The following is a 57,671-nucleotide window of genomic DNA, read 5'->3' as shown; positions in this document are numbered from 1 at the left end:
GGCGGGTGGTCAGTGTCAGCAGCCAGCACCCGCTGGAGCGCCTGCTGCCTTTGCTGTGCGAACAAGGGCTGCACTGTCTGCCGGTGCTCGACAACGGCCAACTGGTCGGGGTGGTCACCCAGACCGACCTTATCGCCGGCCTCAAGCGCCAATTACTGAGCGCCGCCGGCAGTGCCTCAGATAACCGGGTCCCAGCGCTGTGACCAATCGCTGGCGCCGGCAGCCACCAGCTGGCGGAGTATCGCGAAGGCCTGTTGCAGCGCTTCGCTGTCGCGCTTGCGCGGGTACACCAGAAACGTCGGATAGGTGAACTCTGGCGCCTGCGGCACGCGCTCGAACACGCCGCTGTCCAGGTAAGCCTGCACCACGCGGGTACGGAAGTAGCCACTGCCGCCCTGGTCGAGGATGAACTGCAGGGCCAGCGGCCCGAGGTTGAAACTCAGTGCCGGGCGCGCGCAGTCGGGCAGGGCGGCGTCGTGCTGGCGGCGGAACGCCTCGCCCCAGTCGATATAGATGTACGGGTCAGGCTGATCGACCCGGCGCACGCGGATCAGCTTCTCTTCCATCAACTGCTCAACTTGCAGGCCTGGCCCGTAGGTCGGCTGATAGACCAGCGCGGCGTCCAGCAGGCCCATTTCGACCTTGCGCAGCAGCGATTCGCCGTCGCTCACTTCGCTGCGGATGGCATGGCTGGGCAGTTCGCGGTGCAGCGCACTGACCCAGTCGAGCATCATCGGGTTGCCCAGGCTCACTTCGCCGCCCACATGCAGTACCTGCTGGCAACCTTCGGGCAGCGGCAGGTCGCGGCGCGCCGCTTCCCAGGTCTGCACCAGCTGGTTGGCATAGCTGACGAAGGCCTCACCATCGCTGGTCAGGCTGGCGCCGTTGCGGCTGCGCACGAACAACTGGCAGCCCAATTGCTGCTCAAGGCGCTGGACCCGCGCCGTGATCGCCGTTTGTGACACGAACAGGCGTTCGGCGGCGGCGACCAGGCTGCCGCAGCGCACGATTTCCAGAAAGGTACGGGCCTGATCGATGTCCATGGGCTGCTCGGTGGCTAAAAGGGGCGGCCTATTCTAGAGGCTTTGCACCGTTATGGGGCGTATTCGTGTTATCTGCAAATTTGCAGGTCGGTTGTGACTTTAGTCCCATGGCGCGCCCGGCGTGGCGGTCCATACTCAAGTTTCGCCCTTCTATAACAACAAGTACCGGGTTCCCTTCGACATGAGCTATCAGCACAGCTACGCCCACTCCATCGCCGACCCTGCCGCGTTCTGGGCCGAGCAAGCCGCGCACCTGGCCTGGCACCGCAAGCCTTCCCTGACCTTGCAGGAAAACCCTGACGGCACCCACCGCTGGTTTGCTGACGGCCGCCTGAACAGCTGCCACCTGGCACTCGACCATCAGATCGAACAAGGCCGTGGCGAGCAGTTGGCGCTGATCTACGACTCGCCGGTGACCGGTACTCAACAGACGTATACCTACCGCCAGCTACGCGACGAGGTGGCACGCCTGGCCGGTTTGCTGCGCCAATTGGGGGTTGGCAAGGGCGATGGGGTGATCATCTACATGCCCATGGTGCCGCAGGCGGCCATGGCCATGCTGGCGTGCGCGCGGATAGGCGCGGTGCATTCGGTGGTGTTCGGCGGTTTTGCCGCCAACGAGCTGGCCTTGCGCATCGATGATGCCCGGCCCACGTTGCTGCTGACGGCGTCCTGTGGCCTGGAGTTCGACCGGGTAATCGAATACAAGCCGCTGGTCGATCGTGCCCTGCAGTTGGCCCGTCACCAGCCGCGCAACGTGCTGGTCCTGCAACGCCCCCAGGCCACCGCCCAGTTGCAGCCAGGCCGCGACCTGGACTGGCAGCAGGCATTGGCAACGGCCGAGCCGGTGGCCCCTGTCGAGCTGGACGCCGGTGACCCGCTGTACATCATGTACACCTCCGGTACCACCGGAAAGCCCAAGGGCATCGTGCGTGAAAACGGCGGCAACGCGGTTGCGCTGTGCTATGCCATGCGCCACATCTACGGCATGCAGGCGGGCGATGTGTGGTGGGGTATTTCTGACGTGGGTTGGGTGGTGGGCCATTCGCTGATCGTCTACGGGCCGTTGATGAGTGGCTGCACCACGGTGTTCTACGAAGGCAAGCCGATCCGCACCCCGGACGCCTCCGCCTACTGGCGCGTGGTCGAGCAATACAAGGTCAACGCGTTATTTTGCGCGCCGACCGCCATGCGGGCCATCCGCAAGGAAGACCCGGACGGTGAGCTGATCAAAGGACACGACCTGAGCTCGCTGCGCCAGTTGTTCCTGGCGGGGGAAAAACTCGATTCAAGCACCCACGAATGGCTGGAGCGGGTCACTGGCAAACCTGTGCACGACCATTGGTGGCAAACCGAGACCGGCTGGCCGGTCACCGCGCCCTGCGTTGGGCTGGAGGGCAGCGCGGCGCGTGCAGGGTCGAGCAATCGCGCAGTGCCGGGTTACCACGTGCGTGTATTGGACGATGACGGCCATGTGCTGGGGCCGAACCACCAGGGGTCGATCGTAATCGCGCTGCCGTTGCCGCCTGGGTGCAGCCAGACGCTGTGGGGCGATCACGAGCGCTACCTGCAAGCGTACCTGCGCACCTACCCGGGCTACTACCACACGGGCGATGGCGGCTACTTGGACGATGACGGCTTCGTCTACATCATGGGGCGCACGGACGACGTGATCAACGTCTCTGGGCATCGCCTGTCCACCGGTGAAATGGAGGACCTGGTGGCGCGTCACCCGGCCGTGGCCGAGTGCGCGGTGATCGGCGTGCATGACGATATCAAGGGTCAGGTGCCGCTGGCGCTGGTGGTGCTGAAAGATGGCGAGGGCATTGCCGAATCGCAGTTGCTGGTGGACCTGGTCGGCAGTGTGCGCGAAGAAATCGGTGCGCTGGCGTGTTTCAACCGGGTGCGGTTGGTCAAGCGGCTGCCCAAGACCCGGTCGGGGAAAATTTTGCGCGCGGTGCTGCGCAAGATTGCCGATGGGCAGGACTATGTGCCACCGTCGACCTTGGATGATCCGGCGGTGTTAGGGGAGATCGAGGCGGTGTTGGCGGACCTGCCACGGGCGGGTTGATTCGGTGGTATTGATGGCCCATTCGCGGGGCAAGCCCGCTCCCACAGGAAGCCCCCGGATTTCAGGTTCGGTGACATGCCGGTGGGGCTTGCCCCGCGAATGCGCCAGTTCAGCCAATAAAGTACTCAGGCCCCACCTGATGCAACTGCCCCAAGCGGCTGCGGGTGCGCATCAGGTCGGCAATCGCTCCGCCCAGGCTTTCGTCCAGCGGCCGCCGCCCGATCACTGTCACCTGCTTGTCCTGGTCATACAGCACATCCACCAGGTTGACGAACCGCTGCTGTGCTGCCAGCGAACATTCAGACAGGTCGTCCAGCCCATCGATCACCCACGCATCGTACTGCGCCGCCAGTGCCAGGTAATCGATCACCGCGGTGGGCTGTTCGCACAGGTCGTCGAAGGCGAACATCACCTGCCGGTCGTTACTGGCCAGCACGCGCAGGCTGCGTTTATTGATGTCCAATGTGGCCGGCTGCGCGTCCGGTACGTTCACCGTCTGGCGTTGCTCGGCAGTGCCGGGCCACACATAGTGCCCCTGGGTAAAACGCTGATGCTCGCGGTTGGCCGGCAGGCTGCGAAAGTCGGTGTCGCCACCGACTTCCAGCACCTGCATGCGCCCGTTGATCAGGCGGATCACCGGCAGGAAGCGTTCGTGGTATAGCGGATTGGGCAGCAGGCCTTCAGGTGCATAGTTCGACGTTACCAACAGGAAAACCCCACGCTCGAACAGCGCCGTGAACAGCCGAGTGAGCAGCATGGCATCGCCGATGTCATGCACATGGAACTCGTCGAAGCACAACACCCGGCACTGGCCAATCAGCTCGTCCAAGGTAGCGCCCAGTGCATCGTCCAGCGCGCGGTGGCGGTGCATGCCCTGGTGCAGGCGGGCAAAAAAATCATGGAAGTGCAGGCGTCGTTTGGCCTCTACCGGCACAGCCTGGAAAAACCCGTCGAGCAGCCAGCTTTTGCCGCGGCCGACCGAGCCATGCAGGTACAGGCTGCACGGTTGCCCGTGTTCCAGCTGCGCCAGTTGCTCGGCCATGCTGTGGATGACCCGGCGTTGGCCGTCACTGAGCTGGTAGCCACGGCTGCACGCCTTGTCTTCGAACCAGGCCAGCAGTTCGCTTTCAGGGGCAGTGTTGGCGCGCAGGCGCTGGCCGAGCTGACGCAGCGGGGTAGGGATCCAGGCAGGCAAATCGATAGCTCCTTGGTCGATGGCAGTGCAGGGCGCAGCTTGCGCGACGGTCGCCATTTTGACCAATAGAGAAAGCAGTGGGCAATGATCGCCTGACGAGATAGGTCGAGCGCCCGCTTAGGCTTTGCGCTCCAGCTGGCGCTCGATCATGTACTTCACCGTCAAGCGGCGCTCTTTGAGGTGGCGCAGGTCCTCGTCGACGAAGTTGCCGGCCGAGATCGATTCGGCGGCCAGCACCTGGTTGTCGATGTCCATGTACTCGTCCAGCAGGCGGTCGAGGGCTTTGTCTTGCTGGCGACGTTGCTGGACGATTTCTCGCGGGTAGTGCAGGTCTTGGTAAAGGTCGTGTGAGACAGGCATGGATACCTCCTTGGTCAATGAATGCGCCTATCTGATTGGAAAGGTGAAATGCGAATGTGTTGAAGCCATGCAGGCGGAAAGCGACGGATGGTTGCCGGGATGGGGTATTGGCAGAGGGAAGGAACTAACTTGCTGTTTTAAAGCATTTTTTTTACATCAGGGGGTTCACAGGCCGAAAGAATGTTGTTAAAGTGCCGCGCATTCCAAGACAACAACCCAGTTGTCACTCAGTTGGAATTGTCAGAGCAGCGTTTGCTGCATCTCGATACAGGGGCGTCGCCAAGCGGTAAGGCAGCAGGTTTTGATCCTGCCATGCGTTGGTTCGAATCCAGCCGCCCCTGCCATTTTCTGATTCAACTTATTATGTCTTCCCGGTGCTTAGCCAGATAAGCGCTGGGTTTTGTCGTTTCTGTTCTTAAGTCCCGCCATGCCCGCCAAACTGTAGGAGCAGCCTTGTGCTGCGAAGAGGCCGGCAGCCGCAGCGGACATTCCCTGACGGTCACTGGCCTCTTCGCAGCACAAGGCTGCTCCTACAGTTGGCGTGCGTACAGCAGGTACAGCTGGCAAGCATACAACAGGTGCTGTAAAGCTACGCCGAGACCCGCAGCAATTCACTCAGCACCCGCGCCAATTCTTCGGCCTGCACTGGCTTTTGAATCACCAGGCTACCGGGCAGCTCCAACCCTTCCAGCTCCGCATACCCCGTCAGAAACACCACCGGTAAACGCGGGTGTCGCTCGCGCGCTGCCAAGGCCAACTGCGCGCCATTGAATTCGGGCATGGCGAAATCGGTCAGCAGCAGGTCGATGCCGTCGTCGAGCAATGCCAGTGCCTGTTCGCCGCTGTGTGCCTGGCGCACCTGATAGCCGTACTGGCGCAGCACATCGCCGAGCATGTCGCGTACCAGGTGGTCGTCATCCACCAGCAAGACAGTGTGGTTTTGGCCACTGTCACCGATCGGCTGGGAAACCTCTGGCACCACGGGCTCGCTCTGCGCTTCACCCTTGACCGCCGGCAGGTACACCGCCACTTGGGTGCCGCGCCCGGGCACGGTGTCAATGCGCACGCCGCCACCCGACTGCTTGGCGAAGCCAAACACCTGGGCCAGGCCAAGCCCCGAACCCTTGCCGATGTCCTTGGTGGTGAAAAACGGCTCGAACACTTTGGCCAGCACATCTTCGCTCATGCCGCAGCCGGTATCGCGGATGCTCAGCATCACGTACTCGCCAGGGTCCGGGTCTTCCGGGCGCTGGGGGCGGGCCTCGATGTGTGTGTTGCGGGTGTAGAGGGTCAGTTGGCCGCCGTCGGGCATGGCGTCGCGGGCATTGATCGCCAGGTTGAGGATGATCATCTCGGTCTGGGTCGGGTCGGTCAGTGCTTGCCACAGGTGCGGGTCCAGGTCCAGGCGCACCGACACGTTACCGCCCAGGGTGCGGCGCAGCAGTTCTTCAAGACCGGCCAGTGTCCGGTTCAGGTTCAGCGGCACGGGCTCCAGGCGCTGGCGCCGGGAGAAGGCCAGCAACTGCGAGGTCAGCTTGGCACCGCGTTCGCCTGCTTCACGGATGTGTGTGAGGCGGGTACGTGCTTTGTCCAGGTCGGCCTTGTTGAGGTCCCGTTCAAGGAAGCTGGCACCGGTGAGGATCACCGTCAGCAGGTTGTTGAAGTCGTGCGCCACACCCGCGGTCAACTGGCCGACCGCTTCCAGGCGCTGCATCTGTTGCAGCGCAGCCTCGATACGCTCGCGTTCGGTGATTTGTTCACGCAGGCGGGTGTTGGCCTCGGCCAGCCCCAGGGCGGACTCGCGCTCGCTGGTGATGTCGCGGGCCACCACGTACAGCAGGGTGTCTTCGGGTACCACCACCCAAGACAGCCAGCGTTGCTGGCCGCCGGCATGCAGGATGCGGCCGACAAAGCGCGCGCTGGTGCGGCCGTGGGCGAGGGCGGCCAGCTCCGTGAGGAAAAGCTCCTGATCGGACTCGGGCAGCAGGTGCAACAGTGACGTTTGGCTCAGGCGTTCGCGCGAAAGGCCCAGGCTGGCTTCCCAGGCTGGGTTGAGGGCGACCGGAGTGAGGTCTTTGTTCAGCACCGCCAACAAGTCTTGCGACAGCTCCCAGGCGCGGTCGCGTTCACGGGTACGGCGCTCGACCCGTTCGCCAAGCATCTCGTTCAATTGCTTGAGGGCGAGGGTGGCCTGGCGTTGGGTGTGAATGTCCTGCAGCACGCCAGAAAAGCGCACGCACTGGTCATCGACGAACTGGCTCTGGCCGCTGCTGAGCAGCCAGCGGGGTTCCAGGCCGTGGGGTTGCGCGATGCGGAACTCGACCCGGTAGTGGCCGCCGCTCTCGGGGCGCATGGCATGCTCCACGGCGTCGCGGACCATGGCCAGGTCTTCGGGGTAGATACCCGCGAAGAACACATCCAGGGTCATTTCGGTACTGGTGGGCAGCCCGAACAAGGTCTTGCAGCGGTCGTCCCACAGCAACAGGCCTTCCTGTGGGCGCAGGTCCCAGGTGCCCATGCCGGCGGCGTCGATGGCGATGCGGGCGCGCGCCTCGACATCCGCCAGCGCTTCTTCGGCGCGGCGCCGACGCTGGCGTTCCTGCACTTCGGTCAACGCCCGGCGCACGGCCTTTGGCAGCAGCGGCAGGTTTTTTTTCAGTACATAGTCGGTGGCACCCAGGCGGATCATCTCCACCGCGTGCTCTTCGCCGTAGATGCCGGAGAGGAAGATGAACGGGGTGTCTGGCGCCAGGCGCTGGGCGATGGCCAGCACGTCGGTACCGGACGAGCCGGGCAGCACACAGTCGCAAAGGATCAGGTCGTAGTGGCTCTCACGCAGGGCGTGTTCGACGCCGACATGATCGAATACCAACTGCGACTGAACGTGCAGCCCGCTGCGCTCTAGGCGCAGCAGGGTCAGCTCGGCGTCCATCGAGCTGTCTTCGACCATCAAGAGTTTCAGCGGCGTTGGCAGCATGTTCGCGTTGGCCTCAGTTGCTGCCGCGGCGGTTTAGGCGCAGCGAGCCGGGTGGCGGTTCGTTGAGCACGGCCCAGAACACCCCGAGGTCGGAGATGGCGGCGACGAATTCCTTGAATTCCACGGGCTTGACCACGTAGGCATTGACCCCCAGTTCGTAGGCGCGCAACAGGTCGGGCTCCTCCCGCGACGACGTTAGCATCACGGTCGGGATGCTGCGCAGGTCAGGGGTGGTGCGAACTTCCTTGAGCACTTCCAGGCCATCGACTTTGGGCAGTTTCAGGTCCAGCAGCAGCACGGCGGGGTTGCCACCGTCGCGTTCGGCATAGGCATTGCGGCGCAACAGGTAGTCGAGCGCATCGGCGCCGTCACGCAGCACGATGACTTCGTTGGCCAACTGGCTGCGCTCCAGCGCCAGCAGCGTCAGCTCCAGGTCCCGGGGGTTGTCTTCTACCAGCAGGATAGGTTTGAGCATGATGGTACAGGGGCCTCATGTAGTCGCGGCGGGGCGCGGGAGGGTGAAATGGAAACTGGCGCCCTGGTCGATCTGGCCTTCGGCCCAGACACGGCCGTCATGGCGCTCAATGATGCGGCGTACGCTTGCCAGGCCTATCCCGGTGCCTTCGAAGTCTTCCATGCGGTGCAGGCGCTGGAACACGCCGAACAGTTTGTTGGCGTAGGCCATGTCGAAGCCTACGCCGTTATCGCGGATGCACACCTCGACCTCGTCTGGGTGCTCCTGGGCGCGGATCTCGATGCGCGCAGGGTCGCGACCGCGGGTGTATTTGATGGCGTTGCCAATCAGGTTTTGCAGCGCCAGGTTGATGAACGCCGGGTCAGCGATCACCTTGGGCAGGGGGGCGATGTCCCAGACAATTTCGCGGCCCTGGTAGTCCGGTGCCAGCTCGGCGCGTATGGCGTCGACCAGGGCATTGAGGTCGACATCCGACAGGCGCAGGGCCGAGCGGCCCATTTGCGAGAAATTCAGTAGGTTGTCTACCAGGCTGCCAGCGAATTGCGCGGCTTCGCCAATGTGCTGCAGAAAACGCCGGCCACGCTCGCTAAGGCCCTGGCCTTCGATTTCGCCGAGCAACTCGGTGTACCCCGCAATGTGCCGCAAGGGCGCACGCAGGTCGTGGGACACGCTGTAGGAAAAGGCTTCGAGTTCTTTGTTCGAGCGGCGCAGTTCGCCGGCCAGTTGTGCCAGCTCTTCGGCCTTGCGCAGGACGATGCCCAGCACGGCAGTACGCAGCTCCACCACGCCTTCGACGATCAACGGGTCCCAGGCTTGGCAAAAGCCGCGTACTTCTTCCTGCCAGCGTTCAAAGCTGTGGCGTGGGTCAAGCTGGCCTTGCGGCCCGACCTGTTTGCTTGGCTGCCCGGCCCAGTTGACCGTGCGCACCTGCTCGGGGCGGAACCACAGCAGGTAGTGCGAGTGGATTTGAGAGATGGCCACTGCCAGCACACCGCCGACATGGTCTGCCAGTTCAGGCAGCTCGTCGATGTCGCGGCGTACGTTGTCGCTGTGGAAGACCGTGTCTTCACCGCGCTGGGCCAACCAGTGCACCAGCGCCGTGACTTGCGCCTGCGGTGGCGTCTTGCCGATCAGGTCGCAACGGTCGGCGGAGATCACTGCGGCGCCGCTGGCACCGGCAAACTCCAGCAGCACATCGGGCAGGTCGCGCAGGCCCTCACTGACGCTGTCGTGATCGGCCATCGACGAGATCATCCGCACGATGTGCTGGCGCAGGTCGAGCAGGGTACGCGTGCTGGCGTGGGATTCACGCGACTCGATCTGCAGCGACAACACGCTGGCCAGCAGCTCACAGGCGGTACGGGTACGCAGGTCCACCGGGCGTGGCTGGTCATGGTGGCAGGACACCAGCCCCCACAGTTGCCCGTCGACCACGATCGACAGCGACATCGAGGCCAGCGTGCCCATGTTGCGCATGTATTGCAGGTGCACCGGCGACACGCTGCGCAGCGCGGCGAAACTCATGTCCAGCGCCTTGCCGGTGCGCGGGTTGGCGGCGGGTACCAGTTTGGAGGGCTGGTAGTTGGCGTCTTCGATCACGCGGATGCGGTTGACCCGATACAGTTCGCGCGCCTGGCGCGGGATGTCCGAGGCGGGGAAGCACAGGCCCAGGTAGCTGGGGTAGCCGGGGTCGGCCACCTCGGCCAGCACCTGGCCGTTGCCTTCGCTGTCGAACCGGTACGCCTTGACCCGGCCGAACCCGGTGATGCGCTTGAGCTGTTCCACCGACTGCTGCAGCAGGTCTTCAAGGCTGGCGGCCATGTGCAGGTTGCCGACGAAGCTGCGCACCAGTGGGTAGTAATCACCTTGCTCAGCCAGGTCGGCCGGCAAGCGCACGGGCTCGAACTCGACGATCAGCACCTGGTCGTGACGGTGGGCCAGCACGCGCAGCTTGTCGCGCCAGGGTGCACCCGGGCGCAGGCACACGTCGCCGATATGAAACGGAAAGGCCTCGTCGTCGGGCAGGCGTGCAAGGTGCGCGCGCATATCGAAGCTGTCACCGACCAGCTCGGCCAAGGCGCAGCCCAGCAGCTCCCTGGCGGGCAAGCCTAGCCAGTGCTCGGCGTTTTCGCTGGCCTGGAGGATGTGCAGGTCGGTCTCGTCCAGCACCAGCAGAAACCCGTGGGGCTGGATGCTGCCCGGCACCTGGATCGGCTCCTGGGCACAGCGCTCTACGGCCTCGGCGAGGGGGTTGTCTGCAGTTATCAATGAAAACGCTCCTGTCATGCCCGCCCATGCAGCGGTCACGTGTCTGGTGCAGGACGATGGTTGACATGCACCGTACCAGAATGTCGGCTGATTTGCCGGCTCATGGCCATTGGAGGCACTGTGCGACGAGGGGTTCGGTGGCATCGAAGTTTTTTTCGCGGTGGCCGCGAACGCCCGCTATCGCTTTATCGCTAATACAAAAAAATGGCTTGAAGCCATCACTGCTATTCCACCCCGCTGCTACGCTCCAATGGGTACACAGCTTCAATGCAAAGCGTCAGCACACAGCGATAAGGATTATAAAGTGACGGAACGCTTTTTGGCCGCGTTGTTTGGCCTGTTGTTGAGCGGCAGTGCCGTAGCGACGGACTTTCTCGTTGAAGTGCGGGTCCTGGTGCAGCGGGGCTGCATGCTGGTCAACCAGACGCGAGATGCCGGGGCACAAGCGTTGGGCCTGATCGACCTGGGCAGTGCCGCGCGGCTCGATGGCCCAGGCGCGCCCTTGAGCGGTGTACTGCACAGCCAGCGGCCGCCACGCTTGGAATGCAACCCCGACACGCCCTATCAGGTGCGGGTCGATGGCGGCCAGCACGGTGGCGCAGGTGAGCTGCGCTTTCTGGCCAACGACGACGGCAAGGCCCGGCCTATTCCTTATCGCTTGTATCGCGACCCCGCCTGGCGCGAGCCGTTGGCGGTCGATGTCGCGCACTCGGCGCGGGTGCCGAGCAGCGGTTCGATCGAACTCCCGCTCTATGCCCGCATCGACAAACTGGCCTGGGTACCACAGGCAGGCCTGTATGGCGACCTGCTCAAGATCACGGTCACCTGGTAAGGATGCCCCCTGCACAAGGACGCGACGCCATGAACCGCACCTCGATCCTGCTGCTTACCCTCGGCCCGCTGCTGTTGCCCGGTGGCGCGGCCCATGGCACCACCACCGGGTTCATTCAGGCGCGGCTGGTGATCAGTGCGGCCTGCCAGATCAGCAGCGGCACCGACCAGCCTGCAACCCTGGGCAACCCAGGCCTGATGGACTTCGGTGAACGTGGCCCGAACTGGGACCAGCCACTGCGCAGCCGGGTCGACGAAGTGGCCGGCGAGGGCCGCTTGCAGATCAGTTGCACGCCCGAGGTCAGGGCCTTCAACGTGCGGATCAACGGCGGCCTGAATGGCAATGACGGCGTACGGCGCCTGAGCAACGGCCGTGAACTGATCCCTTATCAACTGGCGGTGGACCCGGGTGGCAACAGCCGCTACGGCATCGGCCAGGCCCGCGCCTTCACCATCAGCAGCACCCAGCAGATACCGATTCCGATCTACGGCGTGGTAGTGGCGCAACCGCGCGCCCTGCCCGCCGGGCTGTACCGCGACACCCTGAGAGTGACCCTGGACTGGTAACCACGCAAGGAGACTCCGATGCGCACGAACCTCACCCACTGCATCCTCGCCGGCCTCGGTTTGGCCTTGGCTTCCCAGGCCCAGGCCGCCACGGTGACCGGTAACATCACCTCGACGCTGACACTGATCGCGGCCTGCCAGGTCAATGGCAGTTCCGCGAGCTCAGGGTTGAACTTCGGTACCCTCAACTTCGGCACCCAGGATGCCCTGTTCGGTACTGCCAACGCCCAGGTGCTTGGCGGCACGGGTAGCGCCTTGAGCATCCTGTGTTCGGCGGGCAGCATCCCGGCGATCCGCGTGCGCGCCGGTAGCCACGATGGCCAGTCCAGCGGCGGCACGCGTGCGCTCGCCGATGGCGCCGGCAACTTCGTGCCCTACGACTTCTACACCGATACCGGGCGCACCCAGATACTGGCCATTGACGGCACCATCACCTTGCCGACCAGTACCGGCGTGGCCCAGACCGTCAACCTGTATGGTCAGGCACGCGGCAAGGCGGGCCTGCCAGCGGGGGTGTACACCGACACGGTGGCCGTCGAGCTGACCTTCTGAGCCATGCGCGGTTGGCTGGCAAGTGGCATCACGGGTATCGGTGTGCTGCTGGCCACGCCCCTGGGGGCGGTGCCCACCAGCACGTTCCAGGTGAATGCGCAGATCGTCGCCGGTTGCCTGGTGGTCGGTGGCGTGAGCAACTACGGGACGCTCGACTTCGGCACCCAGTCGGCGCTGGCCAGCGGCACCCTGAGCACCTCACTGGGGGGCGCCAGCGTGACGTTTCAGTGCACACCCGGGGTAACCCTGAACATGAGCCTGGACGGCGGCCAGAACAACGCCAGTGGCACACGCAACCTCAAGCGTACGGGCGGCACGCAGGTGTTGGCCTACCAGTTGTACCGCGACGCGGCGTACAGCCAAGCCTTCGGCATTGGCCAGAGCGTGGCGGTCAGTTACACCGACCCCACGTCAATCAAATTGCCGGTGTACGGCAGAACCCAGTTGACCGGCACGCTGCCGGCAGGGACCTACACCGATGTAGTGCAAGTGACGGTGACCTGGTGAAACGGCCAGCACCCATGACAGCAGTCTAAGGAGAGTGGCATGTGGGCAGGCGCGAAGTGGGCGCGTGGTTTGATCGGGTTATCGCTGCTGGCAAGCCTGCCGGCGGGGGCAGCCACCTCGGTGCTGATCTGGCCGATTGACCCGGTGCTGGAGGCTGACCAGAAGGCCGGCGCACTGTGGCTGGAAAACCGCGGCACTGCGCCGGCGAACCTGCAGGTGCGGGTGTTCGCCTGGCGCCAGGGTGATTACCAAGAGCAGTTTCAGGCACAGCGCGACATCATTGGCAGCCCGCCCGTGGCCAATATCGCCCCGGGGCAAAAGCAGTTGATCCGCCTGACCCGCACCGGCAGTTCGCCCGCCGGTCAAGAGCAGGCCTATCGCATCATCATCGACGAAATCCCCCCAGCAGTCCCGGCAGACAACGCCAGTCAGGGCGCTACGGCCGCGATCCGCCTGCAGATGCGTTATTCGGTGCCGCTGTTCGTCTACGGCGAAGGGTTGTGGGGCAAGGCCGACCCTGAAGGCAAACGTAATGCCGAAGGGGTGGGCAAGCCGCAACTGAGCTGGCACGCAGTGACCGTGCAGGGCAAACCCTACGTCGAGCTGCGCAACACCGGCCCGGTGCATGCGCGCCTGACCGATGTGGTGGTGCAGCAAGGCAGCCAGAGCAAACCGCTGGCCGAAGGCCTGCTGGGCTATGTATTGCCCGGTGCCAGCATGCGTTGGCCGGCGCCGCTGGCGCCGAGCGCCGGCAGTGTGCTGAAAGGGCGGGTCAATGGCCAGAACGTGGCGGATGCCATCCGCCAAGGTCAATGAGCCAGCGGCTGAATGAAGGGCAGGGGCCAGGGAGGACCCGGCAATGGTCGGAAACCGTGTGTGAAATGGCTGTCGGCGACGCCGCGCCACTGGTGCCTGGGGCTGGCCCTGTTCGGCCCCTGCCTGGCACTGGCCGACGACCTGCCGCCACCGCCCACGGAGATGTCCGCCATCGCCGACGCCACGCTGTACCTCGACCTGCTGGTGAACCAGATGCCCAGGGCTGAACTGGTGCCCGTGCAGCAACGGGCCGGGCAACTGTTCCTGGGCAGTGATGTGCTGCGCACGGCCGGTATCAGCCTGCCAGGCGACCCCCAGGGCGAAGTGGCACTGGATGCTGTGCCAGGTCTGCACGCCGACTACGACAGCCAGAACCAGCGCCTGCTACTGCAGGTGCCGCCGGCCTGGCTGCCGGACCAACAGGTAGGCGATCGCAACCTGTACCCGGCCAGCGATGCGCGCAGCAGTTTCGGCGCCTTGTTCAACTACGACCTGTACCTGAATGACACCGATGAGGGTGGCACCTACCTGGCAGCCTGGAACGAACTGCGCCTGTTCGACAGCTGGGGGACGTTCTCCAGTACCGGCCAGTGGCGCCAGTCGTTCAATGGCGCCCAGGCCGACCAGTCGCGCCAGGGCTTCCTGCGTTACGACAGCACCTGGCGCTTCACCGATGAACAACGGCTGCTCAGCTACGAAGCCGGTGATTTCGTCACCGGTGCCTTGCCCTGGACCAGCGCGGTGCGGGTCGGCGGCCTGCAACTGTCGCGCGATTTCGCGGCTCGTCCGGACTTGGTGACCTACCCGCTGCCCGCATTCGCCGGAGAGGCGGCGGTACCGACTTCGCTGGACCTGTTCATCAACGGCTACAAGTCCAGCACCACCGAGCTGCAGCCCGGCCCGTACACCCTGACCAACGTGCCGTTCATCAACGGTGCAGGTGAGGCGGTGGTGGTAACCACCGACGCCCTCGGCCGGCAGGTGTCGACCACGCTGCCGTTCTATGTCACCAGCAGCCTGCTGCAAAAGGGCCTGTCGGACTTCTCAGTGGCTGCCGGTAGCCTGCGCCGCGATTATGCCGTGCGCGATTTCAGTTACGGCCCAGGGGTCGCCTCGGGGAGCTTGCGCTACGGCCTTAGCGACAGCTTTACTCTGGAGAGCCACCTCGAAACCGCCGAGTCACTGGTACTGGGCGGCTTGGGTGGCAACATGCGCCTGGGCAACTTCGGGGTGCTGAATGCGGCCTTGGCACAGAGCCAGTTCGACGGCGAGAAGGGCCATCAGGTCGCCCTCGGCTACCAGTACAACAGCCAGCGCATCGGCTTCAGCTACCAGCGCCTGCAGCGCCATGGCGACTACGCCGACCTGTCGCGGGTCGACAGCCCGGACATGCAGTTGAGCCAACGTAGCGAGCAGGTCACCGTCAGCCTCAACCTCAATGAATACGGCAGCCTCGGCGCTGGCTATTTCGACGTACGCGCCGCAGACGCTTCGCGCACGCGCCTGATCAACCTGAGCTGGAGCAAGCCGCTGTGGGGCAACAGCAGCATCTACCTGTCGGCCAACCGCGAAATCGGTGACAGCCAGTGGGCTGTGCAGGCGCAATTGGTCATGCCGTTCGACCTTAACGGTACCCTGGCGTTAAGCGCAGAACGCAGCAAGGAAGGCGAGGACTTGCAGCGGGTCAACTACAGCCGGGCGGTGCCGGTGGGCGGCGGCGTCGGGTACAACCTGGGGTATGCCACCGGTGGCAACCGCGATGCCTATCGCCAGGCCGATGTCACCTGGCGCCTGCAGTCGGTGCAGTTGCAGGCCGGTGTATACGGCAGCAGTGGCGAGATGACCCGATGGGCAGACGCCAGCGGCTCGTTGGTTTGGATGGACGCCGGGGTGTTCGCCGCCAACCGCATCGACGACGCCTTCGTGGTGGTCAGTACCAACGGCTACGCCGATGTGCCGGTGCGCTACGAGAACCAGCAGATCGGCCGCACCGACAGCAGCGGCCATTTGCTGGTGCCGTACAGCAGCGGTTACTACCGGGGCAAATATGAGATCGACCCGATGGACCTGCCGCCCGACATCCTGGCACCCGAAGTGGAGCAGCGTGTGGCGGTGCGTCGTGGCAGCGGCTACTTGCTGGAGTTCCCGCTCAGGCGCGTGCTGGCGGCGAGTATCGAGTTGGTGGACGCTAGCCAGCAGGTGATCAAGCTCGGCAGCCGAGTGACCCACGAGGAAAGCGGCAGCCAGGCGGTGGTTGGCTGGGATGGGTTGGTCTACCTGGAAAACCTCTCGCCGCACAATCGCCTGCAGGTGGCGCTGGAGGGCGGAGGGCAGTGCCAAGTCGAATTCGACCTGCCTGAAGGCGCAGGCTCGGTCCCCTTGATCGGCCCATTGGTGTGCCGATGAAGGCCTGGCAGCGAGGGTTGTGGGCGTGCGCGTTGCTGCTGCCGGCAGGTGCGGCGTGGGCCAAGTGCGCGTCGGTGCCAACCTCGCCCGCAGCGTTCGGCACCGTCAGTTCGACCCTGGTACGCAGCACGGTACAGACCGCCTTCAGCAGCAATTCGGGGTTGCAGTGCAACGGCTCGGTGCTCAGCGTGCTCGGCAGTGGCGATACCTTCAAAGCGACGATTATGCCGGCCACCGGTGGTTTGGTCGGCCCCACCGGTGACGTCATCCCCTACACGCTGTATGCCGACAGCAGCACCAACTACCCGATCACCCGTGGTGTGGCCTTCGATTTTGCCCGCAACGGCATTCTTGACCTGCTCGGGTTGCTCAACGGTACACCCAAGGCGGTGCCGATCTACATGCGCACGCAGCTCAACAGTAACGTCGCGGCGGGGCTTTACCAGGAGACGCTGAGCGTCAACTGGGCCTGGAACTACTGCGATGGGATTGGCATTGGCGGTTTGTGCATCGGCCGAGATAACAGTTCCGGCACTCAGTTTCTCACGGTCAGCCTGACGGTGAGCAACGACTGCCAGATCACCACACCCACCATCAGTTTCGGCAGTGCGCCGGTGGTGTCGGGGTTTGCCACGGTGAACCAAGGCGTGAGCCTGTCATGTACCAAAGGCACCAGCTACACGGTGGGGCTGGATGACGGGCAGAACGTGTCGGGTGGGCGGCGCAGGATGAAGTCGGCGGCCAACAACTACCTGGCCTACGATATCTTCAAGAGCGGCAGTACAGTGCGCTGGGGCTCGGTCACCGGTGCCCGGCGTTCGAGCAGTGATGCCGATATCAACCCAGGGGTGGGTACGGGGACAGGCAGCCAGGTGTTCAACTACAACGCCAAGGTGTACACCGACCAGGCCACACCGCCGGCGGCGAGCTACACCGACAGTGTGACGCTGGACGTGCAGTTTTAGCGTTCTACTGAACCTGCCTCTTCGCGGGCAAGCCCGCGAAGGCGCCTTGAAGGTCAACGCAGATCGTCAGCCATCTTCAGCAATGTCTCCAACACTGCCCCTGCCAGTGCCTTCGACCGCGCCCCTGACCACCCGGTAACGGCATTGGGTGCATCGTCATGGTCCTTGAAGGGCATTTCCAGCGTCAGTGACAGGCAGTCATGGGCCATGCCCACCGCATTGCACGCCAGCGTGGTATTGGCTTGCCCAGGCTCATCACGTGTATAGCCATGCACGGTCTGGAAGTCCGGGGTCACGCTGCACAGCGTGCTCCGGAACTGCTCCTCCAGCTTAGCCAGGCGTGGTGTGTAACCGGGGTTGCCCTCGCACGCCGCAGTGAACACATGGGGGATTTCTTCATCCCCGTGCACATCGATGAACGCATCCACCCCGTACTGCTTCATCTGCGCCTGGGCAAAGAACACCTCAGGGCTGAACTCGACGCTGGCGTCCTGCCAAGCACGGTTGAGGTCCTTGCCCTTGAAGTTGGTGCGCAGATGCCCGAGGAAGGCGCCGTCCGGGTTCATGTTGGGGATCAGGTACAGGTCGGCTTTTGCCAGCAGTTGCTGCACCTGGCCATCGTTGGCTTGCAGGCGGTCGATGACGCCCTCCATGAACCACTCGGCCATGTGCTCGCCGGGGTGTTGCTGGGCAATCAGCCACAGCTTGCGCTTGCCGGCTGCGCCGTCGCCCGCACGCAGCAAGGGGATATCGCGCCCTTGCACACTGCGGCCGCTGGCCAGCAGTTCGACACCGGGGATCTGCTTGGCGCGCTCGATCAGTTGGTTGTGGCGCGCGCGAGGGTAGGGCTCGAAGTAGGCGAACCAGATCTGTTCCTGCTTGGCAGTCACTTCGAATGACAATGCCTTGCCATCGAACTGGCTGGGTACGCGAAACCAGGTCTGCTGGTCGTAGGAGGCCACGGCGTTGTACCCGGCCCAGGCATTCTTGTAGGAGGATTCGGAGGCGTTATCCAGGCTGAAGCGATGGACCTGGCCCGGCGTCAACCCGCTGACCTTGAAGTGAAACCACTGGAAGTGGCCGCTGTGGGTGTCCGGCCGGATGGCCAGGTGGACCTTGGCAGGGTTGCTGGCATCCAGAACCTGGATGTTGCCGGAATCGAAATCGCAGTCGATCTGCAGGGGGGACAGCGTCACGGTCATCGCCGGGCTCCTTGACGGGCTTTGTTGTGGGGTTACTGTACACCGGTTGCGCGCTTGAGTGATGCAGGTGGCCTGTTGCTTCAGGTGTCGAGGGTTCGACAGTCACTGGTTTGTGCTTTGTTTTGCATATTAGGTTATTGCTAAAATCAATTTCATTTATTAATTGGCTGCCGTTAGAGTCCCGGTTCCCTACCTGAAAGGAGCCGCGGATGTCCATCCGATCCCACCTTCTGATGATTGCCGCCAGCGCATTGCTGGCGACCCAAGCCTTCGCAACCGAACGCCTGACCCTGCGCATTGGTGACCAGAAAGGCAACATGCGTGCACAGCTGGAAGCCGCCGGTGCCTTGCGCGACCTGCCCTACGACATTCAGTGGGCCGAGTTTCCCGCCGCTGCGCCCTTGGCCGAGGCGCTGAATGCTGGGGCGATCGATGCCGGCATCATCGGCGATGCACCGTTGCTGTTCGTGCTCGCCTCCGGGGCGCCGGTGAAGGCGATCGCCGTCGACAAGTCCGACCCTTACGGCACGGCATTGTTGGTGAACCCCGACGCGCCCTTCAACAGCGCCGCCGACCTCAAGGGCAAGCGCATTGCCACGGGCCGCGGGTCGATTGGCCATCATCTGGCGCTCAAGGCGCTGGACCAGGCTGGCCTGTCGGAAAAGGACGTCGAGTTTCGCTTTCTCGGCCCGGTCGATGCCAAGATTGCCTTGGCCAATGGCGCGGTGGACGCCTGGTCGACCTGGGAACCCTACACCGCGCTGTCCGAGCTGAGCGGGCAGGGCAGGGTGCTGGTCAATGGCCGTGGCCTGTCCAGCGGCAACAGCTTCCTCGCGGCCACCGACAACGCGCTGGAGGATGCGCCACGCCGGGCCGCACTGCAGGACTACCTGGCACGCCTGGCCGGCGCCCAGGTCTGGGCGTATCAGCACCTGGACAGTTATTCGAAAACCCTCGCGGCGATCATCGGCTTCCCTGAAGAGGCCGCGCGCCTGCAGTTCGAACGCCGCCAATTGCGCTGGCAGGCCATCGACGCCACCACCATTGCCGAACAACAGGAAACCGCCGACTTCTATAAAGCCCACGGCCTGATGAGCCAACGGCTGGATGTGGCACCGACCTTCGCCAGCGGCTTCAGCGTGCCCGCAACCGATGCACTGGCGGCTCAACGCTGACCCTGTTGCGGGCTTGCCTGCGAGAGGCCACGGCAGTTACAGGGTTTCTCCTTAGTCGAAGGCGATGACCGACGAACAGATGGCGCCTTTGCTGCTTGCCGCAGTCAGCAAGATGACGCTCTGAATCGCCTCATCAGGATGGCTCGCGCTCCAGGCTTTGCCGGGTCACCCACTTCAGCAGCGTTGCGATGGGCACGCGGCGGTGCACTTCGTGACGCTGCTGTGCAGCAGTGCCGTCGCCCGTGCGCTCGCGATAACGGCTCAGAATCAGATGCTGGCCATCCTCGGAGACCCGCGCCTCGAGCTCGTGCAGCACCTGCTGGCGAGTGTCGCGCTGCAGGCGCCTGAACAACACCACCGGTTGGGGATCATTCATCGGTGGGTACCCCCGTACAGCTCGCCGGCCGTTTGCCAGGCGCGCCAGCCTTGCCTTCGGCCACCCGCTCGGCACGCTGTTGGGCGGTGTAGTCGCGCACGGCCAGGTAGTAATCAGGCAGGATGCGCAACGTGTCGGTAACCGGCAGCGCTTCGGCGCGGCCATCCACCACACTGCCTGCCATGGCCACATTGCCCAGGGTGTCGACCGTGTCGCTGTTGTCGCCGAACGGGTCGACCGCCAAGCTCAGCACGCTGCCGGTCGCATCGCGCAGGTTGTGGGTGCCCAGCAGCGGTAGCTCTACGATCGGGCCATCGGCGATGTTCCACACGCCGAAGGTTTGGCCAAAGTCCGACGTGTGTCGGGGTAGCCCCATCTTTCCGGACACATCGATCAAGCCGGCGACGCCCAGGGTCGTGTTGAACATGAAGCGCGTGAGGCTGGTCATCGCCCGTTCGCCGTTGCCTTGTAACAGGTCGTTGACCAAGACCTTGGGTTCGCCGAAGTTGGCGGCGAAGTTGTGCACGCCCTGCCGGGTGAAATCAGGCAATGCGCTATAGCCACGGGCGACCGGTGCTAGCAGGTAATCGTCGACACTGCGGTTGAAGGCGAACACGGCGCGGTTGGCGGGCTCGGCGGGGTCGCTGAGCTGATAGGCCACTGGGCCGCAGGCACTGGCAGGTGGCCGCTGGCTGCAGCCGCCGGCAGCGAGCAATGACAAGGCCAATAGCGCATGGCGGGCTGAAAACCAGGCAGTGGGGGTAGCGGTGGGCATGGGCACATTCCTGACAATAACTGGCGCCGATGGTGTGGCCGGTTGATTGCGTGGGAATGTCTGGATTATTGCCCGGCTGACACTTTGTTTCCGGGTTGAAATATATGACGGCAGCCCTGGGATGGCCGTAAAGTAAGTCTTTACTCCCTCTGTTCGCGGTGCCCCGGTGTGAGCCATTTGCTGATTGTCGACGATGATGTCGAAGTACTCGACCTGCTGCAGAAGTTTCTCCGCCAGCACGGCTACGAGGTCGATGTGGCCAGTGATGGCCAAGGCCTTTGGCAGGTACTCGAACGGCGCGTGCCGGACTTGGTCATTTTGGATGTCATGCTGCCGGGCGACAGTGGCCTGGTGCTGTGCCAGCGCTTGCAGGCTGAGTACAAGGTAGCGGTGATCATGCTCACCGCCATGGGCGAACTGAGCGACCGTGTGGTGGGCTTGGAGCTGGGCGCGGACGACTACCTGACCAAGCCGTTCGCCGCTCGCGAGTTGCTGGCCCGGGTGCGGGCGGTACTGCGCCGGGCAGGCGAGAGTCCGGGCAGTCCAGTGCCTGCCTCGTCGCGTGCCGTACTCGAATTCTCTGGCTGGCAGCTGGACGTGCTGCGACGTGAGTTGCGCTCGCCGGAGGGGGTCATGATCCCGTTGTCCAACGGCGAATTCGAGCTGCTGCTGGTGTTCGCCGAGCACCCCAGGCGCGTACTCAGCCGCCAGCAACTGCTGGACCTGGCGCGTGGCGAAGCGCACGAGGCCTATGACCGCAGCATCGACGTGCAGGTGAGCCGGCTGCGGCGCAAGCTTGAAAGCGACGGCGACAGCGAACCGTTGATCCGCACCTTGCGCAACGTCGGCTATCTGTTCACCGCCAGCGTGTCCAAGCGATGAGGATGCTGGCCTGGGCGCGCAGGGCCCTGCCACGGCCACGCGTCACCATTGCCCGCTGGATCGCGCTCACTACCCTGGCGGCCATGCTCAGCCTGCTGCTGCTCAAGTGGCTGTTCGGTGTACTGCTCAGCGTGTGGGCGCAGCCGCCGTTGCTGGAAAGCGGCTTGATCGAGAAGGTTGCTACTGTTGCCCGCATGGTCGACGCCGCACCTGTGGCGCAGCGGCCGACCTTGGCCAGCGCCGCAGGTGATGTGTCGTATAGCGTGCAATGGCTACTGCAGCGTGACGAGGCCGGTTTGCCAGCCCTGGTAGATAACGAATTTCACCAAGGGGCGCCGACATTGCGCGCACTCCTGGCGCGCCCGGACGCGCAGATCGAGGTCTACGGACCGTCCGACTTGCCCGCGCAGGCGCAACCGCGTGGCTATGCGCTTCTGATTGAGCTGTCAGACAAGTCATGGCTGCTCTATCGCGCCACCGACCGCAGCTGGGGGCTGGATGAACTGCCGCGCAACCTGATCATTGTGGCGCTGATGATCGTCTCCAGCCTGGCGCTCGCGCTATTTGCCACACGCTACCTGGCCCGCCCTCTGGAGCGCTTCGCCGAAGGTGCGCGGCGCTTTGGCAAGGACTTCAACGCCCCACCGATCCCAGTGGTCGGCCCTTACGACCTGCGCCAGGCCATTTTGGCTTTCAACGCCACCCAGGCCCAGCTCAAGCATTTTCTCGACGACCGCACGCAGATGCTCGCGGCGATTTCCCATGATCTGCGCGCCCCGTTGACCCGCATGCGCCTGCGCGCCGAGTTCATCGAAGAGGGCGAACTGCAGGCCAAGTTGTTCAAGGACGTGGACGAGATGCAGGCGATGGTCGACGCCGCGCTGCAGTTTTTCCGCGATGATGCACGGCTGGAACCGGCCACGGCGTTCGACCTGGGCGAGCTGTTGTCGACCGTGGTCGACGACTTCAAGGATGCGGGGGTGGACATCGACCTCAGCGGGCCGCGCCGTTGGGTCTATGTGGGCCGCCCGATTGGTATCAAGCGGGTGATGGTCAACCTGATCGAAAATGCGGTGAAGTACGGCACCGAGCCGACGGTGCAGTTGGCGATCACTGACGAGCAGATCATCATCCGCGTTCTTGACCGAGGCCCGGGCATCCCAGAGCACTTGCAAGCATGCGTTTTCGAGCCCTTCTACCGCATCGAAGGCTCACGCAACAAGGACACCGGCGGGGTCGGCCTGGGCTTGCCGGCGGCGCGCGCCATCGTCCTCGAACAGGGCGGTAGCGTGACCCTGAGCAACCGCCAGGGCGGTGGGCTCGAGGTCAGGGTCACGCTGCCTGTCGGCTGACCCACCGGTGGCGATCAGAGGCCCAGGTCACTGAGCCCGGGGTGATCGTCCGGGCGCCGCCCCAGGGGCCAATGGAACTTGCGATCCGCCTCGGCGATAGGTTGCTCGTTGATACTCGAATGGCGGTTCTGCATCAGGCCATCCTCGGCAAATTCCCAGTTCTCATTGCCATAGGCACGGAACCACTGGCCGCTGTCATCGTGGTACTCGTAGGCGTAGCGCACGGCAATGCGGTTGCCGGTGAAGGCCCACAGCTCCTTGATCAGGCGATACTCCAGTTCATGGTTCCACTTGCGTGTCAGAAAGGCCTCCACCTCGGCCCGACCACGGGGGAACTCGACACGGTTACGCCACACGGTATCGGGCGTGTAGGCCAACGCTACCTTGGCGGCGTCGCGGCTGTTCCAGCCGTCTTCGGCAAGACGGACCTTTTCGATGGCGGTTTCGCGGGTGAAAGGGGGCAGCGGTGGGCGGGGCATCGTAGGCACTCCTCAGGTGGTTTATAGCTAGGAGCGTAGTCATCGAGGGCGGTACAGGGAATCGGCGTGCCCGGCACTTCATAATTGCGGGCGGCGGAATAATGTTGGGATGCGGAGGTCGCAAGTGAGTCCCTGACTCTGTGGGAGCAGCTGTCTTGTGGTGCTTGTTCCGGTCTCTTCGCGGGCAAGTCGGACCGCCGCACCGCCGCTCCCACCCGAACTGTGTAGCCTCCAAGTCTAGCGCCGCACCTGTGGGAGCCGGCTCCCACGGGGCCCTGCTAAATCAATGAAACATCCTCTCTAGGGGAGGTTCTCAGGCGTTCAGGCTGCGCCGTCCAACGCTGTGCCCGTCGCCTTCGCGCGCCCGCCGAGCCATACCAAAAGCAGCCCCGCAGCCGCCAGCAGCCCACCAGCCATCGGTACCGCCGCGTAGCCCAGGTTCAGGCTGATCACCCCACCTCCCAGCGCAGCGCCCACGGCATTGCCAAGGTTGAACGCGCCGACGTTGATCGAAGAGGCCAGCCCTGGGGCCTCGGCGGCGGCGGTCATGACGCGCATCTGCAGTGGCGGCACCACGGCGAAGGTGAACACACCCCACACCAGCAGCGCGAGGGCGGCGCCCAGGTGGCTGCCCAGCACCAGTGGCATCAGCAGCATGATCACCGCCAACGCACCCAGGAAGATCCGTGCCGCGCCATCCAGTGACCAATCGGCCAGTCGCCCGCCGAGGCTGTTGCCCAAGGTGAAGCCCACGCCGATCAGGACCAGCCCGAGGGTGACGAAGCTGTCCGAGGCACCGGTCAGCTCGGCCAGTACCGGCGCCACGTAGGTGTACAGGGTGAACATGGCGCCGGCACCCAGCACGGTGGTGGCCATGGCCAGCAGCACGCTGGGGCGGGCAATCACGGCCAGTTCCTTGCGTACATGGGGCACGCTGCCGCGCTCACCCTTGGGCAGGGCGTACCACAGCGCGGCCATGGCCAGCAGGCCGAGCACCGCTGTGCCGGCAAACGCCATGCGCCAGCCGACCTGCTGGCCGACCCAGGTGGCGGCAGGCACACCGCCGATATTGGCGATGGTCAGGCCCATGAACATGGTCGCCACGGCGCTGGCTTGTTTGTCCTTGGGCACCACGCTGGCAGCAACCACTGCGCCCAGGCCGAAGAAGGCCCCGTGGTTGAGGCTGGTGACCAGGCGGGAGGCAAGCAGCGTGTAGTAGTCCGGCGAAAGTGCCGACAACAGGTTGCCCAGGGTGAAGATGGCCATCAGCGACATCAGCGCGGCGCGCTTGCCGAAGCGGCTGAACAGCAAGGTCATGATCGGTGCACCGACCATCACGCCGATGGCGTAGGCGGTGATCAGCATGCCCGCGCTGGGGATGCTTGCATCGACGCCTTGGGCGATCACGGGCAACAGGCCCATGGGGGTGAATTCGGTGGTGCCGATGCCGAAGGCGCCGATGGCCAGGGCGAACAGGACCCGTTTGGGAGAAAGCGTGCTCATCGAGCGCTCCGGATTGGATGAAGGGGGGTAGGAGCAGCCTTGTGCTGCGAAGAGGCCGGTGAACACAGCATGAGTCTTCGCTGTGTTTACGGGCCTCTTCGCAGCACAAGGCTGCTCCTACAGTGCAAGCTGCAGCGGAAGGGCGATCAGTCCCAGGCTGGCGCAAGGCCATCCGGGCTGACTTCACGCCCGTTGCGTTCGAGCGTGGCGATGCGCGCCATGTCGTCGGCGTCCAGGCGCAGGTCTCGGGCGAGCAGGTTGCTGGCCAGGTTTTCGCGTTTGGTCGACGACGGGATCACCGCATAGCCCAGTTGCAGGGCCCAGGCCAGGGCCACTTGCGCGACGGTGGCTTTGTGCTTGGCAGCGATCTCAGCCAGCACCGGGTCTTTCAGGACCTTGCCATAGGCCAGGGTCATGTAGGAGGTGACGGTGATGCCCTGATCCTGCAGGAACGCGGCCAGCTTGGCATTTTGCAGGTAAGGGCTGAGCTCGATCTGGTTGGTGGCGATTTCGCCCTCGCCAACCACCGCGATGGCCTGCTGGGTCAGGTCGATGTTGAAGTTGGACACACCGATCTGGCGGGTCAGGCCCTGCGCCTTGGCCTCAGCCAGGGCTGCCATGTACTCGGGCAGCTCGACGCCATTGCCCGGTGCCGGCCAGTGGATCAGCAACAGGTCGACATGGTCGGTGCGCAGCTTGGTCAGGCTCTCGCGCAGGCTGGGGACCAGCTTGTCGGCGGCGTAGTTGTCGACCCAGATCTTGGTGGTGATGAACAGCTCGCTGCGCGGCACGCCGCTTTCGGCGATGGCTTGGCCCACCTCGGCTTCGTTCTTGTAGATCTGTGCGGTGTCGATGACGCGGTAGCCCAGCGCCAGGGCCGACTTGACCGAATCGATGACGGCCTGGCCGGTGAGGCGGAAGGTGCCCAGGCCGAAAGAGGGAATGCTCATGATCTTGCTCCTGATGAGGCTACGTGAACCGAACGGTGCTTGCGTTGGTTGTTCAGGTGAGGGAGCAGTGTGCGGCTTCTCCAGAAGGTGATAAAGCCGTCGTCACTCCAAAGTACTTTGCGTCTGGAGCAAGAATTGGCGCTTGTGGATAAACGCACCGAGAGGTAATGACGCTGCGATGCGCGCTCTGCGCAATCGCTTTTCAATGGCAAGCAGGTAGTCATCTACCACCGCCGCCTGCCGCGCAGCTGATGTGATCGAGCCCCAATTCAAGTGGAGCGCTCGATCATGCCGATGGCAACCCATAGCGACGACCTGCTGGACGAGTTGATCGCCAGCCGCCTTCCCAACTGGCTGGCCAGTGCCACACCGGAGCGTCTGAGGGCACTGAACCTGTGCCTGAGCCAGCAAATGGACGTTCAGCAGCAGCTACAGGGTCTTTACCAAGGGACTACTGGGCTCGATGATTTTGCCGCCCCCTTGTTGCAGCAGGCCCTGCACGACCAGCAGTTGCAGCTGGACGTGAGCAAGGCGCAGATTCAGTTGAAAGTCGTGCTCCCTGCACCCTTGGCAAAACTGCTGGGCAAGCCGCAAGTGCGGTTTTTCAAGCATTCGTTGCTTGAGGCCGCACTGCACAACTTCAGTGCGGGTGAGGCAGCTTCTCAGGACGGCGCGACATTGCTCGATGAAAACGCCAGCCCGCTTGCGTTTGCGCCCGTGGCATTCGCTGAGCTTTGTCGCACGCTCGATGTGGGCAAGCAGTACCAGGACTACCTCAAGGCCCGCTATCAAGCCCCGTTAGAGGAGGGGCGCCGTGTTAACCGAATAGTCGAAGAGGGCCACCGGGCAGCGTTGGAGGCGGCAGTGCGGCTGTCGGCCTTGAAGGGTGAGATCAATGAGCGAGGCTATCAGCTGTTTCTACCGCTCATGTCATCTGTGCCCACCGAGGGCAGTGATTCAGCGGTGTTGATCCCCAAAGCCCTGCGGCTGCTCGGCAAGCAGATTCGTGGGGCCATGGCCTTCGAAGTGCGGCAAGGCGGGCGGGCAACTGCCCCCCTGGAGGGCGTAATTTGCTGGATCCCAGGTGACGAGCAGGGGGCACTTACCTGGTATGGCAACTGGGACACGTTGTTCAGTAGCCTGGGTGAGCTGTTCCGGCTACCCGGCTATGAACCGTTTTTCCAGCGCTTCATTGGCCAGCGCGACCGAATGGCATTCACCCAGGCGTTGAGCAAAGCAAAAGCAGCGCGTGCTGCCCACCTGCCTGCCAAACTCGACGGCCGTTATGAAGCTATCGAGCTGCCGCTGTTCGAGCACATGCGTAAGGTGCAGCTCGACACGCTGCTCGATGATGCCAGGGTCTTGGCGGTGCCCACGGCAGATCAGGACAGCAACGAGCGCAACGCGCGCCTGCACTTCTACCTTGATGCAGGCTTGTCCGTGCTTGGGCTAGCGAGCCTGTTCGTGCCTTGGTTGGGCTTGCCCTTGCTGGCCATTGCGGCGATCGAGGTGGTCTCGGGGGTGTACGAGGGCTATGTCGATTGGCAACTGGGTGACCGGCAGGGAGCGCTGGAGCACCTGTTGGGCGTTGCCGAAAATATCGCCTTGGTTGGGGTAGGGGTAGGCGTCGGCGTGATTGCTGGGCGTGTGCTCAAAAGCGCCGGCCTGGTGCGCCGGTTGGTGCCCGTGCGGTTGACTGAGGGGCAGGTAAGCCTGGTACACCCCGAACTGCCGGGTTACGAAGTGCTGGACGACACGTTGGCGGTGGGTGAGCGAGGCGGCGAGGCAGGGCAAGAGCGACTTCGCACCCACACTGGCACCTACAGGGTCGCTGAGGATCCGTTGACACGGCAGCTGTGCATCTTGCACCCCACGCGCCTGCACGCCTACGCGCCGTTGCTGGAGCACAATGGTGCCGGCGGCTGGCGCCATGCGCTTGAAGCTGTGCAACAGTGGCAGGATGCAGCGCAGATGTTCAGGCGTTTGGGTAGCGCGTTGAGTGATGTATCCGATGCCACGGCAAACGATGTGCTGCACATCACCGGTTTTGATCAAGCACGCATGCGCCGTCTGCATGCGCAGAATGCGCCAGCCCCCGCACAACTGCTCGATGCCCTGCAACGCTACCAACTGCATCAACGTGAGCCAGGGCTGCATGGCGCAGCATTCGAGCAAAGGTGGCAGGCGGAGCAGCCTTTGGCGTCCCCGGAGGCACGGATGCTTCGGGGTGCTTTCCCTGGGCTAAGCGTGCGGGGTGCGCAGGAGATCGTCGCCAATGCCGAGCCAAGCCTGGTGCAGCGCATGGTCACTCAGCGGAAGGTGCCCATGGCGCTGGCTGGCACTGCCCGCTGGTACCTGCGCGATGCGCGAGTGGACCGCGCCTGCGCGGGCTTGTGGCAAGCATCGGCTATTAACGCCGATACCGAGCGGCTGGCCCTTGGGCTGATCGAAGGCTGGGCGCCTTGGCCTGAGGGCGAAAGGGTGGAGATACGCCATGCGACTCAAGAGGGTGAGCTGATCGCCTGGGCAGGGGCGAATAAAGCAGGTCAGGCTCGTATCATTGTCCGAGATAGCGACCGCTACCAAGCTTATGCCAACGATGGGACACAGCTGACCAACGGTGTACAGGGTGAGAGCCTGTTCGAAGCGTTGCTGAAACAGTTGGATACGGGGCAGCGAAGTGTGCTGGGCCAGGCTGGGCAATCGGCCGCACAGTTGACTGATGGCCTGAGGCAACGCGCAAACGCTCGCCATGGCCAGGCTGCACAATTGATTGGCCTGACGCCACCGCCATCGAGCTTGAGGCCACTTATGCGACTTAGCGGCGGGCGCTTGGGGTATCCGTTGAGTGGCAACCCGGGTGTCCGTCTGCCAGAAGAGCACCCTTTGCTGGTGATCGACGAAGCGCAGGTTCGGCCCCTTCTCGAAGGCCTGCGACGGCTGTTCCCGGCCCGTGAAGAAACTACCCTGCGCCAGTACGCGCAAGCTATTGCCAGCTCGCCAAGGCGCGATGTCTGGAATCATTATGCTGACTTGGCCCGGCAGGTCAGTACGTTGCGCACCCGCCTGGATACCTGGAGCCTGGCGGGGGATGCGGCGCAACGCGCTGCAGGTGCGGACCGTGGTGTGCGACTGCATTGGAGTGCGTCGCGAGCGATTATGGCCCGAGAGATTCTGCAGGCTTGGCATCCACAATTGCCAGGTGAAACGCCAACCTTCCAACTTGATCTTGACGGCGCGCTGACCGGCGGGCTGCCACCGTTCCCGCACACCGTTGGCTGGGGCCGGCTTAGCGGCTTGACCTTGCGCAACATCAGCGCAACGGAGCTGCCGCCCTTCACTGCGCAACACTTTGCCGGACTACGTAGTTTGAGATTGATTAATACGGCCTTGGAGGCACTGCCTCAGTGGCTGTTAAACCTTGAGCACCTCACCCACGTGAGCTTGCGAAGCAACCGCTTGACGGCACTGCCGGCTCAACTTTCGCGCATGGCGCGTTTGTCGAGTCTGGACTTGGGGCACAATCGTTTGACGGCAATCCCGCAGGTGCTTGGGCAATTGGGCGAACTGCGTACCTTGAATCTGGAAAGCAACGGTATCGTCATCGATGCCCACAACAGTGCTCGTCTGGAAGGCATGCAACAGCTGGAAGTGCTGATACTCGACGGTAACCCGCTGGCGAGCATGCCTTCGTTGGTCAGAAGCATCGAGTTGAGACGGGTTACGCTGCGCAACACTCAACTGCAGGCGTTTCCAACCGAGCTGCTTGGCCAGCATCCGGGTATGAGCCTAGCGCTCGAGGGCAACCGGATCGTTGAGCTGGATGATGAGTCTTTGCGATTGATCGCTCGCGACAGGGCGCGTATCTGCCTTGATTACAACCCCTTGTCCCAGGCGTCTGTTCAGCGACTGGACGCCAATGATCGCTTGGAACCGGTGGATCCGTTTACACCTCAAGAGGGTGATCTGATAATTGCAGATGATCCTCAGCGCGTGCAGGCACTTCGCGCCATCTTGGTAAGGATTGGCAACCAGGTGACCAATGCCAGTGCGCGTCTGCCACAGCATGAGGTGCTGGCTGCACATCTCAATGTGCTTGAGCAGGCCACTACGTTGCGAGAAAGCCTGGAAGAGTGGTGCGGCGACGACCCTGGCCGGCTGGCCTTTGCACGTCGTCTGCTTGCAAGCTGGCTGCCGGAGGTGCCGGGAAGCGTATCGCCTCCACACGAGCGACATTTTTCGCTGCGCATTGACGGTGCGCAAATCGGCTCACTGCCGCAATTCCCAGACACGATAAGCTGGGGGCGGCTGCGATGGCTGCGGCTGGTAAATATCGATTTTTCCAGCGTCTCGCCCAACTATTTCAGCCGCTTCACTAATCTGATTCAGTTGCGGATCAACAACTGCCACCTCAGCGAAGTGCCGGCATGGGTCTGTGACCTGCGCAGGCTGGATGATCTGTCATTGTCCAACAACCAGTTGGTGTCGCTGCCTGAAGGCTTGGAGCGATTGACTGAACTGACGACCCTGTTTCTGAACGACAACCACCTCACCCAAGTGCCCGACGCCTTGCGCGGGCTTGGTCGGCTTCAGCAGTTGGGCCTGGCGAACAACCAGATTGTCGTGAATGTCGCGGGCGCCGCTCGGCTGAACGCATTGTCAGCGCTGAGGATGCTGGACCTGAACAATAACCCGCTCGGGAGCCTACCGACGCTACCGCAAAGCCCTTCACTGGAGAGAGTGGCCGTCGCCAATTGCCAACTGAACGAGTTCCCTTTGGCGCTTATGCGTGAGCACCCTAACGTGGCGCTCAGGCTCGATGGCAATCGCATCAGTGAGTTGAGTGAGGAAGCGGTCCGCTTGATCCGAGCGAACCCTCAGGGCGTAAACCTCCAGCTCAATCCACTGTCTGAAGTCAGCGCGCGTCGGTTGGCGGCTGTCCAGCCAGCGTTGGAACCCGCGCAACCGTCTCAGCCGGAACTACAGCCGGAACCACAGTTGCAAGCTCAGGCTGCACGTGCGCCGGAGCGGGTATTGGTGAGGGTGGCGAACCCGCAGGCTCAGCAACATGGCGTCGAAGCCTCGCGTGATCGGTGGCTGCAAGGCCTGCCCTCGCCACTTCAGCAGCAACGGCAAGCCCAATGGGCACGGCTCACGGCAGAGCCAGGTGTAGAAGATTGGTTGGCGTTCCTGGATGGTTTGAGTCGAACCGCAGATTTTCAACAGGATGTTGAAGCCATACAGGCGCGAGTGTGGAGCCTGATCGACGCCTGTGAATTGAATGAGCGTGTGCGAGGGGCCATTTTTGATGAAGCGCAACGAGACGGGATGGCCGAGAGCTATCTGGCCCAGCTCGATCGGCTTGAGTTCGCCCGGGTTCGCGCGCTGCGCACTGAAGGCCTGCAGGGTGATGATCTTGAGCGTGCCTATGTGCAGTTGGCTCGCGAACAGTTGTCCCTTGTACAAGAAGGCAGGCCTGAAGCACTTATCGAAGCGCTTGCAGCCAGCAGGTACTGGCAGAACTATCTCCAACAGCGTTTTGCTGAGCGGTTGGATTCGCGGCTCTCAGGTTTCCATGCGCGTTTGGATGCGTTGGATGCCATGGCAATCAGTCCAAATGACTTCATGCAACGCGCCGCAGTGCTGGCGGCCGAGCGTAACGCTGTGTTCCATGCGTTGATTCGTGAACTCACCGTTGAAGCGTGCATGCGTCATCCTGCGCAGGAGCGTTAAGTACCGCAGTGGTGAGGGGGAATGCTGGTTATCTCGGGCTTTGACCAACCAGAGAAGCCGCCAATGCCCTCACCACAGCCTCAACCCAACGCAGTGGATACCCTGATCGCCAGTCGCTTGCCGGCCTGGCTTGCCAGCGCATCCGAGGATCACTTGGGCAAACTGCGGGTTAGTCTGCAGCGCCAGCAACGCAGCCAGCACCGCTTGGCTGAGCTGTTTTCCCGTGTAACGCCACTGGACGCTTTTGCCAAGACATTGCTAGACCAGGCACTGAGTGATCGCCAGTTGCCAGCGCTGGAGGTGCGCCAGGTAAAGTTTCGCACCACCACCACCGTACCGATTGCATCGGTGGGCCCTGGCGGGCTGGGGAAGTCGGTGAGCGAGATCGCTGAGGTGAGTTTGCTGACGGCCGCGCTGCACAATTTCAGCGAGCATGAGACACCGCCCTCTGGTGCTTTTCAAACCAGCGTCATCGTCGATGCGCAAGGTCAACCGCAGTCTCTGAGCCCGCAGGCCTATGTAGCGCTTTGCCGAAGTGTGGACGTGGGAGGGCGCTACCAGCGTCACCTTGAATCAATTCTGTTGGGGCCGGGGGATAAGGGCAAGCAGGTGGAGACCCTGCTTGAAGACAGCGCGCGTGCCAACCTGGAGGCTGATGTACGTCTGGCTGTGCTCAAGGGCGAAATTGATGAGCGCCTGTACCTGCAGTTCCTCCCTGTGCTTTCAACGGTGGCCGTGGTGGACTCCGACACTACGCGCCTGTTGCCATTCGATCTGCGTGTGCTGGGCAAGCAGCTGCGCGGTGTGTTGGCTTTCGAAGCGCGGCGAGGGGGGCTGACGAGTGCGCCTCTGGAGGGTGTGGTGCTGTGGGTTCCCGATGACCCCCACGGACCGCTGCAGCGTTTTGCGACGTGGGATGAGCTGTGGCTCGGCCTGGGCCGACGCTGCCAGGCGAAGGGCTACCCAGCCTTCATCCAGCGGTTCATCGGCGAGCGTGACCGCTGTGCCTTCAGCCGCACACTGCGTCGCTTGCTGCAGGCCAGAGCGGGCGCGCTGCCGGTTCAGCTAGACGGTCGTAGCCAAGCGATTGATCGGCCGTTGTTCCCGCATCTGCGAAAAGTCCGCCTCGATACGCTGCTGGACGATGCGCGTGTACTGGCCACGCCAACTGCCGAGGCGGACCAGGCTGAGCGGGAACGACGCATGGGCGACTATGCCAGCGCAGGGTTCGATCTCTTGGGGTTGGCCAGCCTGTTTGTCCCTGTTCTTGGCCTGCCGCTGTTGGGCATCGCTGCCTTGCAGATCGCTGACGAAGTCTATGAAGGTTATGCAGATTGGAAGCTAGGTGACCGTGAAGGGGCGTTGAACCACTTGTGGGGCGTTGCCGAAAACCTGGTTGCCGGCATTGCTGTGGCATCGATTGGGCTCGTGGCGGGACGATTGATCGAGCGTTCGGCGTACGTTGATGGGTTGGTGCCGGTGTTGAAGGCAAACGACGAGGTTCGCCTGATCGATGCCGAATTACCCGGCTACGCGGTGCCGCAGTTGGGGCTGGCCGTTGGCGAGCGTACACGTTTGGCCGGGCAGATACGGCTGCGCACCCATCTGGCGACCTACCAGGTAGTCGAAGATGCGCAAGGCACGGGCTTGCGTATTCAGCACCCCAGCAGACCGAACGCCTACTCGCCCTGGCTCGACAGCAACGGTGAGGGCGGTTGGCGTCATCAGTTGGAAACCCCGCAGCACTGGCAAGGGGCGACGCCGTTGATGCAGCGCTTGAACAGCGCGTGGGCCGCGCTCGACCCCCTGACGGCCGAGCATGTCATGCACACGACCGGATTTGATGAGGCGCGCCTGCGGCGTCTGCACCTTGAGCATGCGCCAGCACCGGCGCGGCTGCATGATGCCTTGCAGCGCTACCAGTTGCATGCGCAGTACCCTGAATTGCACGGCGATGCGTTCGAGCTGCACTTGAGTGGCCTGCAGCGCCCCTTGGAGGCGGCAGAGCAGCTGTTGAAGCGTGACTTCCCCGGGCTTACCCCGCGCTGTGCGCGGGAGATCACCCAGCGCGTCGGGCCTGAAGAGGTGGAGCGCATGATCGGCACACAGCGCGTGCCGCTTGCGCTGGCCAGCGAAGCGCGCTGGCTGTTGCGTGACAGTCGCCTGGACCGTGCCTGCGCAGGCTTCTATCAAGCGGCTGCGGTGAATGCGGACACCGAGCGGTTAGCATTGGGCCTGCTGGCTGATGCGGCGCCATGGGCACAAACTGTCCGGGTCGAGCTGCGCAACGACAGCCTGAGTGGGGACTTGCTCGCCCATATCGGTGCAGAAGGGGCCACTGACGTACGTTACGTCCTCAGGCGTGGCCAGGGTTACCAGGCGTTGCCTGCATTAGGCGGCGCGCTGCCCTTGGGCAGCGAAAATGACAGCCTGTTCCAGGCACTGTGGTGGCACCTCGATGAGGCGCAAAAGCAGGTGCTGGGCGAGGGAGGGCTCACTGGCGAGCAGCTTGGGCATGCCTTGGCCGTGCGGGCCGCGGAGCAACGCGAGCGCGCAGCATCATTGCTAGGCATGGTGAAGAAAGCGGGTGTGATACGTCCGCCTGTGCGCTTGGGCGATGGTCGACTGGGCTACCCGCTGAGTGGCGGCGATGCCCTGCGCTTACCGCGCGGTCAGGTCCTGACCACCGCTGACATACAGGCTCGCCAGTCCATTCGTGCCGGGCTGCACCAGTTGTTTCCGCATCGCCCTGCTCAGGATGTGATGTGGCTGGCGCTGCAACTGTCGCAAAGGCCAGGGCGCACGGTCTGGGCAGCCTTCAGTGAACTGGCCAGGCAGGTCGAACGGCTCGACCTGAGCTTGCGTGCCTGGCGGGGGCAGGCCACGGCCGTGAATTACCATCGCCGTCAGCGCGTTGGGCAAATGATTCGCGAAGCCTGGGAGCCGCATTTCTATGGCCCTGGCGGGGTTGATGAGTTGATCGTACGGAACGAGCCTGTGGGCAACCTGCCCGTGCTGCCAGCAGATCTTCACTTTGGGCACCTGCACAGACTGTGCCTGAGCAATATCGGGCTGAGTGCGCTGGAGGGGGATTTCCTCGGCCGCTTCCCTCAGTTGCGAAGCTTGCAACTGAGTGGCAACCGATTGACTGAGGTGCCCGGGCTAGGCAGCCTGCATCGCTTGATCAGCCTGGATGCGCAGCACAACCGGTTGACCACCCTTGAGGGGGTGCAGCACCTGTCGTCGTTGACCCAACTGATCGTGAACGACAACGCGCTCACAGAGGTGCCCGGTTTGGCAACCCTGACCCGGCTCACGCGCCTGGACCTGCGGCGCAACCAGCTGGCCGCGCTTGATGGTGTGCAGGGCCTGACGCTGCTGACCCAACTGGACCTCAGTGACAACCTGCTGTCAGCACTTCCCGAGCACATTCACCGGTTGATCCGGCTGCAGTACCTTAACCTGAGCAACAACCAGTTCACGTTGCTGCCGGCAGGTATCGATCGCATGGTCGGTCTGACCCAGCTGGAGCTTTCCGGCAATCGCCTTAGCGAGCTGCCGGGCACATTGAGCGGGCTGAGTAGGCTGTTGCAGTTGAACCTGGCTGAGAACAGCATCAGCAGCGTACCTGCGGTGATTGGCAACATGCCTGGCTTGAGGGTCCTCAATTTGCGTGGCAACCAGCTAGATGCGATACCCGAGGGCCTGGAGCGGTTGCGGCAACTCACCGAGCTGTACCTGGCGGACAACCAGATCGTCATCGACGTGGCAGGCGGCCAACGCCTGGAAGCGTTCAGCGAACTGCGAACGTTGAGTTTGAAGGGCAACCCTATAGGCATGATTCCGCCACTGCGCAACCTCGACCACCTGCGCCATCTGTCGCTGCGCTCGACCGGCCTGAGAGAATTCCCCTTGGCGTTTCTGCAGCGTCATACACAGGTGTACGTCGACCTTGCCGACAACCTGATCGTCGAGCTGAGCGAGCGGGCATTGGGGTGGATGCGGCAACACCCCAACCGACTCAACCTGAACAACAACCCCCTGGATGAGCAGGACCTGGCGCGTTGGCGTGCTGCGTGGGCACAGTTTGACACGCTGAGCCAACGCGGCTGACGCCGCTGCGGGCGGGGTGCTTTGCATAGTTACCGCAAGCGCCTCGCTCTACCCTGATGCAATCGCAGCTCCGGCCCAAGGAGCCTGCGATGCCAGATCTACCCTTTGCCAACGACTCCACCGACGCCCTGATCGCCAGCCGCTTGCCCGCCTGGCTGACGACGGCCTCGCTGGAGACCCTCTACGCCCTGCACGAAAGCCAGCGCTGGCAGCAGCAGGTACAGCATGAGCTGCACGGCTTGTTGGCACGGATCACGCCATTGGATGCGTTTGCCGCGCCTTTGCTGCAACACGCATTGCAGGAGCAACACCAGCTGACACTCGATGTGCGCCAGGCCACCCTGCGGCGCAGAACCTTACAGCGCTTTCCTTCATACATTGCCCACATCCCGGATGGGGTCAAAGCGCAGGTCTACCAGCACAGCCTGCTGCAGTCGGCACTGCACAACTTCACCGAGGGCGAAACCCTCGCCACTGGGCTCATGCAGGGGAGTGCGGTGTTGGACAGCGGGGGGCAAGCCCTCGGCCTGTCGCCCAACGCGTTCACCGTATTGTGCCGCTCGCTCGACCTGGGTGGCCAATACCAAGCTTACCTGCGGGGACAGTTGACTCCAGGCGGGGAGGCTGGCCGGCACATCGAAGCGTTGATGGAGGAGGGCTTTCGCGCAAGCCTGGAGGCCGCTCTGCGACAGTCACTGGTCAATGGAGAGATCGTGGCGCATGCCTGTGAGCAATGTGCGCCGCTGCTGGCCGTGGTCGCGACCAAGTCAGCGATCGCCGGGTTCGAGCCGCGGCAGATCAGGGTGTTTGGCCTACGGGTGCGAGGGGCCGTGGCCTTTCAGGTTCGTCATGCTGACCAGGAGGGCGTGCTGTGTTGGATCCCCGATGACCCTCACGGCCCATTGACCTGGTTCGCCTCCTGGGACTTGCTATTCCTGACCTTGGGCAAACAGTTCCGCTTGCCGAAGTACGTCGAGTTCTTCCAACGGTTCATCGGTGAGCGAGACCGAGAAGCCTACACGCGAGCCGTGGACCATGCGTTGAAGCGTGCGGGCCAGAATGCCCCCGTTCAGCTCGACGGCCGCCACGAGGCGATCGAGCTGCCGTTGTTCGAGCACTTGCGCAAGCAACAGATCGATACCCTGCTGGACAACGCCAAGGTGCATGCCGTGCCCACGGCCGCCGTGGATGCCCAGGCGCGGGACCGACGTTTGCATTTCTGCCAGAGCTTTGCTCTGGATGCACTGGGCTTGGCGAGTTTCGCCTTGCCGGTGCTAGCGTTGCCGTTGTTGGGCATTACAGCGCTGCAGGTGGCGGACGAGGTGTACGAGGGGTATGCCGATTGGCAGCTCGGTGACCGCCAGGGCGCACTGGAGCATGCCTATGCCGTGGCCGAGACGCTGATCATGACAGCAGCCAATGTCGGCGCGGGTACTGCCTCGCATCGCTTGGCCCGTGCAGCCGTGGTCGATGAATGGGTCCCCGTACAGACCAGTCAGCACGGGTTGAAACTGTGCGACCCCGAGCTCCCCGGATATGCCGTCGAGGGGCCAGGCGCTCTGGGTCAACTTACCGTGGCAGAGGGGCGAGAGTACCTGCGAACACCGCTAGCAAGGCACTTGACCGAGCTGGACGCTGAATCGCAGGAACGGCACATCCGCCACCCTGTCCGCGCCGATGCCTATGCGCCCTTGCTTGAGGGCAATGATGCCGGTGGCTGGCAGCATGAACTCGAACACCCCCACGAGTGGCAGGGGAGCGCTCAGTTGTTGCGCGACCTGGGCCATGACCTGGCGCACCTTGATGACCAGGTGGCCCATGAAGTGTTGCGCGCAACCGGGCTCGATGAGGGCCGACTGCGCCGGCTGCATGTAGAACATGCACCGCCCCCCGCGCGGCTGCTGGATGCCGTGCAGCGTCATCAACTGCATGACCAGTTGCCCTGGTTGCGGGACGAAGGCTTCGAGCGTCACCTGCAGGCGCAGCAAACGCCCCCCACGGCGTACGAAGCCCTGTTGCAGCGTGACTTTCCCGGGCTCACTGTGAACGTGGCCAGGGAGATCATCGAGCATGCTACCGAGGCGCAGGTCGAGCACCTGCAAGCACGCCAGCGCGTCCCGCTGGCCTTGGCCGAGCAGGCGCGCTGGTACCTACGGGATACGCGCCTGGACCGCGCCTGTGCAGGCCTGCTGCAGGCGGCAGCGCTCAATCGCGACAGCGAGCAACTGGCCTTGGCCTTGATTGCCGATCGTGCGCCGTGGCGAGGCGTGCGCATAGAGCTGCGCAGCGGCACGCTGACCGGCGAACGGACCGCCTGGGCGGGTGCACAGGCAGCCACTGAGGTGCGCAGCGTGCTCAGAACGGCCAAGGGCTATCAGGCCCTGGATGCCTACGGGCGCGCCTTGCCCGCGGCCAATGCCGAGGACAGCCTGTTCCAGGCGCTGTTGCTGCAGCTCGACCCGTGGCAGCGGCGGGCCCTGGGTGAAGCCAGCGAGTCCCCGCAGACACTGGCCGATGCCTTGTCGAAGTGGGCCAGCGAGCAGCGCGACAAGGTCGCCACGCTGCTGGGCATGGCGCCCGTCGGGCTAGGCTTCCGGCCACCGGTGCGGCTGGGCGATGGTCGCCTGGGCTACCCCCTGAGCGGCCGTGGCGAAAGCAGCAATCGCGCACTGCGCCGGGGTATTCAGCGGTTGTTTCCCGACTATGACGACAGCGCCCTCGAAGCCTTCAACAATACCGCCCGCGAGCAGGGGCTCACCCCGTGGAACTACTACCTGCGCCTGTGCGAAGAGCAGCGTGCACTGGATCAGGCGCTAGGGCGCTGGCGCCGGCAATCGTCCGGGCCGATCCAATTGATCAGACGCGCACGCATGGCACGGCGGATTCGGCATGCCTGGCAGCGGCGTGTACGTGATGCCAGTGGCAACCCCATACTGGTCCTTGAAGGCACACGGTTGGGCAGCCTGCCCGACCTTCCGCCCGCAGTGAATTTCGATCATGTGACCACGTTGACGCTGCGCAACCTGGAGCTGACTGAGGTCAACGCCGACTTCCTCGCTCGTTTCCCGCGCGTAAACCAACTGGACCTGTCGCGAAACCGGCTGACAGCCATGCCCGACACCTCGCACATGGCGAACCTTGAATGGGTCGATCTCAGTCACAATCGCATCGTTGACGTCAGTGAGGCGCAGGCCCCCTTGCTGCGGGCCAACCCCGACAGCGTGCGTTTACACGGCAACCCGTTGTCTGCGGTTGCGCTTGAGCGTTTAAATGTTGCTCCGCCCCCGCCGGTCGTGGAAAGGGTAAATGAGCATGAACAATGGTTCGAGGGGCTGAGCGAGGCGGAAGCCGCCCGTCGTCGCGGGCAGTGGGAGGCGTTAAGGGCTGAAGCCGACAGCGATGCGTTCTTTGGGTACCTCGCAGAACTGCTGCACGCCGAAGACTTTACTCGGCAAGCGCAGGGTATGCGGCGTCGCGTCGGTGAATTGCTCAATGCCATGTTTCACCATACCCATGTGCGGCGTGCAGTGTTCGAGCAGGCCGCCATTCCGCGCGGGCGGGCCGACCTCGATGTGTTGGTCATCAGGCTGCAAGTTGCCTTGCGCACCGATGGCATGCGTGGTCGGCGAGTTGAGCGTGAGTTGCGCAACCTCGGCCGTGAGCTGTTCAGGCTCGATCAGGTCGACCGCTTTGCCGCACAGCACATCGAGCGCTTGCAAGGGCGGCCAGGCCAACGCGATCAGGACGACATTTACATGGCATTCCGGGTGGGGCTTGCAGAGCCGTTGAGCCTCTATGGCCAGCCGACCTACCTGGACCTTCAGCACGTCGATACAGTAACGCTGGGCGACCTGGCCGAGGCCGAGGCTGCCGTGCACCGGGCCGAGACGCCAGAAGCGCTCAGCCAGTTCCTGGTGCAGCAGACGTTCTGGCAGGACCACGTGCGGGTCGAATACAGCGCGCAGTTTGCAGCCATTCGCCGCAGGTACGGTGCGCGTCTGGCCGCGCTGGTGCCAGAGCCGGGCCAGGACCATGCGCCAAGTGGGCCGGTCAATGCGATCGTCGCCCAGCGCAGGGAAGAGGAGCAGGTACTCACGTTGACCCTTGCGCGTGGCAACCCGTGGAGCTGGTATCGGCTTGAACCCCCGCATGGGCCCGGTACCCTTGCCTATGCACATTTGTCGCGGCAGCTTGAACACAGCCTCGAGGCCTGGCGCGGGCAGCCAAGTGAACCGGAGTATGCGGCGCGGTCGTACGTCGCCGGTGTGCTGCGCGAAGCCTGGCAGTCGAATTACCGTGATGAACTGCCGTCTCTGGGCTCATCCTCCGATGGGTTGGCGGTCAGTTCGCTTCCCGAGCTGCCGGCCGGCATCCAGTTCGAACGCCTGCGCGCATTGTCGCTACGCAACCAGCAGCTTGCCACGCTCAGCGGCGACTTCCTGCGCCGCTTCCCCAACCTGGAGGACGTCGACCTCACAGGCAATCAGCTCTCGACCTTCGAGGGGCTTGAGCATCTGCCACGCCTGCGCAGGTTGTACCTGGGCGGTAATCTGCTCGAGACCTTGGACGGTTTGGGCAATGCCAGGCAACTGACGGACCTGGACCTCAGTGGCAATCAGTTTGTCGAGTTGCCGGCCGGTATCGAGCAGTTGGAGCACCTGGCCAGCCTCGACCTTTCCTTCAATCAAATCGCTGTGCTGGATGACCGCGCAGGGCAACTGCCGAACCTTGAAAACCTGCAGCTGGGTGGCAACCTGCTGAACGATGTGCCACGCAGCCTTGGCAACCTTGCCCGGCTAAGCATCCTCAACCTCAGTGCTAATCGGCTGACCCGCGTACCGGAACAACTGAATGGCCTCGGCCGCTTGACCCGTCTGGATCTGCGCGACAACGCGATTGTTTTGGACGCCCAAAGCGAGTTGCGGCTGGAATGGTTCTCCCGGTTGCAAGTCCTGAGCCTGGAGGGTAACCCGTTGGGCATGGCGCCTAGGCTGCACTACAACGTGCAACTGCGCTACTTGTCGCTACGCGCGACCGGCTTGCGCAGTGTGCCCCTGGCGTTGCTGCAGCGTCATCCCGACATGGTCGTGGACTTGCGTGGCAACCGTATCGCGGCACTGAGCGAGGAGGCGCTCGGCTGGATAGAGGCCCATCCGGAGACCGTAAATCTTGAGCAGAACCACTTAAGCGAGGCGGTCATGGCGCGGGTGCGCAATGCGCTGGCGCGTCTGCAAGCAGAGTGGGCGCGGGCGGCAGAAGCGGGGGAGGTGAGCGTGACCAGGAAGCCACCGGGGCGCAGGGGCTGACGGGCGGTGGTTGAAGAGGGGTGTGCAACAACGCCCCTGACCCGCCAGAGCGCGGGCCAGGGGTGATGAAGATCAGCGGCGGCGGAACAGCGGCAGCGGCTGGTCGGCGGCGGCCTGGTAGGTCACCGAGAAGTCCTTCAGGCTTTGCAGAGCGTCTTCCGGGTCCTTGTCGGCACGGATGGCAAACGCATCGAAGCCACAACGGGCCATGAAGAACAGCTGGTCGCGCAGCACGTCGCCTATGGCGCGCAGCTCACCGGTGAACTTGTAGCGGTCACGCAGCAGGCGCGCGTTGGAATAACTGCGCCCGTCGGTGAACGCCGGGAAGTTCAAGGCGATGACCTCGAAGTGCTGCACGTCTTCGCCGATCTCTTCCGCTTCTTCGTCGCTGTCCATCCAGATGCCCAGGCCGCCGTCGCGGGCCTTGAGCACGTGGGCATGGTCGCGCCACAGTTGCAGCGGGACGATGTAGTCGTCGCAGTTGGTCAACTCGTCGAACGACGTTTCCTTGGGCAGCAGGTGCCAGGTTTCGTCGACGATCTGGTTGTTTTTAATGATTCGCTGCATAGACGCGTTCCTTGAAGGGGTCGATGCCGATACGCTGGTAGGTGTCGATGAAACGCTCTTCCTCGGTACGCTGTTCTACGTACACGGCGATCAGCTTTTCAATCACATCGGCCATGGCGTCCTGGGCGAAGGATGGGCCGAGGATCTTGCCCAGGCTCGCGTCACGCGCAGCGTTGCCGCCCAAGGACACCTGGTAGAACTCCTCGCCTTTCTTGTCCACGCCGAGGATGCCGATGTGGCCCACGTGGTGGTGGCCGCAGGCGTTCATGCAACCGGAGATGTTCAGGTCGATCTCGCCGATGTCGAACAGGTAATCCAGGTCGTCGAAACGGCGCTGGATGGATTCGGCGATCGGGATCGACTTGGCGTTGGCCAGCGAGCAGTAGTCACCGCCCGGGCAGCAGATGATGTCGGTCAGCAGGCCGATGTTCGGCGTGGCGAAGCCACCTTCGCGCAGCTCCAGCCACAGGGCGTGCAGCTGGCGTTGCTCAACGTCGGCGAGGATGATGTTCTGCTCGTGCGAGGTGCGCAGGAAGCCGAAGCTGTAGCGCTCGGCGAGGTCCGCCACGGCGTCCAGTTGCTTGTCGGTCAGGTCGCCAGGGGCAACGCCGGTAGGCTTGAGCGACAAGGTCACGGCCACATAGCCAGGGCGCTTGTGGGCGCGGGTGTTGCGCGAGCGCCAGCGGGCGAAACCTGGGGCTTCGGCGTCTTGGGCGCTGTAGTCGACGTTGTCCAGGGCCAGGTAGTCCGGGTCGACGAAGTGGCGCGAAACACGCTGTACTTCCTCTTCGGTCAGGGTGCTGTTGCCGCCGCGCAGGTGGACCATTTCGGCCTCGACCTTTTCGGCGAACACTTCAGGCGTCAGCGCCTTGACCAGGATCTTGATCCGCGCCTTGTACTTGTTGTCACGGCGACCGTAACGGTTGTACACGCGCAGGATGGCGTCCAGGTAGCTGATCAGGTCCTGCCAAGGCAGGAACTCGTTGATGAACGAGCCGACCACCGGGGTACGCCCCAGGCCGCCGCCAACCAGCACACGGAAGCCCAGCTCGCCCGCTTCGTTGCGCACCGGCTCCAGGCCGATATCGTGCACTTCGATGGCCGCGCGGTCTTCTTTCGAGCCGTTGATGGCGATCTTGAACTTGCGCGGCAGGTAGGCGAATTCCGGGTGGAAGGTGGTCCACTGGCGGACGATCTCGCACCAAGGGCGCGGGTCGATGATTTCATCTGCGGCAACACCGGCGAACTGGTCGGTGGTGGTGTTGCGCAGGCAGTTGCCGCTGGTCTGGATCGCGTGCATCTGCACGGTGGCCAGCTCGGCGAGGATGTCTGGGATGTCTTCCAGCGCCGGCCAGTTGAACTGCACGTTCTGGCGGGTGGAAATGTGGGCGTAGCCCTTGTCGTAGTCGCGAGCGATCTTGGCCAGTGTGCGGACCTGGCGCGCGTTCAGCTGGCCATAAGGCACGGCGACACGCAGCATCGGGGCGAAACGTTGGATATAAAGGCCGTTCTGCAGGCGCAGAGGGCGGAATTCTTCTTCGCTCAGCTCCCCGGCCAGGTAGCGGCGGGTCTGATCACGGAACTGCTTGACGCGGTCCTCGATGATCCGCTGATCGTACTCGTCGTATACGTACATAAAAGTCCTGTCTCAGGCTGCATGCAGCTATTCGCGCGCACGGCCGCGCACTCCGGTTCGGAGCTGGGGAACGATATCAGAGTGTGTTTATGCGCTAAAGTGATGTTTTTGCATATGAAAAGAACCAAACGAACTAAGTGAGACTGACTGGCATTTGTTCGTCCGCGTGTGCCGTGGGTTTATACTCGCGGGTTTGTTGCAAGGGGTGTTACCGCATGCTCAAGGCGCTTTGCCAAAGCTTGTGCCTGAGCCTGCCGTTGGCAGCCAATGCGCAGGCTGCTTCCGTCGTGTTCCTTAACCCAGGCTTGTCCACCGAGACATTTTGGGTCAGTTATGCGCGCTTCATGCAGGCCGCGGCTGACGACCTGGGCATGACGCTGCGGGTCGAGTACAGCGAGCGCAATGCCGAGCGAACGCTGAGCCAGGCACGGGCGCTGCTCAAGGGCCCGCAGCGGCCGGACTATCTGGTGCTGGTCAACGAACAGTATGTGGCGCCGGAAATCATTCGCCTGTCGAAGGGGACCGGGGTCAAGCTGTTTCTGGTCAACAACGGGCTGACGGCCAGCCAGGCACAAAGCATCGAGGCGCAGCCCGAGAAGTACCCCCAGGTGCTGGGCACGCTGACCACCAACGACGAGCAGGCCGGTTACCAGATGCTGCACCAGATGGTTGCCTTGCTCCCGCGCACTGACGGGCCGGTGGACCTGGTGGCCTTCGCTGGGGTCAAAACCACACCGGCCTCGCAACAGCGTGAAGCGGGCATGCGCCGCGCATTGGCCGACTTCCCTCAGGTGCGCCTGCGCCAGGTGGTGTATGGCGGCTGGAGCCGTGAGCGCGCCTTCGAGCAGGCGCGTGTGTTGCTGCAGCGTTACCCGAACACCACGCTTGTGTGGTCGGCCAACGATGAGATGGCCTTCGGCGCCATGCAGGCATTCGAGGCGGCTGGGCGCATGCCAGGGCGCGATGCCGTGTTCAGCGCCGTCAACAGTTCGCCCGAGGCGTTGCGGGCGCGGGTCGACGGGCGCCTTGGGGTGTTGATGGGTGGGCACTTCACTTTGGGCGGCTGGGCCATGGTCATGCTGCACGACGATGCGCGCGGGCTGGTGGTCAATCGCGATGGCCTGCGTGAGCACAGCGTGCCCGCGCTGCAGTCGATTGATCAGGCAAAGGCGCGACGCTGGCTCAAGTTGCTCGAGCAGGCGGATCATGGTGTCGATTTTCAGCCCTACAGCGCTGAAGGGCGCCCGGCTGACTACACGTACCCGTTTCTGACCGCACCGATGGATTACTGAACGCATTGCCACTCGGCGGCGTTGGCGGGATGCAGGCCTTGCCAACGCCTGAGCATCGCCCGTCGCCGGACAAAAGACCTTGCTTGAGGAAAGGGCATTGCTCGTCTTAACTGCTGTGGGTGTAGTGCATTCCCATAACCACAACAAGAGGCAATGCAATGGGAAATTCAACCAAGGTCCGCAAAGCTGACAGCAGTGTCGATGCCTGGGCGATTCTTTGCTTGATCGTCCTGGTGGTGGTCACCGCCGTGTATTGGGTCAGCCACCAGTAGACTTCCATTCAGACCGTGATGCAGCCAAGACGCCTGCGGGAGGGATTCCCGCAGGCGTTTTCATGGGCTCAACGCGCGGTCAGGTGCATGGCCAATTGCACCAGGCCGATCAGTATCAGAATGAACAGCAGGGTAAACACGGTACCCATCGCAATGAAATGGCTGGCTTTGCCGTGGGTGAAATCGCGTGCGCGGTTCTTGCCGCTCTGCACACCGAAGGCGGCGGCGAGGATGCTGTGCAGCATTTGCCAGAAGGTAGGGGGCTTGCCTTGGCTTGAGTCGTCCATGGGGGCTCCTGGGTATTCGGAGGCAATCAGGGACAGTGTAGGCAATGGAAGGGATGTTGGCTTTGCTGGCCTCTTCGCGGGCAAGCCCGCTCCCACAGGAGGGGGCGCGCCCGCGAAGAGGCCAGTCAGGCTAGAACGGTCTTAGCTGTCGTACCCAAGGTTAGGCGCCAACCACCGCTCACTCACGCTCACCGCCTGGCCTTTACGCGCGCTGTAGCTGTCGATCTGGTCCTTGTCGACCTTGCCCACGGCAAAGTACTGCGCCTGCGGGTGGGCAAAGTACCAGCCGCTGACCGCCGCCGCCGGGAACATCGCAAAGTGTTCGGTCAGGAACACGCCGCTTGGGCCTGTCTCGCCAATGGCCGTGCCGTCGAGCAGGCGGAACAGGGTTTCTTTCTCGGTGTGGTCCGGGCAGGCCGGGTAGCCGGGGGCAGGGCGGATGCCGCTGTACTGCTCCTTGATCAACGCTTCGTTATCCAGGTGCTCGTCGCGGGCGTAACCCCAGTGCTCTTTACGCACCTGCTCGTGCAGCCATTCGGCGCAGGCTTCGGCCAGGCGGTCGGCCAAGGCCTTGACCATGATCGAGCTGTAGTCATCGCCCTTGTCCTGGTAGGCCTTGGCCACTTCCTCGGCGCCGATGCCTGCGGTGGTGATGAAGCCGCCGACGTAGTCGGTGACGCCGCTGTCTTTGGGTGCGACGAAGTCGGCCAGCGACCAGTTTGGCTTGTTGTCAGGCTTGATGGTCTGCTGGCGCAGGTGGTGCAAGGTGGCCAGGGGCTGGCCGTCATCGCCATAGACCTCGATGTCGTCATCGGCGACCTGGTTGGCCGGCCAGAAACCGAACACGGCGCGGGCACTGATCAGCTTCTCGTCGATCAGTTTGTCGAGCATCTCGCGGGCGTCCTTGTACAGCGACGTCGCGGCTTCGCCGACCACTTCGTCGGTGAGGATGCGCGGGAATTTGCCGGCCAGGTCCCAGGAGATGAAGAACGGTGTCCAGTCGATGTACTCGGCCAGGGTGCGCAGGTCGATGTCTTCCAGCACCTTGACGCCGGTGAAGGTAGGCACGGCTGGCTGGTAGCTTGCCCAATCATACTGCGGCTTGGCCGCGATGGCCTTGGCGTAGCTCAGGCGCTCGGTGCGGGCACTGCGGTTGGCGGTGCGCTCGCGCACGTCGACGTAATCCTGGCGGGTTTTCTCGACGAAGCCGGGCTTGAGCTCCTTGGACAACAATTGGGTCGCCACGCCGACGGCGCGCGAAGCGTCGGTGACGTAGATCACCGCGTCGTTGCTGTACTTGGGTTCGATCTTCACCGCCGTGTGCGCCTTGGAGGTGGTCGCGCCACCGATCATCAGCGGCAGGTTGAAACCCTGACGCTGCATTTCGCGGGCAACGTGGACCATCTCGTCCAGCGACGGGGTGATCAGGCCAGACAGGCCGATGATGTCGCATTTCTCGTCGCGTGCGGTCTGCAGGATTTTCTCGGCCGGCACCATCACGCCCAGGTCGACGATGTCGTAGCCGTTACAGCCCAGCACCACGCCGACGATGTTCTTGCCGATGTCGTGCACGTCGCCCTTGACCGTGGCCATCAGGATCTTGCCCTTGGCTTCGGGCTTGTCGCCTTTTTCGGCTTCGATGAACGGGATCAGGTGCGCCACGGCCTGCTTCATCACGCGCGCCGACTTGACCACCTGCGGCAAGAACATCTTGCCGGCACCGAACAGGTCGCCGACCACGTTCATGCCGCTCATCAGCGGGCCTTCGATGACTTCGATCGGGCGCGCGCACTGCTGGCGGCACTCCTCGGTGTCTTCGACGATGTGCGCGGTGATGCCTTTGACCAGGGCATGTTCCAGGCGTTTGCCGACCGGCAGCGAGCGCCAGGCTTCGTTTTCGACTTCCTTGGTGGCGCCGCCGCCTTTGTAGTCGTCGGCGATGGCCAGCAGGGCATCGGTGCCTTCCGGGGTGCGGTTGAGCACCACGTCCTCGACCTTGTTGCGCAGGTCGGCCGGGATTTCGTCGTAGATTTCCAGCTGGCCGGCGTTGACGATACCCATGGTCAGGCCATTGCGGATGGCGTGGAACAGGAACACCGAGTGGATCGCTTCACGCACCGGGTTGTTGCCGCGGAACGAGAACGACACGTTGGACACACCACCCGAGCTCAAGGCGTGGGGCAGGTGGTCGCGGATGTAGGCGCAGGCTTCGATGAAGTCGACAGCGTAGTTGTTGTGCTCTTCGATGCCGGTGGCGACGGCGAAGATGTTCGGGTCGAAGATGATGTCTTCCGGCGGGAAGCCGACTTCGTTGACCAGGATGTCGTAGCTGCGCTTGCAGATTTCCTTCTTGCGCGCGGCGGTGTCGGCCTGGCCGACCTCGTCGAAGGCCATCACCACCACGGCGGCGCCGTAGCGCTTGCACAGGCGGGCGTGGTGCTTGAACTGCTCGACGCCTTCCTTCATGGAAATCGAGTTGACGATGCCCTTGCCCTGGATGCACTTGAGGCCCGCCTCGATCACTTCCCACTTGGAGGAGTCGATCATGATCGGCACGCGGGAGATGTCCGGCTCGCCAGCGATCATGTTGAGGAAGCGGACCATGGCGGCCTGGGAGTCGAGCATCCCTTCGTCCATGTTGATGTCGATTACCTGGGCACCGGCTTCGACCTGTTGCAGGGCCACTTCCAGTGCTTCGGTGTAGTTCTCTTCGCGGATCAGCCGGGCGAACTTGGCGGAACCGGTGATGTTGGTGCGCTCGCCCACGTTGACGAACAGCGACTGGCGGTCGATGGTGAACGGCTCCAGACCCGACAGGCGGCAGGCCTTGGCGATCTCCGGGATCTCACGTGGCTTGTACTTGGCAACCGCCTCGGCGATGGCCTGGATGTGGCCTGGGGTGGTGCCGCAGCAGCCGCCGATGATGTTGAGGAAGCCGCTGGCAGCGAACTCCTCGACCACCGCGGCCATTTCGGCCGGGGTTTCGTCGTACTCACCGAAGGCGTTGGGCAGGCCGGCGTTGGGGTGCGCCGAGACGTGGGTGTCGGCCTTGGTCGACAGCTCTTCCAGGTACGGGCGCAGGTCCTTGGCGCCGAGGGCGCAGTTGAGGCCGACGGAAATCGGCTTGGCGTGGCGCACCGAGTTCCAGAAGGCTTCGGTGGTCTGGCCCGATAGGGTGCGGCCCGAGGCGTCGGTGATGGTGCCGGAGATCATGATCGGCAGTTCGACGTTGTCATCCTCGAACACCTGTTGCACGGCGAAGATCGCGGCCTTGGCGTTGAGGGTGTCGAAGATGGTTTCGATCAGGATCAGGTCAGCGCCGCCCTCGATCAGGCCGCGGGTGGCCTCGATGTAGTTTTCTACCAGTTCGTCGAAGGTGACGTTGCGGTAGCCGGGGTCGTTGACGTCCGGGGAAATCGAGCAGGTGCGGCTGGTCGGGCCCAGTACGCCGGCGACGAAGCGCGGTTTGTCCGGCGTCTCCAGGGTCTTGGCGTCGGCCACCTGGCGGGCGATGCGCGCGCCTTCGACGTTCAGCTCGTAGACCAGCGATTCCATGCCGTAGTCGGCCTGGGAAATCTGCGTGGCGTTGAAGGTGTTGGTTTCGAGAATATCGGCGCCAGCGTCCAGGTAGGCTTTCTCGATCGCGGCGATGACATCGGGGCGGCTGAGCAGCAACAAGTCGTTGTTACCTTTCACATCGCTTGGCCAATCAGCAAAGCGCGTGCCACGATAGTCGTGTTCCTCGAGGCGATAACTTTGGATCATAGTACCCATGCCGCCGTCGAGGATCAGGATGCGCTCTTTGAGTGCGTGCTGGAGTGCTTGGAGACGAGCGCTGCGGTCGGACATAGGAACTACCTGGTCGGGCGAATATCAGAAGGTGCCGAATCATAACAAAGCTGCGCGGTTTTTAGGCGCACTGCCCATTTGCATGAATTTAGCTCATGTTGGCACACAAGCACCCAAGGACGACCAGGCAATCGTGATGGCTTTCAAGAACCAGGACTTTCCGCACATGGTGCATCGTTGTATTCGTGCTTGGGCGGGCGTTTTCGCCTTGCTCATCAGTGGCGCGACCTTCGGGCAGGCTGCCCAATCGAGCCCGGCTATTTCCTACACCCGGGATATCCAGCCGATTTTCACCGAGAAGTGCGTGGCCTGCCATGCCTGCAACGACGCGGCCTGCCAGCTCAAGCTGGAAAGCCCTGAGGGCGCGGTGCGGGGAGCGACCAAGGTGCCGGTGTACCAAGGTGACCGCAGCGCGGCGGTGCCGACCACGCGGCTGTTCTACGACGCCCACAGCGAGGGCGAGTGGCGCAAGAAGGGCTTCTACTCGGTGCTCGACGGCCAGGGCAGCCAGGCCGCGCTGATGGCGCGCATGCTCGAGCTGGGGCACAAGACGCCGCTTACGCCCAATGCCAAGCTGCCCGAGGACATCGTCTTGGGCATCAACCGCAACAACATGTGCCCTTTGCCCCATGAGTTCGACGCCTACGCCGGCGCGCACCCTAAAGAAGGCATGCCGCTGGCGGTCACCGGCCTGACCGACCAGGAGTACACCACCCTGCAACGCTGGCTGGCGGCTGGCGCGCCGGTGGAGTACCAGCCGATTCAGCCGAGTGCGGTCGAGGCCAAGCAGATCGCCGACTGGGAAGAGCTGCTCAACCGCCCGGGTTCGACCGAGGCGCTGGTTGGCCGCTGGCTTTACGAGCACCTGTTCCTTGCGCACATCTACTTCGTCGGCGGCGAGCAGGGCCACTTCTTCCAGTGGGTGCGTTCCCGCACGCCCAGTGGCCAGCCGGTCGACGTGATCGCGACCCGACGCCCCAACGACCCGCCAGGTACCGACTTTTACTACCGGCTGATGCCGGTGCAGGGTGTGATCGTGCACAAGACGCACATCACTTACCCAATGGGGCCGCAGAAGCTCAAGCGGGTCAAGCAACTGTTCTACGCGGGGGACTGGCATGCCTCGGCGCTGCCAGGCTATGGCCCGCGCCACCGGGCCAACCCGTTCGAGACCTTCGAGGCGATCCCGGCGGTGGCGCGTTACCAGTTCATGCTGGATAACGCCGAATACTTCGTGCGCACCTTCATCCGTGGCCCGGTGTGCCGTGGGCAGATTGCAACCGACGTGATCCGCGATAACTTCTGGGCGCTGTTCCAGGAGCCGGCCCACGACCGCTACATCACCGATGCCCAGTACCGTGGCGAGGCCACGCCGCTGCTGGCCATGCCGGGGCAGATCGACGACGTGGGCAGTGTGCTGGGCCTCTGGCATGCCTACCGCGATAAGCGCAACGAATACGAAAAACTGCGCCGCGAAGCCTATGCCGAAATGCCGGCGCCGGGTTGGTCGACGCTGTGGGCCGGTAACGACAATGCTCTACTGAGTATCTTCCGCCACTTCGACAGCGCCTCGGTGACCAAGGGCCTGATCGGGGATGTGCCGCTCACCGTGTGGCTGTTCGACTACCCCTTGTTCGAGCGCACTTACTACCAGTTGGCCGTCAACTTCGATGTATTCGGCAACGTTTCGCACCAGTTGCAGACCCGCCTGTACTTCGACCTGATCCGCAATGGCGCGGAGGTCAACTTCCTGCGCCTGATGCCGGCCGACCAGCGTGGCGCGATCCTCAGTGACTGGTATCAGAACAGCGGCAAGGTGAAGATGTGGCTCGATTACGAGGACATCGACACTGACACCCCAAGCGGTATCAAGCTGGACCCGGCGAACCCAAAACGCGACTTCGGGCTCAAGCTGGTGCAGCGTACCGGCAGCCTGAATGCGGCACCTGACCCGATCAACCGCTGCCAGGGGGCGTACTGCTCGCGGCCGCAGATGAACGAGGCGTTCCGCAATGTCGAGCAGTCGCTCAGCCGCCTGGTGTCGCGCCCGGCTGCCGGGCTCAAGGTCATCAACCAGCTGCCTGAAGCGACGATGCTGCGTATCGAGGGGCCTGGCGGCCAGCGCCAGGTGTACAGCCTGCTGCGCAACCGTGCGCACAGCAACGTTGCCTTCCTGCTGGGCGAGGCCTACCGCTATCAGCCTGGGCTGGACACCCTGACCTTGTACCCGGGCGTGCTCAGCAGTTACCCGAACTTCATCTTCAACATTCCGGCCGAGGATGTGCCCGAGTTTGTCGAGGACATGGAGTATGCGCGTGATGATGCTGGCAAATTCGAGCGCATCGTCATGCGCTGGGGCGTGCGCCGCACCCATCCGCAGTTCTGGCAGTACTTCCACGACCTCAATAGCTACATCAAGGAGACCCAGCCGGTGGAAGCGGGTGTGCTGGACATGAACCGCTACGAGAACCTCTGATCGGTCAACCTGACCTTTCCGATACAACTGCGGTCGGAAAGGTTGGGTGGTCCGGGGGCTGCTTTGCAGCCCAATCGCGGGCAAGCCCACTCCTACAGGTTTTGCGTGGTCCCTGTGGGAGCGGGCTTGCCCGCGAACGAGTGCGAAGCGCTCGCCGAGGCCTCAATGCACCGGCAATCGCAGGGTATTTCATGCTGTATTCGCTTCAGGCACTGCGGGCGTTCGCCGCCTGGGTGGTGGTCTGCCACCATTTCATGCAGATCTTCTTCGACTTCAAGGCCAGCGGGCCCATCGGCCAACTGCTTACCGACCGGGGCGCTGTCGGCGTCGACATCTTTTTCGTCATCAGCGGCCTGGTTATTTACCTCTCCACCCGCGACAAAACCATCGAACCCCGCCAGTTCTTGCTCAACCGGGTGCTGCGTATCGTCCCGGCGTACTGGTTTTACACCTTGGTCATGGCGGGCCTGCTGCTGGCGGCCAGCCGCTGGATGCCGCACCAGGAATTCGACTGGCACCACCTGCTGTTATCGCTGCTGTTCGTGCCTGCGGAAAACCCCGGCGGGTATGGCCTTTATCCGACCTTGAACGTGGGCTGGACGCTGAACTTCGAGATGTTCTTCTACCTGCTGTTCGGCCTGGCATTCCTGGTCCGCCAGCGCCATCAGGTGCTGCTGGTCACTGTCGCGCTGCTGCTGGTGAGTGAAGTGCTGGGGCGGCTGGGTGTGCTCAGCCGCTTCTACAACAACGACATCATCTATGAGTTCCTGCTCGGCATCGGCCTGGGTGTGCTGTATCGGCGAGGCCTGATCCGCCAGGGCACCTGGATGCCCCTGGCGTTGCTCGCGGTGGCGGGGTATGCCATCTATCACCTCGACGCCTCCCAGCGCCTGCTGCATTGGGGTCTGCCGAGCGCGCTGGTGGTGCTGGCCTTTGTCTCCCTGGAGCCGGTGTTTGCGGGTAATCGGCTGCTCAAGGCGCTGGGTGACTGTTCGTATTCGGTCTACCTGATTCACGTGCTGGTGCTGTATGCCGGCTGGTTCGCCAGCCAGCGGCTGCACCTGAACCCGTACCTGGTGTTTGCCCTGTGCGTGCCGTCCATTGGACTAATGTCGTGGTTCAGCTACCAGTGGCTGGAGCGCGGCCTGTACCGACGAATGCAGGCCTGGCTGGCGGCGCCACGGGGGCAGGCGCCGGTGTACGCGCTTTCCCGAGTCAAATACTAGGACTTTGTACAAGGACCAGGTTGGCGTACACTTGGCCGCAAGTCTGTGAGGAACTTCCATGAGCGCTATAACCATTACCGACGCCGCCCATGATTACCTGGCCGATCTGCTCTCCAAGCAGAATACGCCCGGCATCGGCATCCGCATTTTCATCACCCAGCCAGGCACCCAGTACGCAGAGACGTGCATTGCCTACTGCAAGCCGGGCGAAGAGAAGCCTGACGACACCGCCGTGGGTCTGAAGAGCTTCACCGCTTACCTCGATGCAGTCAGCGTACCTTTCCTGGAAGACGCCCTGGTCGATTACGCCACCGACCGCATGGGCGGCCAGCTGACCATCAAGGCGCCGAACGCCAAGGTGCCGATGGTCAACGAGGACAGCCCGATCAACGAGCGTATCAATTACTACCTGCAGACCGAGATCAACCCGGGCCTGGCCAGCCATGGCGGCCAGGTAAGCTTGGTCGACGTGGTCGACGACGGCATCGCTGTGCTGCAGTTCGGCGGCGGTTGCCAGGGCTGCGGCCAGGCCGACGTGACCCTGAAGGAAGGCATCGAGCGCACCCTGCTCGAGCGTATTCCGGAGCTCAAAGGTGTGCGCGACGTGACCGACCACACCCAGAAGGAAAACGCGTACTACTGATACCAGGGTTCGCCGCTTCCTTAGCAACAAACTGTTACGAGTTCAACCCCTGCGACAACAGGCCGCAGCCCGTATTCAAAGGGCTGCAGGCCATCTGCGCCTTCGTCGGGTAGAAGCACTTGGGGCGTCATGTAAGAATGCCCCGGTTTTTCGGCTGGCCCGTCCCAAGGGCCGGTACCTTTCCTGTAAAGGATGGCCTGTAAAGGATAGTTCCATGAATGATCTGTATACCCGGCGCGCGGTTGTCGCCGGGATGGGCGTTCTCGGGCTTGGCCTGCTGGCTGGCTGCAGCCCGGCCCGGGGTCTTGAGTTCAAGTACGGCAAGAACATGAGCAACGAAATCCTTGGGCGCAAGTTCAACCTCAAGGACCCCCAAGGCAACCCGCGTACCCTGTCGAGCTTCTACGGCAGCATGCCAATGATTTTCTTCGGCTTCACCCAGTGCCCGGCGGTCTGCCCGACCACGCTGGCGCGGGCGGCGCAAATCAGGCTGTTGCTCAGGGGGCGCGACCGTGACTTGTTCCAGGTGGTGTTCATTACCCTGGACCCGGAGCGCGACACCCCCGAAGTGCTCGACGCCTATGTCAAAGCGTTCGACCCCTCGTTCACCGCGCTGACGGGCACCCCCGAAGAAATCGCCGAGGTGGCTAAAGAGTTCAAGGTGTTCTACGAGAAGGTCCCGGCCGGTGATACCTACACCATCTCTCATTCGTCCACCAGCTACGTCTACGATACGCGTGGCACCCTGCGCCTGAGCCTGGGTCATTCCCTGAATGCCAAGGAATGCGCTGAAGACCTGGTCACCCTGATGGAGATTTGCTAATGGCTGTTTCACTGCAACCGATCAAACGCGGCCTGGCCGCCATCGCCCTGCTGGGCTTTGCCCTGCCAGCCCTGGCCCAGACCGACGTGAGTGATGCCTGGGTCCGCGCCAGCGTGCCGCACCAGCAGTCCACCGGTGCCTTCATGACCCTCACGGCCAGCAGCGACAGCAAGCTGGTGGGCGTTGAATCGCCTGTGGCCAAGACCGTGCAAGTGCATGAAATGACCATGAACGGCGACGTGATGGGCATGCGTGAGGTCAAGGCCGTCGAGTTGCCGGCTGGCAAAGCAGTCACCCTGGACCCGAACGGCCTGCACGTAATGCTGATGGGGTTGAACCAGCAGGTGAAAGAAGGCGAGCAGGTGCCGCTGACCCTGGTCATTGAAGATGCCAAGGGCGGCAAGGAAAGGCTTCCGGTGCAAGCGCCAGTGCGTCCGCTCACCGAGGCAGGCGGTGGGCATGACCACATGCACATGAAACACTGATTCATCTGGGGCCGCGCATAGCGGCCCCAGTTCATTCAGCTACGAAAACGCGGCAATGGCCTGTCGAGGGTCAGCGAGGTCAAGGTCTTGCGTACCTGGGCTTCGTCGGCCTCCAGGGCCTTTAGGCTCGCGCGGATCTTGCCGGCGGCGGGCACATCGCCCTGCCGGTCGATCCAGTCGGCAATCTCCTTGCAGGCACTGCTCAGGCAGGCCTGACGCTGGTTCATCAGCGATATGAGGGTGGTGAGCTCTCTTTCGGACATGGCAGGATCCTCCAATTCAGCCCTGTCAGTGTAGCAGTGGCCAGCAAGCTTGCCTGGGGCCGGGTGTCGCACGGGGTCAGCCTGGCAGGCAGGCGCTGCGGTATGCCCCTGGGGTTACCCCATATGCCTGCTTGAACTGCCGGCTCAAGTGGCTCTGGTCGGCAAACCCAAGCGCAAACGCCACCTCCGAAGCCGCCTGGCCATGTTTCAAAAACTCACGGGCACGGGCCAGGCGCCGTTGTTTGAGCCAGGCATGGGGCGGCAGGCCGGTGGCCTGGCGAAACACCCGGGCGAAGTGGAAGGGCGACAGGTTGACCGCCGCCGCCAGGGCTTCAAGCGATGGCGGGTCGGCCAACTGGCTCTCCAGCAGTTCACGGGCGCGAGCCACCGCCTGTGGCTCATGGCCGGGTGCAGCGGGTTCGGCGCATTGCCCATGGCGTTGCACCAGGGCCAGCACGGCATGGCGCCAGGCGGTCTGCTGTTCCAGGGCACTGGCTGCTGCTTCGGATAATTGGTGCAGCTGGCTGAAGGCGAGCGCCAGGGCCGGGTCCTGGATCACACTGTCCTTGAAGGTGGGCATGCCGTGGCGGCCCAGTTCCAGCTCCTCCAGCACGCCCGTTACCCGCTCATGTTCTGGGTAGAAACCGCGGTAGCGCCAGCCGGCTTCGTGGGCCGTGGCGCCGGTGTGCAGTTCGTCGGGGTTGATCAACACCATGCTGCCCACCGGGGCCAGGTGTTCGCTGCCGCGATGCCAGAAGCGCTGGGCGCCCGACTCGATCACGGTGAACACGTAGCCTTCATGCACGTGCGGGGCGAAGCGCTGCTGGAAATACCGCGCGTGCAGCATTTCGACGTCGCCCAGCGCCGGCGCCTGCCACAGGTGCGTTTGCTCGCGCAGGGGCGTGGTCATGCCAGCCAGCTGCGCAGGAGGAAGAAGATCAACATGCTCACCAGCATGCTCAGCAACACACTGCGGGTCAACAGCACCAAGATGACGGCCACCACCGAGCCCAGCAGATAAGGGTTGAGCAGGCTCAGGTTCAGCTGGTGGTCAGGCATGAAAATGATCGGCCCGCAGATGGCGGTGAGCATGCCCGGCACCGCGAAGCCCAGAAACTGCCGGGCATTGGAACTCAGGCGCAAGGGCAGGCGTGGTTCAAGAAACGCATAGCGATTGAGAAACACGATGGCGCCCATGGCGAAAATCAGTAACCAGGTCATGCGCGGCCTCCAAAGCACTTCTGGCAAATGAAGCCGGCGCCCATCCCGAGCAAGCCAGCGGCCACCAGGGCGGTTTCCCAGTGCCAGGCACTGAACAGGACCGAGCAGAACAGCGACACGGCCACGCACACCACCGTGGCCAGGTTGCGCACCAGTGGCGCGATCAGGGCGACGAAGGTGGCGACAATCGAGAAGTCCAGGCCCAACTGGTCGAGGTGCGGAATGTTCTGGCCAAGGACGATGCCTGCCAAGGTAAACAGGTTCCAGGCGATGTAGAAGGTCAGGCCCACACCCAGCGCATACCAGCGATTGAACTGCTGCTGGTCATAATGGCTGGTCAGGGCGAAGAACTCGTCGGTCAGCAAAAAGCCCAGGCCCAATCGCCAGCGCAGCGGCTGGTTCGACAGCACCGGGCGCATGGACAGGCCGTACAGCAGGTGCTGCGATGTCAGCAGCAAGGTGGTGAGCAGGATCGACGCCAGGTTGGCACCGCCCTTGAGCATGCCGATTGCCACCAGTTGTGCGGCACCGGCAAAGACGATGGCCGACAGCCCCTGGCCTTGCCAGGCGCTGAGGTTGGCCTCGATGGCCATGGAGCCGGCCAGCAGGCCCCAGGGGGCGACGGCCAGGGAAAGCGGGAGGATGGCGATGGCGCCATGAACAAAGGCTTGGCGAGCGATGTGTGGGCTGTGGGGCATGGTGGCTGCAACGCGTGTACTCGGTTGGGCAGCATGCCAGAGTGAAGCGGGCCATGGCTTGAACGATCTTGCTGGTTTGTCGACTGGCCGCTATCGATGGCTGGTCAACCAGCGCTGCGCAGTCGAGCATCCGTTGATGTCCACGGCCTTTTGCAGCAAAGCCTGGCGATGCCCAGGGTCAAGGTCGGCCAGCACCCGGTACACCTCGGCCTGGTAGTCCCGCTGGCGCCCCCACTGCATGTTCAGGCCTTGCGGCTGGCTGCGGTTGCAGGCCAGTCGTGGGGTGGGCTGTGGGTAGTAGGGGGCGTATTGGGGGGCCATGCTTGGGATCGCCTCTAGCGCAGCGCGATAGTCTGCGCTGGCGTTGTAGGGCGGGCACCAGGTGGCAATGGCCGGCGCCGGGGGGGCGAAGCCTTGCTTGAGGCTCGCCTCCAGCAAAGGGCAGGCAGCGTCCGGGATCTGGGCCACCGGCAGGTAGGTCATGTAGTACAGCGCCAGCCGGTACTGGGCCACGGGGTGGCCAAGCTCCACCGACTTTTTCAGCAGTGCCACGGCGGTGGGCAAGGTGTGCGCGAGGGCCTGGCCCTGGCGGGTGAGCTCCGGGTCGCTGCCCACTGCAGTGCGCAGTGAGCTGGCGCCGTCGTCCTGGCTGTCGGCCTGCTCGAGCAAGGGCAGGGCCTGGCGGTAGAGCAAGTCGGCATGAGGGTCGATGCGCACGTCGAGCGCTTGCGCGGCCAGTGGCATCAAGGCGATCACCAGCGGCGACAGGGTTGCCACACGACTCACAGGCAGGCCTCGTGGGACGGGCAGTCACGACAGGCGGCCAGTGGTTGATGCACGGCTTGGATGTTCATCACAGGTACAGGTACGCCTCGGGCGAGTCGGAACGACGACGTATTCTAGCCACCCAAGGGGCCTCGCCGGAAGACCGGCGGGCAACTGTCAGACGAGCTTGATAGGCGTGACCTTGCGCTGAGCGTGTTTTTCCTGGGCCAGGCCAAGCTTGGCGGTAATGACTTTGGCCAGTGCGTTGTTGCCCAGGTCGTTGAGGTGC

The 57,671-nt window shown here is 63.4% G+C and carries 43 protein-coding genes and 1 tRNA gene (2 of these 44 running past the window's edge); 22 read left to right on the top strand and 22 right to left on the bottom strand.

Features of this window, described 5'->3' with window-relative positions; all coding sequences use genetic code 11:
* Positions 1 to 203, top strand: the 3' portion of a protein-coding gene (locus HU750_RS09445) for an HPP family protein (RefSeq protein ID WP_186678909.1). 955 nt of this gene lie to the left of the window's left edge; 203 of the gene's 1,158 nt are visible here — the last part of the coding sequence; its start codon lies beyond the left edge, outside the window; its stop codon occupies positions 201 to 203.
* Here the strand turns inward: HU750_RS09445 and HU750_RS09440 are convergent.
* Complete coding sequence (locus tag HU750_RS09440; RefSeq protein ID WP_085273236.1) at positions 177 to 1,043, bottom strand: LysR family transcriptional regulator; 867 nt, start codon at positions 1,041 to 1,043, stop codon at positions 177 to 179. The two genes, HU750_RS09445 and HU750_RS09440, sit on opposite strands and share 27 nt — an antisense overlap.
* Positions 1,044 to 1,224: 181 nt before the next feature.
* On the opposite strand from HU750_RS09440, the gene HU750_RS09435 reads away from it, so the two are divergent.
* Positions 1,225 to 3,114: a propionyl-CoA synthetase gene (locus tag HU750_RS09435; RefSeq protein WP_186678907.1), complete on the top strand. Its 1,890-nt coding sequence runs from the start codon at positions 1,225 to 1,227 to the stop codon at positions 3,112 to 3,114.
* A gap of 109 nt (positions 3,115 to 3,223) precedes the next feature.
* Here HU750_RS09435 and zapE read toward each other — a convergent pair whose 3' ends face one another.
* On the bottom strand, positions 3,224 to 4,309 hold the full coding sequence (gene zapE / locus HU750_RS09430; RefSeq protein ID WP_186678905.1) for a cell division protein ZapE: 1,086 nt from the start codon (positions 4,307 to 4,309) through the stop codon (positions 3,224 to 3,226).
* Positions 4,310 to 4,426: 117 nt separating this feature from the next.
* Positions 4,427 to 4,669, bottom strand: coding sequence for a hypothetical protein (locus HU750_RS09425; protein WP_027593905.1), 243 nt, complete (start codon positions 4,667 to 4,669; stop codon positions 4,427 to 4,429).
* Between the two features lie 269 nt (positions 4,670 to 4,938).
* Between HU750_RS09425 and HU750_RS09420 the strand changes: the two genes are divergently transcribed.
* A tRNA-Gln gene (locus HU750_RS09420) sits at positions 4,939 to 5,013 on the top strand.
* Positions 5,014 to 5,258: 245 nt separating this feature from the next.
* Here HU750_RS09420 and HU750_RS09415 read toward each other — a convergent pair.
* Genes HU750_RS09415 through HU750_RS09405 form a run of 3 tightly spaced genes read right to left on the bottom strand, consistent with a single transcriptional unit; the run spans position 5,259 to position 10,386 of the window.
* Positions 5,259 to 7,646: a PAS domain-containing hybrid sensor histidine kinase/response regulator gene (locus tag HU750_RS09415; RefSeq protein WP_099453496.1), complete on the bottom strand. Its 2,388-nt coding sequence runs from the start codon at positions 7,644 to 7,646 to the stop codon at positions 5,259 to 5,261.
* Positions 7,647 to 7,659: 13 nt separating this feature from the next.
* Positions 7,660 to 8,121: a response regulator gene (locus tag HU750_RS09410; RefSeq protein WP_027593903.1), complete on the bottom strand. Its 462-nt coding sequence runs from the start codon at positions 8,119 to 8,121 to the stop codon at positions 7,660 to 7,662.
* Between the two features lie 15 nt (positions 8,122 to 8,136).
* Positions 8,137 to 10,386: an ATP-binding protein gene (locus HU750_RS09405; RefSeq protein ID WP_186679044.1), complete on the bottom strand. Its 2,250-nt coding sequence runs from the start codon at positions 10,384 to 10,386 to the stop codon at positions 8,137 to 8,139.
* A 307-nt stretch (positions 10,387 to 10,693) separates the two neighbouring features.
* Here HU750_RS09405 and HU750_RS09400 point away from each other — a divergent pair, with 307 nt between their 5' ends.
* From HU750_RS09400 to HU750_RS09370, 7 genes are all read left to right on the top strand, one after another.
* Positions 10,694 to 11,221: a Csu type fimbrial protein gene (locus tag HU750_RS09400; RefSeq protein ID WP_027593901.1), complete on the top strand. Its 528-nt coding sequence runs from the start codon at positions 10,694 to 10,696 to the stop codon at positions 11,219 to 11,221.
* Between the two features lie 29 nt (positions 11,222 to 11,250).
* Complete coding sequence (locus tag HU750_RS09395; protein WP_027593900.1) at positions 11,251 to 11,787, top strand: Csu type fimbrial protein; 537 nt, start codon at positions 11,251 to 11,253, stop codon at positions 11,785 to 11,787.
* Between the two features lie 18 nt (positions 11,788 to 11,805).
* Entirely contained in the window at positions 11,806 to 12,339 is a 534-nt protein-coding gene (locus HU750_RS09390; RefSeq protein WP_186678894.1) for a Csu type fimbrial protein, read from the top strand.
* A gap of 3 nt (positions 12,340 to 12,342) precedes the next feature.
* The gene (locus HU750_RS09385; RefSeq protein WP_027593898.1) at positions 12,343 to 12,846 is read left to right on the top strand and encodes a Csu type fimbrial protein; all 504 of its coding nucleotides are present in this window, start codon (positions 12,343 to 12,345) and stop codon (positions 12,844 to 12,846) included.
* A 39-nt stretch (positions 12,847 to 12,885) separates the two neighbouring features.
* Entirely contained in the window at positions 12,886 to 13,662 is a 777-nt protein-coding gene (locus HU750_RS09380; RefSeq protein WP_099429910.1) for a fimbrial biogenesis chaperone, read from the top strand.
* A 162-nt stretch (positions 13,663 to 13,824) separates the two neighbouring features.
* A complete protein-coding gene (locus HU750_RS09375; RefSeq protein WP_189674476.1) occupies positions 13,825 to 16,068 on the top strand; it encodes a fimbria/pilus outer membrane usher protein in 2,244 nt (747 codons plus the stop codon).
* Entirely contained in the window at positions 16,065 to 17,033 is a 969-nt protein-coding gene (locus HU750_RS09370) for a Csu type fimbrial protein (protein WP_186678888.1), read from the top strand. The genes HU750_RS09375 and HU750_RS09370 overlap by 4 nt, the downstream gene beginning before the upstream one ends.
* Positions 17,034 to 17,086: 53 nt before the next feature.
* Here the strand turns inward: HU750_RS09370 and HU750_RS09365 are convergent, their stop codons facing one another.
* On the bottom strand, positions 17,087 to 18,235 hold the full coding sequence (locus HU750_RS09365; RefSeq protein WP_186678885.1) for a M14 family metallopeptidase: 1,149 nt from the start codon (positions 18,233 to 18,235) through the stop codon (positions 17,087 to 17,089).
* A 209-nt stretch (positions 18,236 to 18,444) separates the two neighbouring features.
* Here HU750_RS09365 and HU750_RS09360 point away from each other — a divergent pair, with 209 nt between their 5' ends.
* Positions 18,445 to 19,410: an ABC transporter substrate-binding protein gene (locus HU750_RS09360; protein WP_186678882.1), complete on the top strand. Its 966-nt coding sequence runs from the start codon at positions 18,445 to 18,447 to the stop codon at positions 19,408 to 19,410.
* A 133-nt stretch (positions 19,411 to 19,543) separates the two neighbouring features.
* Here the strand turns inward: HU750_RS09360 and HU750_RS09355 are convergent, their stop codons facing one another.
* Both HU750_RS09355 and HU750_RS09350 read right to left on the bottom strand, forming a co-directional pair.
* The gene (locus HU750_RS09355) at positions 19,544 to 19,786 is read right to left on the bottom strand and encodes a hypothetical protein (protein WP_186678880.1); all 243 of its coding nucleotides are present in this window, start codon (positions 19,784 to 19,786) and stop codon (positions 19,544 to 19,546) included.
* Positions 19,779 to 20,561 carry an MlaA family lipoprotein gene (locus HU750_RS09350; RefSeq protein ID WP_186678877.1) on the bottom strand — a complete coding sequence of 261 codons (783 nt, stop codon included), beginning with the start codon at positions 20,559 to 20,561 and terminating at the stop codon, positions 19,779 to 19,781. Before HU750_RS09350 ends, HU750_RS09355 begins: the two co-directional genes overlap by 8 nt.
* Positions 20,562 to 20,729: 168 nt before the next feature.
* Here HU750_RS09350 and HU750_RS09345 point away from each other — a divergent pair, with 168 nt between their 5' ends.
* Both HU750_RS09345 and HU750_RS09340 read left to right on the top strand, forming a co-directional pair.
* Complete coding sequence (locus tag HU750_RS09345; RefSeq protein WP_186678875.1) at positions 20,730 to 21,443, top strand: response regulator; 714 nt, start codon at positions 20,730 to 20,732, stop codon at positions 21,441 to 21,443.
* Positions 21,440 to 22,795, top strand: a complete 1,356-nt coding sequence (locus tag HU750_RS09340; protein ID WP_186678869.1) for an ATP-binding protein — start codon at positions 21,440 to 21,442, stop codon at positions 22,793 to 22,795. The genes HU750_RS09345 and HU750_RS09340 overlap by 4 nt, the downstream gene beginning before the upstream one ends.
* A gap of 14 nt (positions 22,796 to 22,809) precedes the next feature.
* Here the strand turns inward: HU750_RS09340 and HU750_RS09335 are convergent, their stop codons facing one another.
* The 3 genes from HU750_RS09335 to dkgB form a co-directional block, all read right to left on the bottom strand.
* Positions 22,810 to 23,274: a nuclear transport factor 2 family protein gene (locus tag HU750_RS09335; protein WP_027593888.1), complete on the bottom strand. Its 465-nt coding sequence runs from the start codon at positions 23,272 to 23,274 to the stop codon at positions 22,810 to 22,812.
* A gap of 321 nt (positions 23,275 to 23,595) precedes the next feature.
* Complete coding sequence (locus HU750_RS09330; RefSeq protein ID WP_027593887.1) at positions 23,596 to 24,777, bottom strand: MFS transporter; 1,182 nt, start codon at positions 24,775 to 24,777, stop codon at positions 23,596 to 23,598.
* A 146-nt stretch (positions 24,778 to 24,923) separates the two neighbouring features.
* Positions 24,924 to 25,727, bottom strand: a complete 804-nt coding sequence (dkgB, locus tag HU750_RS09325; RefSeq protein ID WP_186678864.1) for a 2,5-didehydrogluconate reductase DkgB — start codon at positions 25,725 to 25,727, stop codon at positions 24,924 to 24,926.
* Positions 25,728 to 26,015: 288 nt separating this feature from the next.
* Between dkgB and HU750_RS09320 the strand changes: the two genes are divergently transcribed.
* From HU750_RS09320 to HU750_RS09310, 3 genes are all read left to right on the top strand, one after another.
* Complete coding sequence (locus tag HU750_RS09320) at positions 26,016 to 31,460, top strand: dermonecrotic toxin domain-containing protein (protein WP_186678863.1); 5,445 nt, start codon at positions 26,016 to 26,018, stop codon at positions 31,458 to 31,460.
* A gap of 63 nt (positions 31,461 to 31,523) precedes the next feature.
* On the top strand, positions 31,524 to 35,573 hold the full coding sequence (locus tag HU750_RS09315; protein WP_186678862.1) for a leucine-rich repeat domain-containing protein: 4,050 nt from the start codon (positions 31,524 to 31,526) through the stop codon (positions 35,571 to 35,573).
* 89 nt (positions 35,574 to 35,662) lie between these two features.
* Entirely contained in the window at positions 35,663 to 40,879 is a 5,217-nt protein-coding gene (locus tag HU750_RS09310) for an NEL-type E3 ubiquitin ligase domain-containing protein (protein WP_186678859.1), read from the top strand.
* Positions 40,880 to 40,951: 72 nt separating this feature from the next.
* Here HU750_RS09310 and HU750_RS09305 read toward each other — a convergent pair whose 3' ends face one another.
* The gene (locus HU750_RS09305; protein WP_186678858.1) at positions 40,952 to 41,446 is read right to left on the bottom strand and encodes a DUF934 domain-containing protein; all 495 of its coding nucleotides are present in this window, start codon (positions 41,444 to 41,446) and stop codon (positions 40,952 to 40,954) included.
* Complete coding sequence (locus HU750_RS09300) at positions 41,430 to 43,082, bottom strand: nitrite/sulfite reductase (RefSeq protein ID WP_186678856.1); 1,653 nt, start codon at positions 43,080 to 43,082, stop codon at positions 41,430 to 41,432. The genes HU750_RS09305 and HU750_RS09300 overlap by 17 nt, the downstream gene beginning before the upstream one ends.
* A gap of 215 nt (positions 43,083 to 43,297) precedes the next feature.
* On the opposite strand from HU750_RS09300, the gene HU750_RS09295 reads away from it, so the two are divergent.
* The gene (locus HU750_RS09295) at positions 43,298 to 44,374 is read left to right on the top strand and encodes an ABC transporter substrate-binding protein (protein ID WP_186678854.1); all 1,077 of its coding nucleotides are present in this window, start codon (positions 43,298 to 43,300) and stop codon (positions 44,372 to 44,374) included.
* A gap of 340 nt (positions 44,375 to 44,714) precedes the next feature.
* Here HU750_RS09295 and HU750_RS09290 read toward each other — a convergent pair whose 3' ends face one another.
* Complete coding sequence (locus HU750_RS09290) at positions 44,715 to 44,933, bottom strand: DUF2970 domain-containing protein (RefSeq protein WP_085273248.1); 219 nt, start codon at positions 44,931 to 44,933, stop codon at positions 44,715 to 44,717.
* Between the two features lie 141 nt (positions 44,934 to 45,074).
* On the bottom strand, positions 45,075 to 48,782 hold the full coding sequence (gene metH / locus HU750_RS09285) for a methionine synthase (RefSeq protein WP_186678852.1): 3,708 nt from the start codon (positions 48,780 to 48,782) through the stop codon (positions 45,075 to 45,077).
* Positions 48,783 to 48,918: 136 nt separating this feature from the next.
* Here metH and HU750_RS09280 point away from each other — a divergent pair, with 136 nt between their 5' ends.
* From HU750_RS09280 to HU750_RS09260, 5 genes are all read left to right on the top strand, one after another.
* A complete protein-coding gene (locus tag HU750_RS09280; protein ID WP_514132420.1) occupies positions 48,919 to 51,258 on the top strand; it encodes a fatty acid cis/trans isomerase in 2,340 nt (779 codons plus the stop codon).
* A gap of 191 nt (positions 51,259 to 51,449) precedes the next feature.
* Positions 51,450 to 52,484, top strand: a complete 1,035-nt coding sequence (locus tag HU750_RS09275) for an acyltransferase family protein (RefSeq protein WP_186678838.1) — start codon at positions 51,450 to 51,452, stop codon at positions 52,482 to 52,484.
* 58 nt (positions 52,485 to 52,542) lie between these two features.
* A complete protein-coding gene (gene nfuA / locus HU750_RS09270) occupies positions 52,543 to 53,127 on the top strand; it encodes a Fe-S biogenesis protein NfuA (protein WP_012271640.1) in 585 nt (194 codons plus the stop codon).
* Between the two features lie 214 nt (positions 53,128 to 53,341).
* Positions 53,342 to 53,950 (top strand): SCO family protein, encoded by a 609-nt coding sequence (locus tag HU750_RS09265; protein ID WP_186678835.1) that lies wholly within the window; start codon positions 53,342 to 53,344, stop codon positions 53,948 to 53,950.
* Positions 53,950 to 54,435 (top strand): copper chaperone PCu(A)C, encoded by a 486-nt coding sequence (locus tag HU750_RS09260; protein ID WP_186678828.1) that lies wholly within the window; start codon positions 53,950 to 53,952, stop codon positions 54,433 to 54,435. Before HU750_RS09265 ends, HU750_RS09260 begins: the two co-directional genes overlap by 1 nt.
* 35 nt (positions 54,436 to 54,470) lie before the next feature.
* Here HU750_RS09260 and HU750_RS09255 read toward each other — a convergent pair whose 3' ends face one another.
* The 6 genes from HU750_RS09255 to HU750_RS09230 all read right to left on the bottom strand — a co-directional run.
* A complete protein-coding gene (locus HU750_RS09255) occupies positions 54,471 to 54,698 on the bottom strand; it encodes a hypothetical protein (protein ID WP_027593874.1) in 228 nt (75 codons plus the stop codon).
* A gap of 76 nt (positions 54,699 to 54,774) precedes the next feature.
* The gene (locus tag HU750_RS09250; RefSeq protein ID WP_186678825.1) at positions 54,775 to 55,608 is read right to left on the bottom strand and encodes an AraC family transcriptional regulator; all 834 of its coding nucleotides are present in this window, start codon (positions 55,606 to 55,608) and stop codon (positions 54,775 to 54,777) included.
* Entirely contained in the window at positions 55,605 to 55,919 is a 315-nt protein-coding gene (locus HU750_RS09245) for a branched-chain amino acid transport AzlD family protein (RefSeq protein ID WP_099429890.1), read from the bottom strand. Before HU750_RS09245 ends, HU750_RS09250 begins: the two co-directional genes overlap by 4 nt.
* Positions 55,916 to 56,617 (bottom strand): AzlC family ABC transporter permease, encoded by a 702-nt coding sequence (locus HU750_RS09240; RefSeq protein WP_027593871.1) that lies wholly within the window; start codon positions 56,615 to 56,617, stop codon positions 55,916 to 55,918. The genes HU750_RS09245 and HU750_RS09240 overlap by 4 nt, the downstream gene beginning before the upstream one ends.
* A 90-nt stretch (positions 56,618 to 56,707) precedes the next feature.
* Positions 56,708 to 57,403, bottom strand: coding sequence for an SEL1-like repeat protein (locus HU750_RS09235; protein ID WP_085273252.1), 696 nt, complete (start codon positions 57,401 to 57,403; stop codon positions 56,708 to 56,710).
* A gap of 156 nt (positions 57,404 to 57,559) precedes the next feature.
* Positions 57,560 to 57,671: the 3' end of a hypothetical protein gene (locus tag HU750_RS09230; protein ID WP_027593869.1), read on the bottom strand. Its footprint extends 983 nt past the window's final position; the window shows 112 of its 1,095 coding nt (coding positions 984-1,095); the start codon falls outside the window, past its right edge; it ends in the stop codon at positions 57,560 to 57,562.

The organism is Pseudomonas sp. SWRI50 (assembly GCF_014269095.1).
In the GTDB taxonomy this organism is placed as follows: Bacteria; Pseudomonadota; Gammaproteobacteria; order Pseudomonadales; family Pseudomonadaceae; genus Aquipseudomonas; species Aquipseudomonas kermanshahensis.
Note: the sequence above shows the minus strand (reverse complement) of the source record. Positions and strands in the feature narration are given on the sequence as shown.

Bases quoted from the DNA above. Each gene is read 5' to 3' on its own strand.
- HU750_RS09440 (WP_085273236.1), bottom strand. From the start codon at position 1,043: ATGGACATCGATCAGGCCCGTACCTTTCTGGAAATCGTGCGCTGCGGC.
- HU750_RS09435 (WP_186678907.1), top strand. From the start codon at position 1,225: ATGAGCTATCAGCACAGCTACGCCCACTCCATCGCCGACCCTGCCGCG.
- HU750_RS09425 (WP_027593905.1), bottom strand. From the start codon at position 4,669: ATGCCTGTCTCACACGACCTTTACCAAGACCTGCACTACCCGCGAGAA.
- HU750_RS09415 (WP_099453496.1), bottom strand. From the start codon at position 7,646: ATGCTGCCAACGCCGCTGAAACTCTTGATGGTCGAAGACAGCTCGATG.
- HU750_RS09410 (WP_027593903.1), bottom strand. From the start codon at position 8,121: ATGCTCAAACCTATCCTGCTGGTAGAAGACAACCCCCGGGACCTGGAG.
- HU750_RS09395 (WP_027593900.1), top strand. From the start codon at position 11,251: ATGAACCGCACCTCGATCCTGCTGCTTACCCTCGGCCCGCTGCTGTTG.
- HU750_RS09390 (WP_186678894.1), top strand. From the start codon at position 11,806: ATGCGCACGAACCTCACCCACTGCATCCTCGCCGGCCTCGGTTTGGCC.
- HU750_RS09385 (WP_027593898.1), top strand. From the start codon at position 12,343: ATGCGCGGTTGGCTGGCAAGTGGCATCACGGGTATCGGTGTGCTGCTG.
- HU750_RS09380 (WP_099429910.1), top strand. From the start codon at position 12,886: ATGTGGGCAGGCGCGAAGTGGGCGCGTGGTTTGATCGGGTTATCGCTG.
- HU750_RS09375 (WP_189674476.1), top strand. From the start codon at position 13,825: ATGTCCGCCATCGCCGACGCCACGCTGTACCTCGACCTGCTGGTGAAC.
- HU750_RS09370 (WP_186678888.1), top strand. From the start codon at position 16,065: ATGAAGGCCTGGCAGCGAGGGTTGTGGGCGTGCGCGTTGCTGCTGCCG.
- HU750_RS09365 (WP_186678885.1), bottom strand. From the start codon at position 18,235: ATGACCGTGACGCTGTCCCCCCTGCAGATCGACTGCGATTTCGATTCC.
- HU750_RS09360 (WP_186678882.1), top strand. From the start codon at position 18,445: ATGTCCATCCGATCCCACCTTCTGATGATTGCCGCCAGCGCATTGCTG.
- HU750_RS09355 (WP_186678880.1), bottom strand. From the start codon at position 19,786: ATGAATGATCCCCAACCGGTGGTGTTGTTCAGGCGCCTGCAGCGCGAC.
- HU750_RS09350 (WP_186678877.1), bottom strand. From the start codon at position 20,561: ATGCCCACCGCTACCCCCACTGCCTGGTTTTCAGCCCGCCATGCGCTA.
- HU750_RS09340 (WP_186678869.1), top strand. From the start codon at position 21,440: ATGAGGATGCTGGCCTGGGCGCGCAGGGCCCTGCCACGGCCACGCGTC.
- HU750_RS09335 (WP_027593888.1), bottom strand. From the start codon at position 23,274: ATGCCCCGCCCACCGCTGCCCCCTTTCACCCGCGAAACCGCCATCGAA.
- HU750_RS09330 (WP_027593887.1), bottom strand. From the start codon at position 24,777: ATGAGCACGCTTTCTCCCAAACGGGTCCTGTTCGCCCTGGCCATCGGC.
- dkgB (WP_186678864.1), bottom strand. From the start codon at position 25,727: ATGAGCATTCCCTCTTTCGGCCTGGGCACCTTCCGCCTCACCGGCCAG.
- HU750_RS09320 (WP_186678863.1), top strand. From the start codon at position 26,016: ATGCCGATGGCAACCCATAGCGACGACCTGCTGGACGAGTTGATCGCC.
- HU750_RS09315 (WP_186678862.1), top strand. From the start codon at position 31,524: ATGCCCTCACCACAGCCTCAACCCAACGCAGTGGATACCCTGATCGCC.
- HU750_RS09310 (WP_186678859.1), top strand. From the start codon at position 35,663: ATGCCAGATCTACCCTTTGCCAACGACTCCACCGACGCCCTGATCGCC.
- HU750_RS09305 (WP_186678858.1), bottom strand. From the start codon at position 41,446: ATGCAGCGAATCATTAAAAACAACCAGATCGTCGACGAAACCTGGCAC.
- HU750_RS09300 (WP_186678856.1), bottom strand. From the start codon at position 43,082: ATGTACGTATACGACGAGTACGATCAGCGGATCATCGAGGACCGCGTC.
- HU750_RS09295 (WP_186678854.1), top strand. From the start codon at position 43,298: ATGCTCAAGGCGCTTTGCCAAAGCTTGTGCCTGAGCCTGCCGTTGGCA.
- HU750_RS09290 (WP_085273248.1), bottom strand. From the start codon at position 44,933: ATGGACGACTCAAGCCAAGGCAAGCCCCCTACCTTCTGGCAAATGCTG.
- metH (WP_186678852.1), bottom strand. From the start codon at position 48,782: ATGTCCGACCGCAGCGCTCGTCTCCAAGCACTCCAGCACGCACTCAAA.
- HU750_RS09280 (WP_514132420.1), top strand. From the start codon at position 48,919: ATGGCTTTCAAGAACCAGGACTTTCCGCACATGGTGCATCGTTGTATT.
- HU750_RS09275 (WP_186678838.1), top strand. From the start codon at position 51,450: ATGCTGTATTCGCTTCAGGCACTGCGGGCGTTCGCCGCCTGGGTGGTG.
- nfuA (WP_012271640.1), top strand. From the start codon at position 52,543: ATGAGCGCTATAACCATTACCGACGCCGCCCATGATTACCTGGCCGAT.
- HU750_RS09265 (WP_186678835.1), top strand. From the start codon at position 53,342: ATGAATGATCTGTATACCCGGCGCGCGGTTGTCGCCGGGATGGGCGTT.
- HU750_RS09260 (WP_186678828.1), top strand. From the start codon at position 53,950: ATGGCTGTTTCACTGCAACCGATCAAACGCGGCCTGGCCGCCATCGCC.
- HU750_RS09255 (WP_027593874.1), bottom strand. From the start codon at position 54,698: ATGTCCGAAAGAGAGCTCACCACCCTCATATCGCTGATGAACCAGCGT.
- HU750_RS09250 (WP_186678825.1), bottom strand. From the start codon at position 55,608: ATGACCACGCCCCTGCGCGAGCAAACGCACCTGTGGCAGGCGCCGGCG.
- HU750_RS09245 (WP_099429890.1), bottom strand. From the start codon at position 55,919: ATGACCTGGTTACTGATTTTCGCCATGGGCGCCATCGTGTTTCTCAAT.
- HU750_RS09240 (WP_027593871.1), bottom strand. From the start codon at position 56,617: ATGCCCCACAGCCCACACATCGCTCGCCAAGCCTTTGTTCATGGCGCC.